This is a genomic window from Acidiphilium sp., assembly GCF_049977125.1.
Lineage (GTDB): Bacteria > Pseudomonadota > Alphaproteobacteria > Acetobacterales > Acetobacteraceae > Acidiphilium.
The window spans coordinates 6200-62808 of record NZ_JBMFGY010000003.1 but is presented as its reverse complement, the minus strand read 5'-3'; the positions used below and the strand labels follow the sequence as shown (position 1 = coordinate 62808).

Below are 56609 nucleotides of genomic sequence, written 5' to 3'. Positions count from 1 at the left end.
GGGGGTTAACGAGATACAATCGGGAACCTCTCGGGCTCGATTTTTATAGTCGCTGCAGGCGCATGTCCTCAGATCAAGCATTCGGCAGGCGACGTTGGTGAAATCCAGATCCCCGGTGTCGCCGTCGCGCAATTTATGCAAGCAGCAACGTCCGCACCCATCACATAGGGACTCCCACTCTGCCTCGTTCATTTGGTCAAGGCGTTTGGCGCGCCAGAACGGTTGATTTCCAGATTGCGTCATGCCCGCAATCTAGCGTTTCTCTGCCGAATAGGAAATCTTTATCCGCCGAATTTGGCAAGCATCGCACGAAGCGGGTTTGCACCCGCATTGTTGGCCGACATCGATACCACGATCTGGCGTGGATCGATCAATTGGCCATAATATTGCTGATCCAACGCAGAGTCGTTGGAAAACACCGATCCTGAGAGCGAAATCCCGCCGTAAAGACCACGAGCTTTAGCAAACGTGATAATATCTGCACCGAGCGCAGTACCGGTCGAACCACCGACTCCCGCTCCGATGGTGGCGACGGAAATACCTGCATCCGCTCCGATCTTGAATTGACTATTCAGGAACGCATTCAGCGCCGTCTGGTTCATCAGCATCATGATGACTTCGGCGTCCTGCACGCCGATCTGCAGACCAAAACTTCCGCTGCCCATCGTATAGAACGCGGGGTCAGACCACGATCCGGTTGCGGCGCGGGATACGAGGACGCAATTTCCACCCTCGCCGCCGATGAAGAAACCGGCCTTGAAAATCCGCGGGCAGACGACCACGGCCTTTGCGCGTCGGAGAAACTGGGTCGCCTGATTAGCTTGTGACGAACCATTACCCAGCATCGACTCAACCGTAAGGGTCGAGCGATCGACCAACTCCTGCGCACCGCTGGACGAATTCGAAGAACCTGCGCAGGCCGATAGCGGAGCAACCAGGAACGTAGCGATAAGAACCATGCGCCCAATCTTGGGTTTGCTTGGCTGTGTGGCTGAGCGAATTGGCAAGCCAGACGTGAGCGTCATTGATGGTCTCCCGATTTATTGCTCGTTGAATTCAAGATGGCTCTCGTGAAGTGATGGTTCAAATGGAAATTTGTTCATTTAACGAAGTTACCCGCCAGCCATGGCCGGACCGCTCGATCCGAGTGATCGACAGATTATCCACAGACAGCGTGAGCGCCTGATAAGATGACAGCCCAAGCGCATGTGCAGCAGCGGCCCGTATCGCACCGCCGTGCGACACCGCGACAATAGTTTTGCCAGGATTCGCATTAACCAGACGATCCATGGTGATGCCGACGCGATCGCGCATCTGGTTGAAACTTTCACCCATCGGCGGCGCTTCGTCACCGCCGACCGGCCAGAACGGATGTTGCCTGGGACGGCGGATGAGTTCGCTCATCGGCAACCCTTGCCATAGGCCGAAATTCTGTTCGATCAGCCCAGGCTCGATTTCGAGCGGCGTGTCGCCGTAGCCGGCGGCCATGATGGCTTCCGCCGTGGCCTTGGTGCGCCCGAGCGGGCTGATTAGCCACTTTGCATCTTTTGGCAGTATTTTGCCGAGAGCGGCGTAGCGGCCACCGTCCTGGGACAGACGAAACGGGCAGATCGGCACATCCATCTGACCATAGAGGAGCGCCAAATATTCCGGCAAGACGACGGCGTGGCGGATCAGGCAGAACCGTGTTGGAGTGATGACTTCGGACATCGCTCAGAAAGTCCCTATTCACCGATGGAAATCAAGGCTCCGTTGGTCCGTGCGGCGCGGAACTGTAGTGCAAAAATGCCGATCGCGACGGTCATCCAGAACACATTCAGTGCCAGCCCCCAGAAAAACTGCGACCAATTCATTTGGCTAAAATTTAAAATATACCGCATTCCGGCGAATATGTGCTCTGCCGGGAGTGCCTTGGCGATCGGCTGCAGCCAGGATGGCAGGACGGAGACAGGATAGAACACACAGGCGATCGGTGTGACTCCGAAAGCGAGAGTCCACGCGAGTGCCTCGGCGGACGCGCCGTAGCGAAATAAAAGGGCAATCACACCAAGTGACATCCACCAGCCCATGAACAGCAAATTCAGCAACAGGAGCAGCAAGGGGGGACCGAAGGCGAAAATGTTGAAATCATAGAGCAGAAAAGCGATGAGGGCCGCAGGGGTCAGACCGATCAAGGTTCGCAAGACCGAGACGCCGAGCAGGGCAAAGATGAGCTCGCGCGGTCGCAATGGGCTGACGAACACATGACCGAGATTGCGCGACCAAATTTCCTCGAGGAAGGAAATTGTGACGCCCATTTGTGACCGCAATGCAACCTCCCATAGCAATACACCGCCGATCAAAGCGCCGCCGGCCTTCAGCAGGCCGCTTGTGTGGCCATGGACAACGAATTGAGCGGTGAAACCCCAGATCAGAAGTTCTAAGGTCGGCCAATAGGCCAGTTCTAACAATCGGGGCCAGGAGCGGCGGTAGAGGCAGAGGTGCCGGTAAATTAACCCCCAAACGCGGCGAAACGAGGCTCTCATGCAGGTTTTGAGGAACGTGCGATAGCGAGGAACACCTGTTCGAGGTTGTCGCGGCCGTAGCGGGCAATCAAGGTGTCGGGTGCGCCGCGATCCACGATTATGCCTTGTTTCATCATTAAAACGTCAGAGCAGAGTCGTTCAACCTCGATCATGTTGTGTGAGGCAAGCAGGATCGCCGCACCGGTTTTGGTGCGGTAGTCCTCCAGCCTGCTGCGCACGTAATCGGCGGTGTCAGGGTCGAGACTGGCAGTGGGTTCATCGAGCAGAAGGAGATCGGGTCGGTTGATCAAGGCCTTGGCGAGAGCCACGCGGGTTTTCTGGCCGGCCGATAGGGCGCCGGCACGACGGTCGAGCAACGCTTTGAGGTCGAATTCATCAGCGAGATCACGGATTCGATCCTTGAGCTTTGGCACGTTATAGAGATGGCCATAGACCATCAGATTTTCCGAGACGGTGAGGCGCATCGGCAATGCCACATAGGGCGAGGAATAGTTCATTCGGGCAAGAGCATCGAATCGGTTGCGTGCCATATCGTACCCGAGGGCTTCGATGGTACCGCCATCAGGAACGAGTATGCCGAGAAGCATGGAGATCGTGGTGGTTTTGCCGGCACCATTGCCACCAAGCAGACCGACCGTGGTGCCGCGTTTCACGGTGAAGCTGATCCGGTCCACAGCGGTAACCTGACCAAAGCGTTTGGATAGGTGCGTGACCCCGATAGCATCCATGCCTTGCGCTTAACGGTCGTTGCGCCACTTGCCAATCGGGCCGGGCGCTTGTCGATAAGGTAGGCGCTGTGGCAATTCAAAGATGTAACCAAGATGGATGATCGATTGATGAGCGTGCAGACAGAATGTCCGGCTGGAAACCTGGCGAATCGGGAGACTCTGGTTGGGTTTGACCGGGAATTTGTCGAACGCCTTCAAAGTGAGGCACCTGCGCTGCATCGTTCTCTGATGGTGGCGCGCGCGATGCCGGATCGGATCACACGCCAGGATGAGGCTGAACTGGTGATGGCCCTGGCGCCGCATCTGGAGGCGATGATCGGAACATTGTTTGGGATTGAAACCGAACTAGCCGCAGTACGTGCGGCGACCGCGGCGCGCACCCCGGTTCACAGCGTGAAACGTAATTTCGTGCAGCGTCAGGCGGTCAAGGCCTACGCCGATCCATCGGCGTTTGATGGCGCCGGACTGCGTGGTCGGTTGCAGGATCGCGGTGTCTCTCCGTTTACCGAGGATAGGTTCGCACAGGCGGTGTTGGAGTGGGAAGCCGCGGCGGACGTAGAGATGTTGGATATCGCCAAGCGCTATGCCGCATGGGCGACTCTGACCGCCGATGGACAGGATTTTCACGCCTCGGATGTGCTGTTCCGTGTCCCGCATCGGATTGATCCCATGCATCTGGTTCCGGTCGAGACGATCGAGCGGGATGGCGTGACCATGCAACGATTGCCGGAATCTCATTGGCGCGCGCGCGACGGTTTCGCGCTTACCGATACCGGTATGACCACGGACCAGGCGTTGGATCAGATGAATTACTGCATCTGGTGCCATGGCCAGGGCAAAGACAGTTGCTCACAGGGGCTGAAGGATCATAAAACTGGTACGTTTCGATCCTCCCCATTCGGCGTATCATTGGCAGGGTGCCCGCTCGAGGAGCGGATCAGCGAAATGCATCAGTTGCGCGTCGAAGGTTTGTTGCTTGGCGCCTTCGCGACCATCGTAATCGACAACCCGATGGTGGCTGCTACCGGACATCGGATATGCAATGATTGCATGAAAGCCTGCATCTATCAAAAGCAGGAACCCGTCGACATACCCCAGGCTGAAAGCAGTATTCTGCGCGATGTGCTGGCTTTGCCGTGGGGCTTCGAGATCTACGCATTGCTGACCCGCTGGAACCCGCTGGATATCCGCCGGCCAATCGAGAAATCCGATACCGGACGATCGGCTCTGGTGGTGGGATTGGGCCCGGCCGGCTTCACGCTGGCGCACCATTTGCTCAACGAAGGTCATCGGGTGGTTGCAGTCGATGGGCTCAAGCTCGAACCGCTGCCGTTCGACGTCACGACACCGATCCGTGATGTCGAGATTTTATTCGAAAGCCTCGACGATCGGGTGATGGCTGGTTTCGGCGGCGTGGCCGAATACGGCATCACAGTGAGATGGAACAAGAACTACCTGAAATTGATCCGGATTCTGCTGGAGCGACGTCAACGTTTTGCAGCGATCGGAGGAGTAAGGTTCGGTGGGGACGCGACGGTTTCAATTGACGATGCCTGGGCGATGGGCTTCGACCATATCGCTCTCAGTATGGGGGCTGGTCGGCCGACAGTGCTTGATATTCCTAACGGTCTAGCGCGCGGGGTCCGTCAGGCATCTGATTTCCTGATGGCCTTGCAACTGACCGGGGCGGCAAAGCCGTCTTCGATCGCCAATCTGCAATTGCGTTTGCCGGTGGTCGTCATAGGTGGCGGGTTGACCGCCATAGATACCGCGACGGAGAGTCTTGCCTATTATGTCCGCCAGGTTGAGAAATTTGCCTCGCGCTACAGGATTTTGGTTGCGGAGCGCGGTGAAGCGCGGGTGCGCGCTGGCTGGAGCGCCGAGGATGTTGTTATAGCAAACGAATTTCTGGCCCACGCCGAGGCTTTGGCAGAGGAACGTACAACAGCCGAACGCGAGGGGCGCTTGCCTCAGTTTGTGCCGATGCTCGAAGCGTGGGGAGGGGCGACGATCGCGTATCGCCGTCGTCTGATCGATGCACCGAGTTATACGCTCAATCATGAGGAAGTCGCGAAAGCGATGGAGGAAGGTGTGCGATTTGCCGAGGGGCTGACGCCCGTTGCGGTCGAAATCGACACCGTAGGGCATGTCGCCGGGCTGCGTCTGCGAGGAGCTGAGGGTGAGGTCGTTCTGCCGGCTCGGGCTATTCTGGTCGCGGCAGGAACCCAGCCAAATACGGTGCTGGCGCGTGAGGATGGTCGGATCAAGCTGGATGGGCGCTATTTCCAGGCGATCGATGTGAACGGCAATCCGGTGATCCCCGAGCGCGCTTCGGCCAAACCTCCTGAAATCCATGTATTGATGCACCGCGCGCCCGATGGTCGGATGATCAGCTTTTTCGGCGATCTCCATCCGTCATTTTTCGGCAATGTGGTCAAGGCTATGGGAAGCGCCAAACGTGGCTATCCGATCGTATCAGCGTTGATGAATGCGCGAACTCCTTCAACGAATGCCGATTTGCTGTCGCGGGCCCGGAGTGATCTACAAGCAACCGTTCGTGCGGTGAACCGTCTGACAGCGACGATCGTTGAGGTGGTCGTGCATGCGCCGGCGGCAGCGCGGGCGTTCCGGCCTGGTCAGTTCTTTCGATTACAGAATTTTGAGACCACGGCTCGTCACCTCGATGAACCGGCCGGTCGCACCGTGCTCGCCATGGAAGGGTTAGCAATGACCGGCGCCGGGGCTGATCCGGAGACGGGATTGATTTCGGTGATCGCGCTGGAAATGGGTGGATCATCCGATTTATGTGCGCATCTCCGACCTGGTGAACCGGTGGTTCTTATGGGACCGACCGGCATGCCCACTGAGATTCTACCGAATGCAACGGTGGCTTTGGTAGGGGGAGGGCTCGGCAATGCCGTATTATTCTCGATTGGCGCGGCCTTGCGTGCAGCTGGATCGCGGGTGTTGTATTTTGCCGGCTATAAGAAATTGTCCGATCGGTATCGTGTCGAGGACATCGAACGGGCGGCGGACGTGATAGTCTGGTGCTGCGATGAGACGCCGGGTTTCGCGCCGAATCGGCCTCAGGATCGCAGTTTTGTCGGTAACATTGTCCAGGCGATGCTCGCCTATGCGAGTGGCGACCTGGGAGATGCCGAGGTGCCGCTTGGGGAGTGTCATCATATCATTGCGATCGGCTCGGACCGAATGATGCAGGCGGTCGGTGCGGCGCGGCACGGTGTGCTGCGCCCTTATCTTGCATCCCATCACTCCGCGATCGGATCGATCAATTCACCGATGCAATGCATGATGAAGGAGGTCTGCGCTCAATGTCTACAATTACATGTCGATCCCGTGACCGGGTCGCGACATGTGGTGTTTTCCTGCTTCAACCAGGATCAAGCTCTGGATGAGGTCGATTTCAGCGTTTTGGCGGATCGGTTAGGACAGAACCGATTGGCCGAGAAGCTGACTGCACAATGGATCGATCGGGCACTGCACCGACTAGAGGTACGCACCGCGTTGGCTGCCGAATGAGCCTTTTCGCATGTTAAAATCCCTTTCGGTATTAACCTCTCAAGATCTGCCTGGATGCTGATCCCGCCTGAGTAGGAATAACCCCTGTTCGCCGAACAGATTGGCGAGCAGGGGCGCACGGCGCCAAGGGGCGCGACGGCCAGCATCATCTGCTGCAAGCCAGTTTTCGACCCGGTAGCCTTCCTGTGAACAGAGATCGAAAAAGTCTCGAATTGTGCATGGGTGGATATTTGGGGTTTCGTACCACATCCGACCCCACGTTTTGGTCATCGGCATCCTACCGGTCGAGAGCAGTTGCCAGCGCAGACTCCAATGGCCGAAATTGGGAAAGCTAACGATGGCTCTGGTGCTGATTCGCAACATCTGGCGTAGTACTTCGCGAGGACGCCCGACTGCCTGGAGCGTCCGGGATAGTACAACATAGTCAAAGGCGTCATCGGGATAGTGCGACAGATCGCTATCGGCATCACCCTGCATCACTGGCAGGCCATGGGCAACCGCACGCGTCACTTCGGCCATATCGATCTCGATGCCGCGGGCATCACATTTGCGGGTGCGGGACAAATGGTCGAGCAAGGCACCATCACCACAGCCGATATCGAGCACACGTGAACCCGGCTCGATCATTCCGGCGATCAGTTCAAGATCGACCCGCATGTTCTTGGCAACAAAACGCACCGGGGTCTGGTCGCTCATTTCAGGCCAGCCGCCTCGGCGGCACCGCTGAGAAAACCTGAAACGGTGCGGTGAAAATCAGGTTCTTCGAGTAAGAATGCATCATGTCCCTTGTCGCTGACAATTTCGACGAAACTGACATTGGCGGCCACCTGATTGAGCGCACGCGCGACGGCGCGGCTTTCGGCGGTGGGAAACAGCCAATCCGAACTGAACGAAACCAGAAGGAAGCGAGTTTTTGAACCGTGAAAAGCGGCGGCGAGCGATCCTCGGTGATCGGCCGCGAGGTCAAAAAAATCCATCGCGCGGGTGATGCAGAGATACGAATTGGCGTCGAACCGGCGGACGAAGCTTGACCCCTGATGTTCGAGGTAACTCTCAACTGCGAAACGTTCACCGAACAGCACTGGCGTCATCGCACTGCCGCTCTGAAGACGGCGCCCGAACTTGCGTGTCAGTGCCGCTTCGGAGAGATAGGTGATATGCGCAGTCATCCGGGCAACGGCGAGACCGCGTGCCGGAATAACGCCGTGCGCCCAATAGAGTCCTTGGTGGAAATCAGGGTCGGCAAAAATCGCTTGGCGTCCGACCTCATGGAAAGCAATATTCTGTGCTGAGTGATAAGAGGCGGTAGCGATCGGGATCGCTGCGAAGACCGACTCAGGGTAGAGAGACGCCCAGGCCAGAACCTGCATGCCGCCCATCGATCCACCGACCACCGCGAACAGGCGAGAGATTCCAAGCCAGTCGATCAGCATTTTTTGGGCGCGCACCATATCCTGCACCGTGATCGGCGGAAATTCGATGCCCCAGGGCTCCGGCGACTCCGGGTTGCGGCGGCTGCGCGGCCCGGTCGAACCCATACAACCACCAAGGACATTGGCACAGATGACGAAAAACCGCTCGGTATCGATCGGTTTGCTCCGACCAACCAGCGAACCCCACCAAGCCGGCTTCCCGGTGAGCGGATGGGGTTCTGCGACATATTGATCGCCGGTGAGCGCGTGGCAGATCAGTATGGCGTTGCTGTGCTGCGAGTTCAGCGTGCCATAAGTGCGATAGGCGATATCGAGCGGCGCCAGAACGACACCGCAATCAAGGGCAATGCCGTCGGTGAAGGTTTCGTGCTGGTGCGGGATTTCCGGAAATGGGGTCTGGTCCATGGCGTGCCCGCTATGCCCGCAACCGGGCGGTGCGGCAAGAACCGGTCTTGCCGTGCGGCGTACCTTCTGTATCAAAGGAATCCGCATTCATCGTATCGGGTTCGCATGTCTGACATCTCATCACTCTCTCCGCCGCATGACGCCGCTCCGGAGGCGCTGGCGCGGTTGCGCGCCGAGATCGACGCGCTCGACGACCGGTTGCACGATCTCTTGATAGAACGGTCCGAAATCATTGAGCGTGTTGCGCGGGATGGTGGCAAACGCGGTGTGCCGATTAGGCCGGGGCGTGAGGCTTCAATGGTACGGCGGCTGCTCGGTCGGCATCGCGGCGCGTTGCCACCTCAGACGATTCTTCGAATTTGGCGCGAATTGTTTTCAGGAGCGCTGATGATTGAAGGTGGTCTCACGATCGCCGTCGCCGATGGTGCACAGGTGGAATTGCCTGCGGTGGCGCGGGAGCATTTCGGACCACTGACCGGATTGCGACGCCACCGCACGTCCTCGCAGGCATTGGCTGATCTTACCAATGGCGCGGCCCATGCCGCCGTGTTGCCGCTACCCTCTGATGAGGATGATGATCAGGCCGCGTGGTGGGTCGGTTTGATGCATGGCGGTGTGCCGCGATTGGCCATCGTCGCGAAATTGCCCTTCTGGGCGCGTCGGACTGAAGGTGTGCCCCAGGCAGGCGCCTATGTAGTGGCGTCTCTGACGCCGGATCCCAGCGGGGCGGATCGAAGTTTGATCGGTATCGAGATCGCACCCGACACCAGCACGGCGAGGATTGCCGGATTGCTGAAGGAGGCAGGGTTCGATGTTGGATCGATCCTGCCCCGTCGGGCTGCCAAACGGGAAGTTGGTTACGCACTGGCTGACGTCGATGGTCTGGTCTCACGGGATGATCCGAGGCTTGCTGCCATCACGGGGTTTCTGGCAATACCGGTGATCCTGGGCTCCTATGCCGTGCCATATGGCACAATATCTGGAGCCCTACGATGACTGCGCAACCGCAGGCACGGTCTGCTGTGTTTTCGGTACCGCCCTATGTCGGCGGCGAATCGAAAATCACCGGGATCAACCGGATTATCAAGCTCTCCTCCAATGAAGGGGCGTTCGGTGTCCCGCCGGGTGCGGCTGCCGCGCTGCGGGCGGCGGCGGACGTCGCCCATCGTTATCCGGATGGTGGTTCGACCGCACTCCGCCACGCAATTGGTACAACCTTTGGTCTCGATCCCGTACGGATCGTGTGCGGCAACGGGTCGGACGACCTGATCGCGCTCCTGATCCAGTCCTACGGCGGTCCCGGTTCTGAGCTGGTGATGAGCGCACATGGCTTTCTGATCTATGAAATTGCGGCGAAACTGGCGGGCATGGTGGTGCGCAAGGCACCCGAGCGGGGTTTGACCGCCGACATCGATGCGATGCTAGCTCAGGTGACGGCTTCGACGAAGTTGGTCTTCTTGGCCAATCCGAACAACCCGACCGGGAGTATGGTGCCGAGCGGCGAGGTTGAAAGGCTGCGTCAGGGATTACCCGCGGATGTTCTTCTGGTGGTGGACGCCGCCTATGCCGAATATGTTGAACGCAATGATTATAATCCCGGAACTGCGCTGGTCGATGCGACCGGCAACACCGTGATGACAAGGACATTTTCAAAAATGTTTGGCTTGGGCGGTGCACGATTGGGCTGGGCCTACGCGCCTGATAGCGTGATCGACGTGCTGAACCGGACCCGGATGCCATTTAACGTAAGTGGTCCGGCGGCGGCGGCGGGAATTGCGGCATTGGCAGAACCGGGATGGGTCGAGAAATGCCGCTCTCACAACAGTCGAGCGCGGGCAGGTTTGACGGCACGGTTGCAGAATGTCGGTCTGATCGTTTATCCGAGTGAAGCGAATTTTATACTGGTTGATTTCGCCAATGCGGTCCGCGCGGCCGCTGCTGATGCTCATGTAAGGACGCGTGGCATCATCGTGCGTAATGTGGCGGCATACGGTTTGCCCCAGTGCCTGAGGATAACGATCGGCACAGACGACGAATGTGAAGCCGTCGCCGAGGCGCTTACTGAGTTCGCCAATCTTCATGGTTGAGCCTCTTTTCGAGCGTCTTGCCCTTGTTGGTGTCGGTTTGATCGGATCCTCGATTGCGCGGATCGCTCAAGCGAGGGGGGATATTGCCCGTGTTGTGGTAGCAAATGACCGCACGGAAACGACTCTCTCGCGCGTTTCTGCACTGGGGATTGCCGATATCTGCGAGATCGATCCGATCCGTGCCATCGAGGGTGCCGATTGCGTTATTTTATGTGCGCCGGTGGGAGCCTATGCCGCGCTGGCGGCCGCAATCGGGCCGCATCTGGCGCCGGGCGCGATTGTCACCGACGTTGGTTCCACGAAGCAATCAGTCATCCGCGATATCGGTCCCCATGTGCCGCAGGGTGTACATTTCGTTCCGGGACACCCCATGGCGGGTACCGAATTTTCGGGGCCGGATGCCGGTTTTGCTGAATTGTTCGGGGGGCGCTGGTGTCTCCTGACACCGCCGGTTGGAACCGATCCCGCGGCTGTAGCCAAGGTTAAGGTGTTCTGGGAACGGTGTGGCGCGACGGTCAGCGTGATGGATGCGGCGCACCACGATCGTGTCGTCGCGATCGTCAGCCATTTGCCGCACCTGATCGCCTTTACCATCTGTGGCACGGCCGATGATTTGGCCGATGAAACGCGCAAGGAGGTGTTGCAATTTGCGGCCTCCGGATTTCGGGATTTCACCCGTATCGCTGCCTCGGACCCAGTGATGTGGCGCGACGTTTTTCTGAACAATCGCGAAGCCCTGCTGGAAATGCTGGCGCGGTTCACCGAAGACGCGCAGGCGATGGCGCGGGCAGTGCGGTGGGGTGATGCTTCATACATCGAGGACCGGGTGATGCGTGGTCGCAAGATCCGCCAGGCCTTGATCGACATCAATCAGGCATAAGAACGTTTCAGCCGATCAATTGATCGGCTGGCATCGGATGGCTATCAATGATCACGCTCCCAAACATTTCAGGATTTTTCATGGCAGGGCCTCAGGCACGGCAGCGACGTGGACGCCAAATCGACGGTTGGATCATTCTCGACAAACCACAGGGCATTACCAGTGCCCATGCGGTCGCCAAGGTCAAGCGATTGCTCGATGCAGCAAAAGTCGGACACGGCGGCACGCTCGATCCTCTGGCGACCGGAGTGTTGCCAATTGCGCTCGGGGCAGCCACGAAAATGGTGCCCTATGTGATGGATGGTACTAAATGCTACAATTTCACAATTCGGTTCGGTGAAGCTCGCAATACGGACGACGCCGAAGGGGCCTTGATTGCGACGAGTGATATACGACCGGACGATGCGGCGATCGAGGCGGCCCTCACGGAATTCCGCGGATTGATTATGCAGGTGCCTCCGGCATTCTCAGCGATCAAGGTCAACGGCGAACGAGCGTATGATCTGGCACGTGCCGGTACGCTGCCGGATCTGCCTGCGCGTCCGGCGCAGATCGATCGATTTGTCCTGATCGGACGGCCAGATGCCGACCATGCGCTATTTGAGGTTGTCTCCGGCAAAGGGGTTTACATGAGATCGTTGGCACGCGACTTGGCGCGAGCACTCGGGAGTGTCGGGCATATCTCGGCGTTGCGGCGCTTGTCGGTGGGCCCTTTTGAGCAAGCAGCGTCGGTGACGCTGGACAAACTAGCTGAATCAATTCATAGCCCCTTTCGTGATCCGGACCTCGTGCTTCCGGTCGAGACCGCGCTGGACGACATCCCGGCTCTGGCCCTGACCGAAACCGAGGTCGCTGCCCTCCGAAACGGTATGGCGTTGAGCCTGATCGAATTCATGGGGCGGATTCCAGTTGCGGCCAATCCTGATGGTGGTTTGGTGCGTGGTCTGGCGGGGCACCGTTTCGTGGTTCTTGGCAAACTCGACCAGGGTATGCTTCGACCGGAGCGCGTAATTTAACACTTTATTGAGGAGTATATGTGATGTCGATCACCGCAGAGCGTCGCCAGCTGCTCATTGGCGAATATGCCAATACAGCAAACGACACGGGCAGCCCCGAAGTGCAGGTTGCTTTGTTGTCTGAGCGTATCACAAATCTGACCGATCATTTGAAAATCCACTCGAAGGATTTCCACTCCCGCCGTGGACTTTTGATGCTCGTGGGCCGGCGTCGGCGTCTGCTCGATTACGTTAAGAAGCAGGATCACAAGCGTTATGAAGCACTTATCGGGAGACTTAACCTGAGGCGTTAACGCAACCTTAAGGTTCCTCCTGTAATCGTTACGGCAATATCATCTGCGTTGCGCCGATTATGCTTGATTGACGCGCGGGAATCGCCAAAAATAGCCTAGGAAGAGCGGTATTCCCGCCGCCTTTAAGGAGTGTCGAGCAATTATGGCTATTGGTCCTGACATGCGATCCTACCGCGGTGCCAGCGTCGCAGCGGGCGCTGGCGTTCTGGACGAAGGTCTGCGTGCCTACATGCTGCGGGTCTATAACTGGATGGCTTCAGGTCTTTTCCTGACTGCCATCGTTTCGCTGGCGATTTCACAGACCAGTCTGATCAACATCTTCTACCCGCTAGCGACAACGGCAAGCGGCGCTGTAGTTCGCCAACCCGGTATCTTGGCTTATGTGACGATGTTTGCACCGATCGGTTTCGTGATGATAATGAGCTTCGGCGTCAACAAATTGTCATCCACGCAGGCGCAAGCCCTTTTCTGGGCGTTCTGCGCCGTAATGGGCGCAAGCCTAACAAATATTTTTCTGATCTACACTGGAACGTCGATTCTATCGACCTTCTTCGTTACGGCCGGCACGTTTGCAGCCATGAGCGTCTATGGCTACACAACGAAGGCAAATCTGGCGAAGTTCGGTAGTTTTCTAATCATGGGTGTGATCGGGCTGTTGATCGCAATGGTGGTCAATATTTTTCTGCATTCGACCGCTTTACAATTCGCCATCAGCGCCATCGGGGTGCTGATTTTCACCGGCCTGGCTGCCTATGATACTCAGCGTATCAAGGCTGATTATGTTCAATATGGATATCGGTTTGGAGCTGATGTTGCCTCGAAGCGAAGCGTTTATGATGCTCTTCAGTTGTATTTGACGTTTATCAACCTGTTCATGTTTCTGCTCCAATTCATGGGCAATCGTCGTAACTGAGAATGATGTTAACCTGCTAAGGTGGAAGTCCTGGGAACATTGTTCCCAGGACTTTTTTCGTGGGCCCACTATTCAACGGTGACTGATTTGGCAAGGTTTCGGGGTTGGTCCACATCGGTCCCTTTCAAGATTGCTACGTGATAGGCGAGCATTTGAACCGGTATCGCATAAAGGATGGGTGCCACGAACGGATCGCAGTCAGGTAGGGTGATGCTCTGCGTGGTGATACCCGCAAGCTTGTCGACGCCAGCGGCGTCGCTAAACAAGATAATCCGACCTCCGCGTGCCGCGGCTTCCTGAAGGTTGGACGCGGTCTTTTCGAACAGTGGTCCTGAGGGCAGAACGGCAATGACGGGTACGCTAGGATCGATCAGGGCAATCGGACCATGTTTCATTTCGCCGGCCGGATAGCCTTCAGCATGAATGTAGCTGAGTTCTTTTAGCTTCAAAGCGCCTTCCATAGCGATCGGCATCATCGAACCGCGTCCGAAGAATAGGACGTCGCGTGCATCCTGGATTTGGGTTGCAAGGATTCGTATCGCATCCTCGTCGTTCAGAATCTGCGCGGCTTTGGCAGGCAGTTCCATCAGCCGTGCAACCAGCCTCTCAATCGCTTCGTCGCTCAGCGTACCACGGATACGTGCAAGGGTCAGCGCAAAGCCGGCCAGAACGGTCAATTGTGCAGTAAATGCCTTGGTGCTCGCGACACTGATTTCGGGACCGGCAATGGTTTCGAGCATCAGGTCGCTCTCCCGTGCCATGGTGCTTTCCGGGACATTGACGACCGACATCACTTTGCAGCCCTGTTGCTTCATATACCGCAGCGCCGCCATTGTGTCGGCTGTTTCACCCGATTGGCTTACAACCACGCCAAGTTCATGCTGTGCAAGCGGCGGCTCGCGATAGCGGAATTCGCTGGCGACATCTGCGTCGACGGCAATACGTGCATACTCTTCCAGCCAATATCGCGCGGTAAGGCCAGCATAAAACGCCGAACCGCAAGCCGAGATTGTGATTCGGGTTATCGATCGGAGATCTATCGCAAGTTCGGGCAGCACCGGCATCCGCGTTGCGGGATCGATCATCCGATGCAGGGTATCGCCGATCACCACCGGATGTTCATGCAACTCCTTTTCCATGAAATGCCGAAAATTGCCTTTACCGATTGAGGCTCCGGTCAACCGTGTCAGTTTGATCGGGCGTTCGACCCGTTGATCCAATGCATCGCGGAATTCGGCATCGCTGCGCGACAGGATTACCCAGTCGCCATCGGTCAAATAGGCAATACGGCGGGTGAGCGGTGCCAGTGCCAGTGCGTCAGAGCCGAGATACATCTCGTCGTCACCGTAACCGACCGCCAAAGGTGCACCGCGCTGCGCGCCGATGATCAAGTCAGGGTGGCCCGCAAAAATCAGGGCGAGTGCGTAAGCGCCTTCCAATCTGTGGAACGCGCTCGCGGCGGCGGTGATCGGATCCATGCCGCGTGCCAAATTCAGATCAACCAGTTGAGCGACAGTCTCCGTATCGGTCTCGGTTAAAAATACCTGGCCTTCAGATTCAAGCTCTAAGCGCAACTCCGCGTGATTTTCGATAATCCCGTTATGCACAACAGCAACCCGCTCAGTGCCATGAGGATGAGCGTTGATTTCGGTGGGGGCACCGTGGGTGGCCCATCTCGTATGGCCGATACCCGTAGTACCATCGAGTTTCCGGGCGGTGAGCGCCCTGGCGAGGTTGCCCAGTTTGCCCTCAGCGCGACGACGGACTATCCGACCGGCTACTAGCGTGGCTATCCCGGCGCTGTCATATCCCCGATAGGCGAGGCGGGACAGTCCATCGAGGAGAAGCGGGGCGGCCGGTTCTTTGCCGATGACTCCGACGATACCGCACATTTATGACGTTTTCCTTCTTCGCCGATCGGCGTTAGCCCGACCCGGTTTTGTTACCTGCCGTGCGCGAGCGATAGCGAGTGCGTCAGCTTCGACATCCTCGGTAATCACGCTTCCGGCGCCGATGATGGCGCCATCACCAATCGAGACCGGGGCGATCAGCGCAACATCCGATCCGATGAACACTCCTTGACCGATCGATGTGTGATGCTTGACGAGGCCATCGTAATTGCAGGTGATGGTTCCCGCCCCGATATTCGTTTGGGTTCCCACCGTCGCATCGCCAAGGTAGGTCAGATGGTTAACTTTCGCACCGGCACCGAGATGCGTCGCCTTAAGCTCGACGAAATTCCCGACATGTGCCGACTCGTCAACCCTGGTCCCGGGTCGGATCCGCGCATAGGGCCCAATCATGGCACCGGAACCAATTGTGCACCCTTCGAGATGAGAGAAGGCACGTATCGTGGCAGGCCCGGTGATGCGAACGCCCGGTCCGAATACGACATACGGCTCAATCGTGGTATCTGCGGCAATTTCGGTATCGGCGGCAAGAAATACAGTGTCAGGAGCCGTCATTGTCACGCCACCGGCCAGGGCGGCGTGGCGCAAACGAGCCTGCATCGCGGCTTCGGCCAGCGCAAGTTCCGCCCGTGAATTCACCCCGCGGCATTCGTCCCAAGGCGCCTCGATTACGGCAATTCTGGCACCTTCGGAGTGGGCGATTGCCACGATATCCGTGAGATAGAATTCGCCTTTCGCGTTATCGTTACCAACTTGGCCCAGCCAACGGCGCATGTCGTCCGCCTTCGCAGTGAAACCACCGACATTGCAAAGAGCAATGGAGCGCTGGGCTTCTGATGCATCCGCATACTCGACGATCCGTGTAGCAAAACCTGAGTCTGCGACGACGCGACCAAATGCGCCGGGATCAGGAGGGCGGGTCGCGAGAAGCGCCAGAGCAACTGCGTTGGACCGCAAACGTGCCGGAAGGGCTGCGAGGGTCGCACCGCTGAGCAGTGGGTTATCACCATAGATAATGGTCACAGTGCCGGTTCCGAACGCGGGAATTGCTGCTTTTGCTGCGTCCGCGGTGCCGTGACGGTCGTGTTGGATAATCACCTCATGGGGGGCCGCCGCTGCCGCGACAGGCGCCATGTCATGCGCGGTGACGACGACGATTCGTCCGAACACGGGCACGCAGGACTCGATGAGGTGGGTGAGCATTGGCACGCCCGCTATGCGATGCAATACTTTCGGCAGTTTCGACTTCATGCGTGAGCCGAGGCCGGCGGCAAGAATGACGGCGACATTATCCATAAACGCAGCGGTAGCCTTGCCGCGTTGCTTATGTCAAAGGCTTAACGGTCACATCGAGTTTCGGAGTATGTCATGCCCCTGGATAATGCGAATCACAAAGCGGTTGTGTTTGATCTAGATGGAACGCTGATCGACAGTCTGCCGGATTTAGCGGGGGCGTTGAACCGATCGCTCGCGCGCCATGGCAGCCCTCCGGTCCCGTTGACCGAGGTTGCGCCGATGGTCGGTGACGGCGCCAGGGTTCTTCTCCACAAGGGTTATGCGGCCCGCAATCTGCATCCATCGGACCATGATGAGGCGTTTTTTCTCGCCGATTACGAAGCGCATGTCACCGATTTGACCAAACCGTTCCCAGGAATTCCGGAAGCTCTGATCGCGTTGCGCGATTCCGGTTACCAGCTCGGCCTGTGTACTAACAAGCCCGAGGTCTCCGCTCGCATAGTGCTGTCAGCTCTCGATCTCGATAAATTTTTTCCGATCGTGGTGGGTGGGGATGCCACAACCCATCGCAAGCCGGATCCCAGACATCTTGCGGCCGTATTAGCGGCGATGAATGTCGCTAAAGATCAGGCTGTGATGATCGGAGATCATGCCAACGACATGGCAGCGGCTTCGGGACTAGGAGTCACGGCTATTTTCGTGACTTGGGGTTACGGACGAACCGACGCGCCTGTGCGAGTCGACCGGGCGATTGATCTGCCAGAAATGGTCGCCCGGGTATTTGCGGACAGGGACGCGCTACTCACATCTTGACGGCCGCGTTTCAATGGCCCATCTACGAAACAGGACTACGGTAGTCCGCAATCGAGTGAGCCATGTTACGATTATCTCGTCTGACCGATTATGCCGTCGTTGTCTTGGTGCGATTGTCTCGCGCCAATGATGTTGAGACTGCACCAGGCATCGCTGCCGCGACTGGTATACCGGAGCCAACGGTTTCCAAGGTTTTGAAGGGACTTTCTCAAGTTGGTTTGGTCTCCTCGCAGCGTGGAGCCCATGGTGGGTACCGATTGAACCGCTCACTTGCTGCGATTCCTGTCGCAGATGTGATCGTCGCGATCGACGGGCCGATTGCCCTGACAGCATGTGTCGAAGGAACCGGTGGGTCGTGTGATAGCCTTTCACTTTGCCCCATGGCCGGGCGCTGGGGCGTCGTAAATGACGCTATCAGCGATGCGTTGAATTCGATCACCTTGGCTGACATGCAGAGAGACGCAGTACCAAAGCCCCTGCGATTCGACGCAACCATAAAGCCGGCCCCGCGCGTAGTTTCCATTGTTGAATAGAGGTTCTTATGGCCGCCGTTTCTGAAACAATCGACACTATCGATCGTCTAGCCGATGGTGGTTACAAATATGGTTTTGAGACAGATATTGAAATGGAGTTCGCGCCGAAAGGTTTAAATGAAGATATCGTACGCCTGATTTCTGCCAAGAAAGGCGAGCCGGAATGGCTGCTGGAGTGGAGATTGAAATCCTATCGTGCGTGGTTGGCGATGGAGGAGCCGAATTGGGCGCGTCTTCGCCATCAAGCAATTGATTATCAGGATCTGTATTACTACGCAGCACCGAAGCGGCCCGCTCCGAAGTCATTGGCGGATGTAGATCCTGAATTGATTAGCATGTACGATAAGCTGGGTATCCCGCTGAACGAAAGGGCCGCATTAGCCGGCGTTGCAGTTGACGCCGTGTTCGACAGTGTTTCGGTTGCAACTACGTTTCGCGACAGTTTGGCAAAAGTCGGCGTTATTTTTGGTTCGATCAGCGAAGCGGTGCGCGAGCATCCGGAACTGGTACGGAAGTATCTTGGTAGTGTCGTGCCGGCGGGCGACAATTACTTCGCCGCATTAAATAGTGCGGTATTTTCCGACGGTAGCTTCGTCTTCATCCCGCGCGGTGTGCGCTGTCCGATGGAACTTTCTACATACTTCCGTATCAATGCGCGTAATACCGGACAATTCGAACGCACACTTATCATAGCGGAGGCGGGTGCCAGCGTCTCCTATCTTGAAGGTTGTACCGCGCCGATGCGTGACGAAAACCAGCTACACGCGGCCGTGGTAGAATTGGTTGCACTTGATGAAGCGTCGATCAAGTATTCGACAGTTCAGAATTGGTACCCAGGCGATTCACAGGGCCGTGGCGGCATCTATAATTTCGTGACCAAGCGAGGGGCGTGCCGGGGGCGGAAGTCGAAAATCTCCTGGACCCAAGTTGAAACCGGCTCGGCAATCACCTGGAAATATCCTTCATGCATCTTGCAGGGTGAGGGATCATCGGGTGAATTCTATTCAGTGGCATTGACCAATAACTATCAACAGGCCGACACCGGAACAAAGATGATCCATCTGGCCCCGAATACGACCAGTACGATCATTTCGAAAGGAATTTCCGCCGGGCATTCCAGCAATACCTATCGCGGATTGGTGCGGATCATGCCCAAGGCGCATGGCGCACGGAATTTTACCCAGTGTGATTCGCTGCTGATCGGCGATCAATGTGGCGCGCACACGGCCCCCTACATCGAGAGCCGCAATCCAAGCGCAAAGGTGGAACATGAAGCCACGACGTCAAAAATCGCGGATGATCAATTATTTTACTGTCGTTCGCGAGGATTGTCAGAGGAGGATGCGGTCGGCTTGTTGGTGAACGGCTTCTGTCGCGACGTGTTGAAGGAATTGCCAATGGAGTTCGCGGTCGAAGCACAGAAATTGCTCGCGGTTTCACTCGAAGGCTCGGTGGGTTGAAGGACTGAATATGCTTGAAATCAAGGGATTGACCGCGAAGATCGATGGCAAAGAGATTTTACGGGGGATCGATCTGATTGTGCCAGACGGTGAAATTCATGCCGTCATGGGTCCGAACGGCGCCGGAAAATCGACTCTGTCATACGTGCTCTCGGGGAGGGAGGGTTACGAAGTCACCGGTGGCACCGTGACCTTCAACGGGAGCGACCTTTTGGCCATTTCTCCGGAAGAGCGCGCTGCGGCCGGCGTCTTTCTCGCGTTTCAGTATCCGGTCGAATTGCCCGGCGTCGGCAATGCCAATTTCATCCGCACTGCGTTGAACGCGGTGAGGCGTGCGCGCGGATTAACCGAGCTCGACGCTGTGGCGTTTCTAAAAGAGGCCCGAGCTGCGATCAAGGCGTTGAAAATGCCGGATGACATGCTCAAGCGAAACGTCAACGTCGGGTTTTCTGGAGGCGAGAAGAAGCGTAACGAAATTCTCCAAATGGCACTTCTTAGGCCTTCATTGGCGCTACTGGATGAGACCGATTCCGGGTTGGACATCGACGCTTTGAAGATCGCTGCCGATGGTGTGAATGCTCTGCGTGGTCCCGATTTCTCCGCGCTGGTGATTACCCATTATCAGCGTCTGCTCGATCATATCGTGCCAGACAGGGTGCATGTCCTTGCCAACGGGCGCATTGTCCGGTCCGGCGGTCCTGAATTGGCCTTAGATCTCGAAGCAAATGGTTATGCGGGTTTGGAAGCGGCATGAGTGCCACAAATTTCCTCGACCGGATTGATTTTTCCAGGCTGACCGGGGCGGCGGCACAACGCGAGGCAGCGGCCGACCGCTTTCGGGCTCTTGGCTGGCCGACCCGAGCCAACGAGGCGTGGCACTATACCGATCTTAACGCGCGACTAAAGTCGTTTAATCTCACATTGGCGACAAGTGGTGGCGATGTCGCTGGAATGGTGCCGGATACCGAGTTGCCATGTGTCGTCTTCACTAATGGACGCTACGATGAAATACGATCTACGGCGTCGTCGTTCGTTACGCGTTGGCGCGGTGATGATGTAAACGTTGTCACTCCCGATTTGCCTATGGTGACATTCAACACTGCTGTTGCTGAGGATGGGGCATGTGTAGCGGTCCCTGACGCGACCGATGCAGGAACAATGTTTCTTGTTTCGGCCGTGAATGTTTCAGACCAAGCTGTCATCACGCCTCGTCACCGTGTTTCGATTGGTGCCGGGGCTTCGTTGACGCTGATCGAAATTGCACGCGGCATTGGTTCATATCTCCATAGTCCTGTGGTTGAGATCCTCTTGGGCAAAGGCGCAGTGTTACGTCACTATCGTCTGCAGGACGACGCGCCCGCGGCCGTTCATGTCACAACCGTAGTGGTCACCATCGCTGAGGATGCCAGTTATCAATCCTTTACCCTCAATTGCGGCGCCAGACTAAGTCGGAATGAAACCCATGTCTCGATGATCGGATCTGGAGGTGATGTTCATCTGAATGCGGCTCAACTTCTTTCTGGCGCCCAGCTTGGCGACGTCACGACTGTGATCGCTCACGAAGCGCCGCATTGTGCATCTCGCCAGACGGTGAAGTCTATTCTGGCCGGATCGGCGCGCGGCGTGTTTCAAGGACGCATTGAGGTCGCAAGAGGCGCACAGAAGACTGACGGATATCAGATGAACCAGACGTTACTGCTCTCGCCTGACGCTGAGATTGACAGTAAACCGGAACTTGAGATTTTTGCCGATGACGTGAAATGCAGCCACGGAGCCACAATCGGCGCGCTCGATCCGGAACAGATATTTTATCTGCGCAGCCGGGGCATTCCGGAGTCGCAGGCGCGTGCCATGCTGGTGCGTGCGTTCCTTGATGAGGCGCTGGAACCCGTGGCTGATCATGCGGCACGGATACTCTTTGAATCCGCTGTCGAGGCTTGGTGGCAAGAGGATGTGTTATGAGCGCTGCGGTGCAGCACGATGGTTTTGATGTTGAGCGGGTGAGGGCGGATTTTCCAATCCTGTCTGAGTTGGTTCACGGCAAAAATCTTGTGTTCCTGGACAGTGCTGCGTCAGCGCAAAAGCCGCGTGCGGTGATCGATGCGATGGTTCGGACCATGCAGACGCGATATGCCAATGTGCATCGTGGACTGCACTGGATGAGCGAGCGATGCTCAGATGATTATGAGGACGCACGCGACAAGGTCGCGGCATTCCTGAACGCCGCGCGTGAGGAGATCGTGTTTGTCCGTAACGCGACCGAAGGGGTCAATCTGGTTGCACAGACCTATGGTCGATCGGCACTGAAGGCCGGGGACGCCGTTGTCATCAGTGAAATGGAGCATCACGCCAATTTAGTACCGTGGCAGATGCTGCGCGACCAGCACGGAATAGAGCTTCGCATTGCGAAAATCACCGATGCTGGCGAACTTGATTTCAACGATCTGCAGCAGATCTTTGCCGACGGCCGGGTACGATTGCTTGCAATCACCCACATGTCTAATGTACTGGGCACCTACACGCCGGTCGATCGTCTGGCACGATTTGCCCATGATCATGATGCTAAAATACTTCTCGATGGTGCGCAGGCCGTAGTCCATCGTGCGGTGGATGTTCGCGCGATCGATGCCGATTTTTATGTATTCTCAGGCCACAAGCTCTATGGTCCAAGTGGCGTCGGCGTGCTGTACGGCAAGCGCGACCTGCTTGATGCGATGCCGCCATTCATGGGCGGTGGCGATATGATCAGCAGTGTAAGTTTTGAAAAATCAACCTGGGCCGCGCCGCCGTACCGGTTTGAGGCCGGCACGCCGGCGATCGTGGAGGTGATCGGGTTGGGAGCCGCGATCGATTACGTCAGCGCGATCGGGTTCGACGCGATCGCGGCACACGAGCGCAGCCTTACCGATCATGCGATGGCGGTGCTGGCGACAATCGATGGGCTACATACGTTGGGGCGCGCACAAGATCGAGGGGGCGTAGTCGCCTTCACACTCGATGGGGTTCATGCGCACGACGTCGCAACTTTACTCGATAAACAAGGCATCGCTGTGCGGGCCGGTCATCATTGTGCGGAGCCGTTGACTCGTCGTCTCGGACTCGACAGTACGGCCCGCGCATCGTTCGGGATCTATACGACCCACGGCGAGATCGACGCCTTGGCGGCCGGTCTACGTCGGGTACAGCAGGTATTCGGGCGATGAGCGCCACCAACGCCGATGATCTATACCAAAATCTGATCATGGATCGGGTGCGTGCCCCTCGCCATGCCGGTGATCTCGCGATTTTCGATGCCGAAGCGGAGAGTGATAATCCAATGTGTGGCGATCGGGTTCATCTTCGAATCCGCTGCGAAGGCGCTCGGCTCGGCGCTTTACGCCACGAGACGCGTGGCTGTGCAATTTGTGTGGCGGCTGCGGATTTGATGGGTGATGTTGTGGTCGGCAAAGCACGCGCAGACATCGACGATCTGGCCGAGGCGTTCAACACCATGATCGCCACCGGTGCGATCCCGGAACGCGCTGATTTTGCCGAGTTACGCGCCTTGGCAGGCGTGCACGGTTATCGCTCGAGGCACCGGTGCGCGACATTGCCGTGGCAGGCGTTGCGGGCGGCATTGGGCAAGACGATGGAGGTTCATCATGGATGAAGATCTCGCGCAATCGCAGCCGATCACGACATGGACACCGGATGGTGAAACGGCACCATTGATCACGGAGGATGCTGTGATCACTGCAATTGCAACCGTATATGATCCTGAAATTCCAATCAATATTTTTGAACTTGGTCTGATTTACGCCATCGAGATTGAAGGCAGCCGGGTAAAAGTTGAAATGACTCTTACAGCACCGGCTTGCCCGAGTGCGCAGGAACTACCCGAATCCGTTCGTCTGGCTGTCGGCACCGTGCCAGGAGTCAGTGAGGTCGAGGTGGAAACCGTATGGGATCCTCCATGGGATCAGTCGCGGATGAGCGATGAAGCGCGCCTTGCGCTCAATATGTATTGAGGGATGTTCTCATGATCACGTCACAGACGACAGATAAGCCCGTGCGGCATAGCCTGCCGCCCCTCATGCAACTTACCGATGGCGCGGCCGATCGGCTACGCCATCTCTATCTTAAAGGTGACGCTGGCAAATTGCTGCGAATAGGAGTGAACAACAAGGGTTGCTCGGGTATGTCATACCAGATGGACTGGGTTGATGAGAAGTCTCCCAGTGACGAGGTGGTAACCGACAAAGGTGTGACAGTGCTAGTCGACCGGAAAGCAACATTGTTTTTGATTGGAACGGTCATGGACTACAAGGAAGATAAATTTACCTCAGGGTTTACGTTCGAAAATCCTAACGAAAAGGGCCGCTGCGGCTGCGGTGAAAGCTTTCACGTCTGATCGATATTGCCGTCGGCGTGAATTGTTCGAAAGAAGCAGTTATGAGCACCCGTATGGCAAGCAGGGCCGGTCTGATCGACTAGAATAAGGAGCGTATCGCCGTCGCAATCGATCCGCATCTCGATCAAGCGCTGCGTATGGCCGGACGTCTCGCCTTTTCGCCAGAGTGCCGTTCGGCTTCGACTGTAGTAGCAGACTTGGCCGGTTCGAAGTGTCTCGCTGATCGCTTCAGCGTTCATCCACGCCATCATGAGAACTTCGCCGGTGTCGTATTGCTGGGCGATCGCCGGGATCAACCCCGCTGAATTGAATTGTACGACATCGAGCATTTTTGCGATCATGCCGCCGACTCAGGATTATACAAATCCTGCATTTCATCGGCGAGGCACGGCGGCGAAGCGCAGACCATCTTCTGCTGGCCGCGCAGAATCGCAAATCCCGCATCGAGGTCGGCGATCAGATCATCCACATGCTCCAGACCGATCTGCAGTCGGAGCATCTCACCACCGAACGAACCGGTCCCTTCGCTGCGGGTAATTGTGTAACTGGTTGGCAATGCCAGGCTTTCATAGCCCCCCCATGACGCGCCGATCCCGAATAACTGCAACGAATCAACCATAGCGGCAACCGCTGCATAGTCGAACTGGGGTTGAAACACGAGTCCGAATAGACCGCAGGCTCCGCTGAAGTCACGCCTCCAGAATTCATGACCCGGGCAGGAGGGCAGGGCCGGGTGCAGAACCCGTTGCACTTCGGGGCGGTCGTTCAGCCAATGCGCGATCCTCAATGCGTGGTTAGCCTGTTGATCGAGGCGCACATTAAGGGTCCGGGCTCCCCGCAGGGCCAACCAACAATCGTCAGGCGAAGCATATTGGCCGAGATCGAGCGCACCGTTGCGCAGCCACACCCAATCCTCCTCGCTTGCCACCGTGATGGCTCCGAGTACGATATCCGAATGGCCGCCAACGTATTTGGTCAAAGCCTGAATGGATGCATCAACGCCATGGCGAAACGGTTGGAACGTTCGTATTCCCCAAGTATTATCCATGAAGAGCTTGGCGCCGCGCTCATGGGCGACCCGTGCCAGCATCGGCACATCCTGCACCTCGAAGGTATGGCTGCCAGGGCTTTCTGAGAAAACGACCCGGGTGTGCGGACGCATCAGTCCAACCAGAGTCTCCTCGCTTACCAGCGGATCATAATAGGTCGTGCTCACGCCATATCGCGCCAAAACAGTATCGCAGAACCTGCGGGTTGGTCCATAAACCGAATCGGGCACGAGCAAATGGTCGCCCGATTTCAGGAACGCAAGCAATGGGGTGGTGATGGCAGCAAGCCCCGACGACACAATCTGGCAGTGGCTCCCTCCTTCGATCTCCGCGACCATCGTTTCGAGCGCAAAATGGGTTTCGCTGCCATACAGGCCATAAATTTCTTCCTGTTCAAGCCTGCGTTTGCCAATTTCACGGCGTGTGGCACAATTCGGATAAAGTACCGTAGAACCTCGTACGAGCTTAGGGTTGACGTAGCCGTGCGACTTCACAGGCCGGCGGGCGGCGGTGGAGATTCTGGTCTCGAAATGATGGTTGCTCATGTCATTTTCTCCACAGGGGTATCGGGCGCGCCGCCCCATTCAGCCCAAGACCCGTCGTAGAGTGCACCGATCGGTAGGCCAGCGCAAACCAGCCCCAACGTGATCAGCGCTCCCGTGACGCCGGAGCCGCACATGGTAACCGGCTTTGTCTCCGGCGCTACCCCCCGCGCTACGAACATATTGCGCAGGATTTCAGCTGAATGGAGCGTACCATCCGACCGAATGAGTTCTGTGAACGGCAGCGAAACCGCTCCCGGAACATGGCCGCCGCGCATGCCAGGGCGCGGCTCGGGGACAGCCCCAGAAAACCGCCCGGCCGCGCGCGCATCCAAAAGGATTTCAGCCCGTGATTCCAGATTGACCTCGATTTCGGCGCGGCTGCGCACGAGCTCCGGTCGATAACGCGGTATGAACCGCCCGCGCGGCCGCGGCGCTGCGGCACCAGATTCGAACGCGCGCCCCTCAGCACGCCATTTGGGCAGCCCGCCGTCGAGAACTTGGACGTTGTCATGACCAAACAGCGTGAATAGCCACCACGCTCGGGCAGATGAGAAAAGCCCCCGTTGATCATAAACGACAATCCTGCTCGTATTGGAGACACCAAAGGCCTCAACCGCCTCGGCAAACTGGTCTGCCGGTGGCGCCATATGGGGAAGCGGCGACGAAAGGTCGCAGATCAGATCAACATCGAAGAACGCGGCGCCCGGAATATGAGACTCGTGAAACAATTCATATGCATTCTGTGTTTCGGTCGGCAGATAGAATGACGCGTCAAACAAGATCACTTCTTGATCGGCGCGGAGATCATCGAATTCAGTTGTTGAGATGAGCGGGTCCATGACGTCGATTTAGCGTGTGGGATGATATTTGTCTCCCCGCTGGCCATCGCGAAATTGCAGGATCATCATGCCTTGGCGGATAAGAGTGCCCGCATCTGCTTCGCTGCGGCTTGGCCCTTGATCGCATCGCGCCACGTGGATTCGGCGATGCGTTGATGCGTCATCACCGCATCTTCGGCGCTGGTGATCATAGCAACGCCAGATTGGGCGTTAGGCGGTGCATCGGTCGGAAACGGGTTGATCGCCAGCGAGGCTCGTTCGCGGGTTCGAAGCAGCATGAACGGCCCGTTCAACTCGGCACCCGAGATCAATCCAAACTGCAAGCCAATCGGTTCGCTCTCCATGAGGTCGGTCATCCGCTCGACCTCATGGCGGGCAACCTCGCGGCAGAGCGTACGCAGACGATCCGACAAGGGCAGAACGCCAGCAACGCCGTCTTCAATGAACCGTTGCACCGCGGCGGTAGTGAAAATTGCAATGATTGAAGGACGCCGGGCAATGAACATCCGTTTGCGTGACACTAGCGCGCCCAGAACCTGCTCAGCCGCGGTCCGAGCCATATTTCGATCGAGTCCATTCAACTCAGCGTTTTCTTCGAAAATCTGGGCTAACAACGAATCGTACTCGTCGGACGTCGTTAAGTAGCAGATCGGACCATACAGCTGTAGAATCTGGTCGGCTGTCTCTTCAAGTTGACGGATTCTCTCAAGGTATCCGATGGGACGACTATAGTATTCAACGCCAATGCCGAGCAGCGTCAAGGGTGATATTTTCAAAAGCTCCGCAAGCCGCTTGACCGTGTCGAGCTTGATCACCTCACCTTTCTCGTACCGATAAAGTGCCGCGCGCGATACGCCCAGCCGTGCGGCGATTTCCTCGGCCTTCAAGCCGGATTCCATCCGGTAGGCTCGCAATTGTTGACCGATCTCGTTAAAGTGCATCATCCAACGTCCCCGCTCATAGCCCGGCCGCAAGCCGGAGTTGACGCGTCCCGCGACACAATCCGGATTACGCCACTGAAAAATCTTATCATGAGTTCAAAAAATGAAAGTCTCATAGAATTTTGCCCGCTAACGAGACGTAGCCACTAACTATGATGAAGGCAATGGAGTTTTTCGAGAAATCCAAAAAATCATCTAGTCTCCTTAAAAAACAACCTGAGTTAGAATGGATTCCAATAGTCAAACCTAATTTTGGTTGTAATTTGCCGCGGCGTAGTCTCGATTTTATGAAAATGTTCCAGAACTCATGACGAACCCACGATCGAAAGCGGCGCGCGTTAAAGCCGATACAATAGGGCGCGACGCCGAATCGCTTGTGTGCACCTGGTACGAATCGCGTGGATTCCTGACGCATGCGCGCCGCCTTCGAACCCCCCGTGGTGAGATTGATCTGATCGTAAGCAACACGGACACGCTTGTTTTCGTTGAGGTCAAAGCCCGGCGCAGTGCCCGTGTGGCGGCGGAGTCGGTAACTCCTCGCCAACAATCCCGATTGGTCGCGGCAGCCGAGATCGTTCTGGCCACGAATCCGTCATGGCAGCGCGATGCGATCCGTTTTGATGTCATGCTTGTTGTTTCTGGTAATCTGGTTGCAATCCCAGACGCGTTTCGGGCCAGCGACCGCCAATGAGTCAATCTTGCCCGGTAGATTCCACGGCGATCATGATGCGATAGCCGCCGCTTTGCGGTATAGAACTGGCCCATGAAAGTGACACCAAGCCACCCCGCCCGCCGAATCCATGCCAGCCACCGCGATGAAGCTGAGCGGATTGCCGCCTTGATCGAACGGGATGTGACCTTCTGGTCGTTGCGCGTCGGCGAGTGGCAGATCACGCCGACTGGCCCCGATCTCGAACTTGGCCGTGACGGTGGGCCAATTATTGGTGCAGCGGATACCGTCGCCGTTAGCTTGGTTCTGGCTCGATTGGCTGGTGAGTGGTTGTACCTGACGCGATGTGGCATTCCGATTGCTCTTGCTGGATTGGCTGCGGCGCGATCCGCGGCGCATTTCGCGACTGCCGAGCATTTCACCGTCGACGATCGGATAGCTTGGGTTCTGACGATGGCCGACGAACGGCCACCCACGATCGCGCGCCTAGATCTCGTCTGGGCGTCGCTCAGTCGTTATTGGACCGGTAGCGGGTCTGAATTGTCGCCATCCGATGCCGCAAGGATCATCGATCTCTGGACCGGATTGGGCACGGCCGAGGCGATCATGGAAACCGGTGGCGACATAAGGCTCCTGCGCGACCCCCAGACCGATCTAAACGGATACGGTTGCAGCCACCGGCCGCGACCCTGGGCCGTCACGTTTGCCTCTTCAACCGCGTCATCGGTGTCCGAACGCGGATACGAAGCGGCCGATCGCGTGCGGGTACGGCTCACCGCTACCATGCTGCGGGCCGGCAATCGCAAGGCTTTGGTTGCCGAAGCCGGCGCTGTGTGCCGGGCGATCGGGCGCAGTTTCGGGTTACCAACGGGCGGTGCCGTCGTGCTGGCCGCCTCCGGCACCGACAGCGAGTTACTGGCCCTGGCGCTCAGTCATCTTGCGGCGCCGGACCGCCAGATCACAACGATCCTCCTCGCTCCCGAGGAGACCGGCAGCGGCGTACCAATGGCAGCAATCGGTCGGCATTTCGCAATTGACACCGCAAACGGGCACGACGTCGCCAAAGCATCACCGATTGCCGGTTTCCGCCCGGATACCGAATTTGTCACCATTCCACTGCGTAATGATGAGGGGGACGTCCGGCAATCGGCCAATGTCGAGGCAGATGTCACCACCGCTGTCGCGGCGGCGATCGGTGCCGGGCGGCGGGTCATTCTGCACGCGCTGGACTTATCCAAGACCGGGTTACTGGCCCCATCTTTGCCGCTGCTACGAACTCTTCGGGCGCTCTATGGCACTCATCTCGATATCGTCGTGGATGCCTGTCAGCTTCGTATGTCGCCGCTTCGCCTGCGCGAATACCTCGAACTCGACGCTGTGGTGCAGGTAACCGGCTCAAAATTCCTGACCGGCCCCCCGTTCGCAGGGGCGGCGCTACTACCGCCGCCTGTCGCCGCGCGTCTGGCCTCAGGCAAACTACCTGCGGGGCTCGATGCCTATTTCAGCCAAGGTGAATGGCCGCGCAAGGCAACTGCGGCGCGGGGGCTGCCGGTTGGCGCCAATTATGGTCTGTTGCTGCGCTGGCGAGCCGCATTGGCTGAATATCGTGCATTCGTTGCCGTCGGGGAATTGCGAAAAACATCGGTGATTGAACGATTTCGAACGACCGTGGAGCGGGCGATTAATCGCCATGGTATCTTCGTCCTGCAATCGGTTCCGGCGCTCCAGCGCAGCGGCAACCAATGGGACTGCCAGAGGACAATTTTTGCATTCGCCGTGCGTTGCCAGGCGATGTCCGACGAATTACTTGATCCGACCGCCATGCGTTCGCTCTACCGCTGGTTGAACGCCGATTGCTCGGCTCTGTTCGTAACCGGCGTCGATCGCCACATCGCCGGGCGCATCTGCCATATCGGCCAGCCGGTCGTCCTCCCCAATCGCCACGGCGGGCAAACCGGTTGGCTGCGAGTTTCGGCTGGCGCACGGCTCATTTCGGGCGAGCCATCCCACCGCGGCCTTGCAATCGAACGCCGGCTGCAACGCGAGATGGAGGATCTTGCAGTGATATTCGACAAAATCGCCCTTCTGCGCCGTCATTGGGACCGTGTCGCGGCAGCCGACCCGGTGGCGCGATACCGCTGATAGGTTCGATCAGGCCGCCAGAGCGACCTCAAGCACGGATAAACCCTCCTCGAGGATCGCATCACTAACGGTCAGCGGCACCAGAAGGCGGATCGCGTTGGCATTCACCCCGCAGGAGAGCAGAATCAGCCCGTGTTCGCGCGCGCGGGCGAGCACCGCTCTGGTTTGATCGGCGTCCGGCACATAGCCACCGCGATCCTTGACGATATCAAAGGCGATCATGGCACCAGGACCCCGGATCGCCGTAATCGGAACCACATCATTACGTGCCGCGATACGGTGCAGCCTCGAGGTGATGGTGGCACCGATGACATTGGCGCGCTCGACTAGTTTTTCCGATTCAATGACATCGAGAACCGCAAGTGCGGCGACACAGGCGAGCGGATTTCCGGCGTAGGTGCCGCCGAGGCCGCCAGGTTCAGGCGCATCCATCACTGTGGCCCGGCCAATGACGCCGGAGAGGGGAAATCCGCCGGCCAGCGATTTGGCAATTGTGATCATGTCGGGTTTCACGCCGGAATGTTCGATGCCAAACATCTTGCCGGTACGGCCGAATCCGGTTTGCACTTCATCAGCGATCAACAGAATGCCGTGCTTGTCGCAAAGCTGGCGGAGTGCCACGAGCAACGCCGTGGGCGCAGGAATGAATCCGCCTTCACCTTGGACCGGTTCGATCAAGATGGCGGCGACACGAGAGGGTTCGATATCTGCACGGAACAGCATGTCGATGGCGCGCAGACTGTCGGCGACGGTGACGCCGAACGGCTCGAACGGGAAAGGTGCGTGATAGATTTCGGCAGGCATCGGCGCAAAATGCCGTTTGTAGGGCAGCACCTTGCCAGTCATCGCCATAGTCAGCAGCGTGCGCCCGTGATAGCCGCCCGCAAAGGTGATGATGCCGGGACGACCGGTCGCCGCACGGGCAATTTTAACGGCGTTTTCCAGCGCCTCAGCACCAGTCGTTAGAAAGATCGTCTTGGATGGCCCCTCGATCGGCGCGATACTGTTCAGCCGTTCCGCGAGAGCGATATATGATTCGTATGGAGTCACCTGAAAGCACGTATGGGTGAACCGCGCCAGCTGCGCCTCGACGGCGGCAATCACCTTCGGATGGCGATGACCAGTATTTAGCACCGCGATGCCGCCGGCAAAATCGACGTAGCGCCGGCCCTCTTCATCCCATAATTCAGCGTTCTCGGCACGCGCGGCATAGACTGGATGGGTGATGCCGACCCCACGAGGCACGGCGGCCGCATGACGTGCCTGCAGATTGGTATTGGTGCTCATTCCTCGACCTCCTCGATGGCGCGACGATGCGCCGTGCTGTGGACCACGAAATCGGCTTCGGTCGCAGCGCGAATCTCATCGATCGTCACATCATCCGGCTTGTCGATCAGGATCAGCGAGGGTGTTTTGGTCTTGTCGATCGAAAATACCGCCAGATCAGTAATGATCATGCTGACGACCCCTTTGCCGGTCAACGGCAGATCGCATGATTTCAGGATTTTTGGCGCGCCTTTGGCGGTGTGCTCCATCAAAACCACGACGCGTGGCACACCGGCAACCAGATCCATTGCCCCACCCATACCTTTGACCATTTTGCCCGGAATCATCCAATTCGCCAGATCGCCATTTTCAGCGACCTGCAGGGCACCGAGAATCGAAATATCGATATGCCCCCCGCGCACCATGCCGAACGAGGCGGCGCTGTCAAAATAGCTAGTGGTCGGCAGTTCAGTGACGGTCTGCTTACCGGCGTTGATCAGATCGGCATCCTCGTCCCCTTCGAATGGAAATGGGCCAATGCCCATCATGCCGTTCTCCGAATGGAGCTGGACGGTAATGCCTTCCGGGATGTGATTGGCGACCAATGTCGGAATCCCGATCCCGAGATTGACATAGAAGCCATCCTGAAGTTCGTGAGCCGCACGGGCTGCCATCTGGTTGCGGGTCCAGGCCATATTCGCTCTCCTATGCGCGCTTGCGAACGGTGCGCTGTTCGATCCGTTTCCGCACCTGATCGAGCGCTACGATACGTTTGACGAAAATGCCGGGGGTGATGATGTGATCACCGTCGATACTGCCGGCGTCAACCAGATGCTCGACCTCGGCGACGGTCATCCTGGCTGCGCTCGCCATGACTGGATTGAAGTTGCGCGCGGTCTTGCGGTAAACAAGATTACCCTCGGTGTCGCCCTTCCACGCATGAACGATTGCGAGATCACCGACGATTCCGCGCTCCATCACGAAATATTTGCCTTCGAACGCGCGCGTTTCCTTGCCCTCCGCGACCGCTGTGCCATAACCCGTCGCCGTATAAAAGGCGGGAATTCCTGCTCCGCCAGCCCGGATCCGTTCGGCTAGCGTCCCCTGCGGGTTGAATTCGATCTCCAACTCGCTCGCGAGATACTGGCGCGCGAACGTAGCGTTTTCGCCCACGTAAGACGAAATCATTTTCTTGATCTGGCGAGATTCAAGAAGAATGCCAAGACCCTCGCCATCAATACCGGCGTTGTTCGATACCACGGTGAGATTGCCGACGCCGCTTTCCCGAATCGCTTCGATCAGCGCCATCGGCACACCGCACAGACCGAAGCCGCCGGACAGAATCGTCATCCCGTCGCGCAGAACGCCAGCGAGCGCCTCGGTCGTGCTGTTGAAAACCTTGCGCATCGGTTCAGCGCTCAACACACATGGCGACGCCCATGCCGCCGCCGATGCACAGGGTCGCGAGGCCCTTATGGGCGTCGCGTTTCTGCATCTCGTTAAGCAGCGTCACCAGAATGCGCGCTCCCGATGCGCCGATCGGATGGCCGATGGCGATAGCGCCGCCATTGACGTTCACTTTTGCTGGATCGAACTGAAGACTCCGGGTGACCGCGCATGCCTGCGCGGCGAACGCCTCGTTCGCCTCAATCAGATCGAGATCGTTCACGTTCCAACCTGCGCGGGTCAGTGCCTTACGCGACGATGGAATCGGTCCTGTGCCCATCAGGGCGGGATCGACTCCGGCGGTGGCGAAACTGGCAATGCGCGCGAGCGGGGTGAGTCCACGGCTGGCGGCATTTCTGGCCGTCATCACGATCAGAGCGGCGGCGCCATCATTGAGACCCGATGCATTGCCAGCCGTGACCGTACCGTCCTTCGAAAAGGCGGGCTTGAGACGCGCCATACCTTCGAGCGTCGAGTCAGGCCGGAGATATTCGTCATCGGTCACGACCGTGTCACCCTTGCGGCCCGCCACCGTCACTGGCGCGATCTCATCCTTGAACCGACCCGACCGCTGCGCCGCCGCCGCTTTCTGCTGCGACGCCAGGGCAAGCGCGTCCTGATCCTCGCGGGTGATCTGATAGGCGCGGGCAACGTTTTCGGCGGTCGTACCCATGTGATAGCCGTTGAACGCGTCCCAAAGCCCGTCCTTGATCATGGTGTCGATCAATGTGAGGTCGCCCATCTTGGTGCCGGCGCGCATATGTGCGCAGTGCTTGCTCATCGACATGCTCTCCTGGCCACCGGCCAGCACAATATCACTTTGACCAGACATGATCTGCTGAGCGGCGAGGGCGACGGCACGCAGGCCCGAGCCGCAGACTTGGTTGATCCCGAAGGCGGTCTTGTCATCGGGAATGCCGGCGTTGCGAGCCGCCTGGCGGGCCGGGTTCTGCCCGTCGCCGGCACTCAGGACCTGTCCAAGAATGACCTCGTCGATTTCGTCGGCATTGAGTTGAGCGCGCTCTATCGAGGCCTTGATCACAATCTCACCGAGTTTATGGGCCGGTGTCGTGGCAAAGGCACCATTGAAACTGCCGACGGGCGTACGCGCCGCTGCGACAATCACGATGTCATCCATGGTCTTGCTCCTCACTTCTTGATGTTGTTGCAAGCATAACCCGGTTGGCTGATCGCGGCTACAGGCCACGGACCCAATTCAGGAAGGGTTGCCACAGCGCGGTCGGCGCGTTGACGCCGGCGATCATGCCGATGTGTCCGGTGTTCGGCCTGATGCAGGTGGCATGCGTGATGAGCGCCGCGAGAGCGGAGGATGAGGCGGGCGGCACCAGACGGTCCCGCTCCGGGATTGCGCACAGGACGGGCATGTCGATCCGGGCAGGATCGACCGCCAGGCCCGCAATCCGCCAGGCACCGCAAGCGGGCGCGTTCTCGCCATACCAATGCGCGATCGCTTCGCGGGCGATCGACGCCGGCAGTGGAACGCCATCATTCAACCAGTCTTCCAACGCCACAAAGCGCCGTGCCCGCGCCGTCTCGGGGTCAAGGCGTGCGAAATCACGATATTTATCGGTGACGCCAAACGGATCGATGGTTGCGAACAGCATCTGTAGCGCATCGATCGGCATGGTGCCGGTCATGCGCATCATCGGTTCCATTACCGACAGGGTGGCTCCCATGCTGCGGGCCGCCTCGGCGTTTTCGGCGTGAAAATCCCACGGCGTCGCGAGCAGCGCGAGAGCGCTCACCCGCGATGGCAGGCGTATCGCGGCGGCAAGCGCTAACAAACCACCCATGCAATAACCCGCGAGAATGACCGGCCGGTCGAGCGCCTGGATCATGCGTTCCAACCGCCCCGCGATATAATCGGTCAGGGTGAAGTCGCGTTCGAGGCCACCCGGCCAACCCCAGTCCACCAGCAGCGGGTGCGTGTCCTGCGCCGCCAGATAGCGCAGGAACGAGGCGTCTTCCGCGAGATCGAGAATATAGGCCCGATTAATCAAACTCGGGACGAACACAATCGTGGGACCGGAACCGCCGTAATCGAGCAGTCGCGTTGGCCCCTCAGACCAGATCACCGGCGGATCGATCAATGTCCGGCGATAGGGGTGACACCTATAGGCGGCGATGCCGGCGACCAGTTCGCTGTCGTATCCAAACGCCTGGGTGAACGCGGCGGCGATCGTTTCAGGATTAGTCGGCTGGGCGACCATCGCGCTCAAATTGTGCCAAACGTGATTCCAATGCGGCGATGCGGCGTTCAAACTGCTCGAACGCATCGCGGCCAGGGTCAGATGCAGTAAAATCGGCCGGGGACCGCGACGCCGCATCGGGCCGGGAGGTTCGGGGCGCGTCATGCCGGGTCGTGGCCGGGATACTCGAAGCCACGGCTGAAGCCACCCGCAGCCACAGCGCGAGTAATCCGTCCCACACCTCGTGCAGTTCGCGATCCTCTGCCATCGCGTTGAATTCGCTCTGCCATAGGGTCGCCCAGTCGCGGGAGAAACCAGCGTGGTTCCCGTCCGGTTCCACCGGCGCGGTTTCGCCATCGTCTCCCCATCTGATGTCGGTCATGAGGCATCCTGAAAACCGCGTTGCATCCCGGGTTCCTACCGCGAAACTGATAGCACGTGCCAGAGCGGGTGATGCCAGGGGCTAGCTTGTCACCACGTTTTCCGCGACGAATGTCCTGCGGGGGCGCCGAGTTCTGACGGTGGCGAACCGTTCGATCGTGCAGTACCGCGACCCCAGTGGCTACGATCACGACCATCGGAGAGACCGGAGCCATGCTGGAAAGGTTTCGCTATCGCCGCTCCGCTGGCAATTTTCAGGGTTCTCTGCCATCTTGTCGCAGCGCACCACAATTTACCCACAGGCACGTGGCGGATTGCATCCAGCGTAAGGAGAAGGTGATAACGATGGCTCAGGCACCGGAAGAAACGGCGGCAGCACAGGTTGTCGTCAAAAAATACGCTAATCGACGGCTCTATAATACCGAGTCATCGTCATACATCACGCTTGAAAACCTGTCCGAGATGATCCGTGCCGGTCGTGATTTTGTGGTGTACGACGCTAAAACCGGGGACGACATTACACGCTCGGTGCTCACTCAGATCATCGTCGAGGAAGAGAATAAGATCGGCCAATCAATGCTGCCGACAAATTTCCTCCGGCAGCTTATCGGGCTGTATGGCGATAATATGCAAGGCATGGTGCCGCGTTATCTCGAGTCAGCGATGGCGCAGTTCAGTCGCCAGCAAGCTCAGATGCGCGCGGCGATGCAACAGACCATGGGCAGTTTCCTTCCGCCCGGCATGGAAGAAATCGGGCGCCAAAACATCGCCATGATGGAACGCGCGATGAGTTTGTTTGCGCCCTTCACCCCGCGTTCGGAGGCGGCGTCCGAGCCGGGTGCCGATGTCACTCACGAGGAAATCGGCACGTTGCGCAGCGAGGTCGATCGATTACAGGCCGAACTGGCGGCGCTGAAAGCCAGTCAAGCAAAGCGCGCATGACGCAGGCGCCCGGCGGTCCTGGCCTGCCGCCACGGTGGACATCGAGTGCCAAGGATGGCGTCGGAACCGCATTGTCGCCCCGCAGCGCCGTCTGGTTCACCCATAGCCACGGCATTCTGGATGAAATCTATTACCCGCGCGTCGATCAAGCATGCACCCGCGACTGTGGATTGATCGTGACCGATGGTCGCGCCGGCGGTGTCTTCGTCGAGGAAAAGCGGAGTACCACCACCGAAACCAGACGTCTGGCCGACGGTGTCCCCCTGTTCACCATCCGAAATACCTGTCTACAACACCGGTTCGTGATCGAAAAAAAGATCGTTTCCGATCCGGTCCATGATTGTGTGCTGCAACACATCAGATTGATCCCGTCCGAGGGCGTCACCGGGTTACGCCTGTTCGTTCTACTTGCCCCGCATCTGGTCAATGGCGGAGCGCACAACACGGGTTGGGTAGGACACTATAAAGACCAATCGATGCTGTTCGCCAGCGGCGATGGCACGTCCCTCGCGCTAGCCTGCTTGTCAGGATTGCGGGCGAGCAGCGTCGGCTATGTCGGCTCGTCGGATGGTTGGCAGATCCTGCGGCGTCACGGCAGCCTCGCCGAAATTTTCGAGCGCGCCGAGGATGGCAATATCGCCTTGGTGGCCGAGATTGACGCAACCGCCCCGGTTCTGCTCGCGATCGGCTTTGGACGCAAACCCGAAGAGGCGGCGTTTCAGGCCGCAGCGAGTCTGGCGCGTGGCTATCATCGCGCCGAAACTGACTACGCGGCGAACTGGCGTCACTGGCAGGCCGTCCTCGAACCGCTCGACCCGGCACAGCCGACCGGTCCGCATAATTTTTATCGGGTCAGCACCGCGGTGATGCGCTGCCACGAAAGCCCGTTGTTCCCGGGCGGATCGATCGCGAGCCTCTCGATCCCCTGGGGCGCCAGCCAGGGCGACGATGATCTGGGCGGCTATCATCTGGTCTGGCCGCGCGACCTGGTCGAGACCGCTGGTGCGCTTCTGGCGTGCGGCGCCCTCCCCGACGCACGCCGGACACTTGATTACCTCCGGATCATTCAAGAGGCGGACGGCCACTGGCCACAGAACACTTGGCTCGATGGGTCCGCCTATTGGGGCGGCCTGCAGATGGATGAAACCGCCTTCCCCGTGCTGCTGCTTGATCTGGCATTCCGCAATGGTGCCGTCGCCGAGACCGAACTGTGCGACTACTGGTCAATGGTTCGACGGGCCTGCGCCTTCATCATATCCAACGGTCCGGCAACCGGGCAGGATCGTTGGGAGGAAAACGCCGGCTATACGCCCGCTACCCTTGCCGTTGAAATCGCCGGATTGCTGGCGGGTGCCGAAATCGCGGAACGACTGGGCCACCATGCCGTCGCCAGCTTCATCCGCGATACCGCCGATGCGTGGAACGCCGATATCGAGAGCTGGATCTATGTCACGGGCACCGATCTCGCCCGAAGCTGCGGCGTCGATGGATATTATCTGCGAATCGTTACCGATGGAATCCGCGATCTATCCGGCGCGACAGGACACGGTCGCATCGCGGTGAAAAACCGGCCGTTGGGCGAAGCATCGATCCCGGCTGAAGAGCTGGTCGGGGCCGACGCGCTGGCCCTGGTTCGCCTCGGCCTACGCTCGGCTCATGATCCCCGCATTCGCAACACAATCACCGTGATCGATCATCTGACCCGGGTTGATCTGCCCCAGGGCCCGGTATGGCATCGCTACAACAGCGATGGTTACGGCGAACATCACGACGGCCGCCCCTTCGATGGCACCGGCCATGGTCGTGCCTGGCCGCTTCTGACCGGCGAACGCGCCCATTACGCGATCGCCGCCGATGATCTTAACGGTGCCGCCGCCCTGCGTGCCACCATCGAAGGCTGTGCCAGCGAGGGTGGCCTGCTGCCGGAACAGGTCTGGGATACCGAAGACATTCCCGAGCATGAGTTGTTCCGCGGCCGCCCCAGCGGTTCTGCAATGCCGCTTGTCTGGGCGCACGCCGAATATGTGAAATTGCTGCGCTCGCTGCGCGACGGGGCGGTGTTCGATCTGCCACCGCAGACGGTGCGGCGCTATCAGGTCGAACAGGTTCAGCCACGATGCCGAGACTGGCGTGAGGCTTGGCGCCGCAGCAAGATCCCCGTGGGACAGATGTTGCGGATTGAACTCGCCGACCCCGGAGTGATCCACTGGTCCGACGATGACTGGGCAACGAGCCATGAAGTCGCGACCACAGATTCCGGCCTGGGCATCAACGCAGCGGAACTGCCATCGGCGCGGTTGAGTGCCGGACGTTCGCTGGTTTTCACCTGGCGTCGCGTCGACGGCAGCTGGCGGGGTGAGAACTTCGCTGTCGCTGTCATCGCCTGAGTTCGGGAGTCGTCCAGGTCGTGAGCACTCAGACGACGGTTCTGGTCAGCGGCGCTTCCGGTTTCATCGGTCGCGCGGTTACCCGTCATCTGGCAGACTCGGGATATGAGGTCGTGGTCGCGCTGCGACGCGCACGCGACATCCCAGGCGCGTCGCGTCAGGTAGACGCCGGAGATCTCGCTGCGCCCGATCCGGCGCTTGCAAATGCGATGCGCGGCGTGGGGGCCGTGATTCACGCCGCCGGCCTCGCACACCGCTCCGGCGTCGACCCGACGGCGATGGCCGCAGCCAATGTGACCGCTGCGCAGCGTGTCGCGGAGATCGCGGCGTCGCGCGGAGTGCCTCGTTTGATCCTGGTTTCTTCTGCGGCAGTATTTGGTAAATCGCGCCCAACGATCTTTTCGGAAGCGAGCGTTGAACACCCGGACGACGATTATGCAAGGAGCAAGCTGGACGGCGAAGCCTCAGTGCGAGCCGCGCTGGCAGGAACATCGACACGATTGACCATTGTACGCCCCTGCGCCGTTATCGGGCCCGGTTGCGCTGGCAACATCCCCCGGCTGGTCCGGCTAATCCAGTCGGGGTGGCCCTTGCCCTTCGCCACGATCGACAATGCGCGCAGCTTCATCGCGGTATCTGATCTCGCAAGACTGATCACCGCGACCATTGGCGCCGCGTCACCCCCCGATGTGGTGATCGCCGCGCATCATGCCGCGATTTCAACACCCGATCTGGTGCGTGCGCTGGTGCGCGGTCTCGGCGTGAAACGCCACCTCGTCCCGGTACCACCCCGATGGCTCGAAATTGCGGCGATCGTCGGCGGCAAAGGGACACTCTGGCAGAGTTTCGCCGGCTCGTTCCAGGCGGATGTCGCGCTGGCGAGCGCTCGGTTGGGATTTTCGGCCGCTACCCCCATTGCCACCGCCCTGGAGACGACGGCCCACAGTCTACGGTAACATGATACCGCTTTATCTCCTCATTGACCGTTTCAACGCTTTCTTGCATAAGCCCGCTCAACACAAGCTTACTGTCGCAAGGATGTTCGTTATGAAAACTACCGTTTCGCTGAAGCCGGCGGACGTGCAAAGGGATTGGGTGCTGATTGATGCGGATGGGCTGGTGCTCGGTCGCCTCGCGGCCCTGATCGCGACACGTCTGCGCGGCAAACACAAGCCACAGTTCACCCCCCATGTCGACTGCGGTGACCATATCGTCGTGGTCAATGCCGAAAAGGTCAAGGTGACCGGCAACAAGCTCGATCAGAGCGTTTTCTATTACCACACCGGCTATGCCGGCGGAATCAAAGGCCGCACATTGCGCCAGCGCCTTGAGAGCAAGCACCCCGAACGTGTTCTGGAAAAGGCAGTCGAGCGCATGATCACGCGCGGTCCGCTGCAACGCCAGCAGATGAAAAACCTGCACATCTACGCCGGTGCTACCCATCCGCATGACGGACAACAACCCAGGGCGCTCGATGTCGCCGCCATGAACCGCAAGAATGTGAGGGCCTGAGCATGTCTGGAACCGGAACGCTCGCCGATCTGAAATCTGTCGTCACCCCTGGTACCGGCCTGGTTGATACCGAGGCGGCACCGAAGCGTGAACCTAAGCGCGACGCGCTTGGACGCTCATACGCAACCGGCCGCCGAAAGGATGCCGTCGCCCGGATCTGGATCAAGCCCGGCAAGGGCGAAATCATCATCAACGGTCGCAAGGCGGCGCAATATTTTGCGCGTCCGGTCTTGCGGATGTTGATCACCCAACCGTTTCTGGTTGCTGATCGTTACAACCAGTTCGACGTGATGGCGACCGTTTCCGGCGGTGGCCTGTCAGGCCAAGCCGGCGCCGTGCGCCATGGCATTTCGCGGGCGCTGACCTATTACGAACCAGATCTGCGCGGAATCTTGAAAGTCGCTGGTTTCTTGACCCGTGACTCCCGCACCGTCGAGCGCAAGAAATACGGCAAGGCCAAGGCACGTCGTAGCTTCCAGTTCAGCAAGCGCTAATTCTTCACGACAACGCTGAAACACCGTCCCAGGCAATCCCTGGGGCGGCATCGTCCTGGGCTCGTTTTGATCAAAAATATGAGGCCAGGAAAGCCCGGGCCAGATCATGCCACAAAGCGGATGCTCCGCACGGCCACCCGAAAAAAGACCATCCAGCGCCACCCGTCTTTGAAAAATGCGACGATGCGGCTGTGGCGGGCCTACTGGGTCGATAGTTCACGGATCAGGCGACCGACGCCCGATAAATGGCGCGCCGGTTGACCACATAACCGACCATCCAGCGTTGCACGGCGGCGAATGCAGCGGCCTCGGTTTGCCGCACCTGATCGACGGTCATACGATGGAGCATTGCAAGAGTCGCGCGTGCCACCGGTTCATCAAGCAGGCGTCGCGCGATCACGATATGGCGCTCCCGCTGGCCAAGCGTGGCCAAGGCATCGTCGAGCATGCTCGTGGCACCAGCGGCGTGGTGATTGGTGTGGGAGCCGCGCGGTTCATGCGCACGGGCGCGATCCACCGCGCAGGCCCGATCCAGCCACTTGAGATCAGACAGCGTAACCGACTGCGGGCCCACCGCATTAGAGTTAACCACGCCGATCCAGCGCAGAGCAAGGTTTGTCAGGCGCATGATTCGCGATTCCACTCCGACGGGCATGGCATATGCCCCGAATGTTCCGGAATCGACCGGTACCGGCGACCAACGTCGCAATATCCCTGCTGCGCAGTTACCCATCCGATGGTCCATTTTGCGCTCCTATCCTCGCTGCTCTGTTCTCGCCGCTCTGGCCCCGTTGCTCCGACCTCACTGTTCTAGCGTGACACCTAACATAGACAGAAATTAAAAGCTGTTGTCTTCACAAAAATTGGTAACATCACCGCAAGATCAATACACGGCAATCTCCTGGAAAGATCCCGGAAGATAGCAAACCGCCCCCGCATCGGTTTGCTAGGAAATTGGTGCCGCAGAAATAAAATTCCTGACCTCACCCTGATCTGAGCCAGTTTTAACCGGATCTTCAACATAATTTGGTTTGATGCCCTGATTGTCATCAAAGGTTCGAATCAAGTCAGGGTTGCCCCGTTGTCCAAAGGTCGTATCTCTTCACCCCATGTTTCCGTCGCTCACGATACCAGTTGTACTGAACGGCGAGTCTGGGCTTGATCGCCGATCGTACCATCCGACCACCGAACCCGCGCGACCGCCCGCGCGTCGGCGATCGGTCAGCCCTTCTGACGATCGGTCTCACTGCCAGTCTCGTTGGTGGTCTCGTTGGCGTGCTTGTGCTCATCAGCCTGTGGTTTCGCCGGTTCAATGGCGACAGTCCGGCGCTATGGCCGGGGGGTGCGGTGCCCCTTGCGCTCCTTCTGTTCAGACGACCTTCCCGTTGGCAATATGCACTCCAGATCATCGCGGCTTCATGGGTCGGCAACGCCGTCGCCGAAATGATCGTGCATGCGCCGCTTGCCCAGATTCTCACCGCACCGCTTGCTAACGCACTCAACAACGTCGCCGCCGTCAGCTTCGCCTGGCTGCCCATCGGTCCGCGTCCACGGATTCGGCAACTGGATGGTTTGTTTAAATTCGTCGCGGCGGTTGGCATCGTCGGTCCAGCCTGCGGTGCCGCTGTCGTTGCGGCGAGCGCCGCCCTGCACGCGCCGCACGTTGGCCTGTCCGTCTGGCAGTGGTTTGCTGCGCACGCGCTAGGTGATCTGATCTTTACCGCCGCCGGTGTCGTCATTCTCAACCGAAACCGACGAGCGATTTTCCCGCCCGGCAAGCGGCTGCGAGCAGTTCTCGCCCTGTCGATCTGTTTTGTCATTCTGATCGCCACGTTCCATCAGAGCAACATTGCCCCGCTCATTCTCTCGCCGCTCCTGTTTGCCTTTCTCGGCACGGTCGCAGGCTTTGAATTCACCACCCTCGGCGTTACCGCCTTGGCCTTATTCGCCCTCTTCCGCACCACGATGGGCGGAGGGCCGATCATCACGCTCGATCCGGGCAGCCTGCCCGGGCGAATTCTGCTGTTGCAGGCGTTCATCTTTGCCGGTTTCGCGGCCGCCTTGCCGATAGCCCTTATGTTTGAGCGACGGGGTCGAATGATCGCGCAGCTTCGCAGCCAAAATGCCACAATCGTCGCACGGGCAGCGCGATACAAAATCCTCGCCGAGTTTTCAGCCGATACCATCCTGGTTACCCTCCAGGATGGCACCATCCTCTATGCCTCGCCGGCCGCCGAGCGTCTGATCGGCATTGCCGGCTCAGCCCTGACGGGTCGCTCCGCATTCGATCTGATCCATCCGGATGATGCCGATGCCGTCCGCGCCAATCTGGCAACTTTGTGTAATGGCAAGAGCGAGGCGACCACCGAGCTTCGCTTCCGCCATGGCGAAACCGCCGCCCCGGTCTGGACGGAGGTACGAACCCGGATCAGCCAGCGATTGCCGGATCGCGGCATCGAGTTCGTCAGCGTCGTGCGCGATATCTCTGAGCGCCGCATCGCTGACGATCGTCGTAATGCCGACATTGCGCGGCTCGATCGTCTGGCGAATACTGATCCATTGACAGGCCTCGCCAATCGGCGACGGTTCAACGATCATCTCGACGCTGAGTGGCGCCGCACTCAGCGCGAACAGGCTGATATTGCCCTGATCCTGATCGATGTCGATTGGTTCAAAGCCTATAACGACCGGTATGGACACCCTGCGGGCGACATCGCCTTACGTGACATCGCAACGATCATTGCGCGAGGGGCGCGGCGGCCGGCTGATTTGACGGCGCGCATCGGTGGCGAGGAGTTTGCCATTGTTCTGCCTGCAACATTTCTAAGTGGCGCCCGCGCAGTGGCGCAACGGGTGCGCGAGGGGATCCGCGATCTCCGCATTACCCATGAGGGATCGCCGGCCGGTTTCCTCTCGGTTAGCATCGGAATCGACTGTGTGCGCCCGGATCAGGCGTCCTCACCGTCGATCATCATCGAGCGCGCCGACCGGGCTCTCTATCAAGCCAAGCTGAGCCGGGGGAGCATCGTCATCGCGAGCTGACATTGCCTAATCAGCTTGACCTGATGGAGGGCCGGTCAATGCCGGCGAAATACGGCGTAATCCGCGGCTTCCATCATCAAGCCACGCACCGGATCATCAGGGAATGACGCAAGCGCGTGTTTCGCGTCGCGAGCGAAATTCTGCGCCCGAACAATCGTCTGACCGATCGCATCATGTCGCTCGATCAAGCGTAACGCCGTGCTCAGATCAACATCGGTCTGCTCTCCACCCTCGATCGTCCTACGCCAGAACTCCCGCTCCTGCGCATCGCCCGCCGCAAAGGCGATCAGAACCGGATAGGTCAGTTTACCTTCCCGGAAATCATCCCCCACGGTCTTGCCGAGTTCGGCCTGATCCGCGGCATAATCGAGCGCGTCGTCCACCAGCTGAAACGCCATGCCCAACGCTGTGCCGTAGGACGACAGTGCCGCACAGGCAGCGGCATCCCGTCCGGCGACCACGGCGCCAACCTCGCACGCCGCAGCGAATAGCGCTGCCGTTTTTCCCTCGATCACCTTGAAATATCGCGGAATATCAGTCCGGAGATCGTTCTGGGTAGATAGTTGCAACACCTCGCCCTCGGCGATGGTGGCCGAGGCGTTGGATAAGATCCGCAGCACGTCGAGCGAGCCGTCAGCGACCATCAATTCGAATGCCCGCGCAAACAGGAAATCACCAACCAAAACCGACGCCTTGTTGCCGAACACCGCGTTGGCACTCGCGAGACCCCGCCGCAGATCGCTCTCATCAACGACATCATCATGCAGTAACGTCGCCGTATGGATGAACTCGACACATGCGGCGAGCTGAACATGGCGCTCGCCGCGGTACCCGCACAATCGGGCAGAGGCCAATGTCAACAACGGACGCAGCCGCTTCCCGCCCGCCGCGATCAGATGGGCGGCCAAATGGGGAATCAATTCCACCTCGCTCGCCATCCGCGCAACGATTGCGGCATTGGTCGCGGCCAGATCGGTTGCCAGCAGGGCGGCAAGGCGATGCAGCGCATCGCCGGCCGGCACATCACTGGCGACGAGGGTATCGGTCTCAGAGGTAAGCAAGCCATCCACCGGTGGATTTGACCTTGTCATGGTTTCGACGTGGAATACAGCATATCGGGCGGGATCATAGGGGGTCAAGGCAAGCGCCAGAAGCGGTGCGACCCAAACCAGAGGATCGCATACGGAATGGAGACCATCATCGCGTCGACCGACACAATCCGGCTGAATTTCCTGATGGCCCTGCTGCGCGACGCCGGTCTGAACCCCGTGATGCTGGATCAGAACATCGCCGCAATCGAAGGAAACATCGGTATGTTCCCCCGACGGATTGCCGTCGCCACAGACGATGCCCGGCGGGCGCGTCAGATCCTGCGCGAGGCCGGCGAGGCGTGACTGCGACCATCGGCACCCTGCTCGGCGGCAAGCTGACCTATCGTCAACTCACGACCGGCCATCGCAGCGGCATCGAACCGGTCCTGCTGGCAGCCACTGTCCCCGCTCGTCCAGGCGATACCGTGATCGAAGCGGGAACCGGCGCAGGTGCTGGTCTGCTCTGCCTCGGCCATCGGGTACCAGGGCTACGCGGCCTTGGTATCGAACGCGACCCGGCGCTTGCGGCGCTTGCTGCAGCGAACTTCCGCGCCAATGCCCAGCACGGCCTCGCCGCTATCGCGGCGGATATCGGACACCTGCCGCTGCAACTGCCCTGCGATCACGGTTTCGCCAATCCACCCTGGCGCGACCTCACCGACACCGCGTCACCGGACGGCGCACGGGGCCGCGCGCATCGCGCACCGCCCGGATTGCTGCTCGGCTGGACCAAAGCGATCGCGGCGCTGCTGAAATCGGGCGGCACACTCACCCTCATTCTACCCGCCGGCGCGCTCGACGATTGTCTCACCGCCCTGCATCACGCACGTTGCGGTGGCGTCAAAATCATGCCGCTCTGGCCGCGATCGGGCCGCGCCGCGAAACTGATCATCGTCCAGGCCCGGAAAGCGGCGCGCGGCCGCACCAGCCTGCTACCTGGACTGATCCTGCACGATGAGTCCGGCTTTACCCCGCAGGCTGAATCCCTGTTGCGCGCAGGCAATGGTCTGCGCCTCGCATGAACCCGGCACCCCGTGCCACATGACGGCTATCATGACACCCGAACCGAGGAGACAACCCGCAATGGTAGCTGCATGGCGGAACCTGATTTTGGGTCTTGCGGCGATCATCACCGGGTTGATCTCGATCATGTTCGGCCTCGGCGTGATCCGCGCCAGCGCCCTTTTCGCCGATGTCACGGCAGGTCGGGCATGGCTTCCGTTTCTACTCTGCCCGGCCGGTTTCGCCCTGATTGTGTTTCTCACCCGTCGCGTGTTTCCGGGAGCCCAGGGTTCCGGAATACCGCAGGCCATGGCCGGTCTGCAGATGCAGGAGGCGGCCGAAATCGACTCCGTCCTCTCGCTGCGGATCGCGGTTGGCAAGTTCGGACTGACCCTTCTGGGTTTCGCCATTGGAGCCTCGATTGGTAAGGAAGGCCCGACCGTCCAGATCGGCTGCGCCGTCATGAATGTCTGCGGCCGCCTCGGATTGGAACGCAGCCACGCGTTGCAACGCGTATTGATCCTGGCCGGCGGCGCGGCCGGCATCACCTGCGCGTTCAACGCACCGATTGCCGGTGTCATCTTTGCCATCGAGGAAATGGCCCGCAGTTTCGATGACCGACAAGTCCGCTCGATCATCCTCGCCGCCTTCGCCAGTGGTGTCACGCTGTTCCTCATGCGTGGCTATCAACCCTATTTCGGGTTGTCCCACGCTACGCTCACGCCGGGCGTCATCTGGTTGCTGGTGCCGGCCTGCGCCGTCATTGGTGGCTTGGCCGGTGGCCTGTTCGCCCGGGTGCTGATCACGCCGGCCCTGTTCATGCCGGAATTGATCAATCGCATCGCTAAATCGAGGCCGGCATGGTTCGCGGGGTTCTGTGGCCTGAGCCTCGCCGTGATCGGTCTGATCTCGCACGGCCAGACGTTCGATGCGAGTTACGGCGAGGCGCAGGCAGCGCTGATCCGGGGTGTGCTGCCGCCGCTGGATTTCGCACCGCTGAAGTTTCTGGCCACGCTGATCTCCTACCTCTCCGGCATCCCCGGTGGCATCTTCGCCCCATCACTCGCGGTCGGCGTCGGCGTCGGCACCGCGTTCGCCCACCTGATTCCTGGCCTACCGGTAGCGGCCTTTGCCATGATCGGCATGGCCGGCTATTTCTCCGGTGTGGTTCAGTCACCGCTCACCGCGACGGCCATCGTCATCGAAATGACCAGTAACCCCGCCATGACCGTCCCGGTCGGCTTGGCGGCGATCCTCGGCACCCTCGCCTCACGTCTGGTCTGCAAGGAACCAGTCTATCACGCCATGGCGCAGCAATTTCTGCGTGTCATCGCCCATCGCCACCTCCCGGCACCTGAACGCGCCGACAGCAATCCCTCATAGGCAATTCATTCCGGCTCAGCGATAAGGCCGCAGATACTGCCGCTCGAAAGCCCGTTTGGCCCAGTGAAACAGCCGAAGCTGCGGGCTGACAAAATTGCGCGACGGGTTGCGATACACCAGAATGCCCGAATGGAGCGTATCGATAATACAGATCAGTTCGGATTTGAACGCCGTGACCGCCTCTCGCCCCTCGAGTGTTGCGGCGATATTCGCGGCAGCCGCCTTGGCCTGGAGATCGGCCTGATGCGCCTGTTTCGCCAGCCAGTCGGGTCCGGGATAACTGCCGACATCGCCAACCACCCACACACCGGGACGCGCGGTAACCCGGCACTGGGCATCGGCCGTGATCATGCCGCCAGCTGACAGCGGCAGGTCCGCATGGTCGAGCCAGGCCGGCCCGGTCAACCCCGGCATGAACAGGATCAGATCGGCGGCGAAATCCCCCCCTTCGGTCACGACCCTACCCGGCTCGAAGCGCACCAGTTTGTGACCGAGATGTGTGCTGATCCCGCGCTTGGTCATCTCCGCCAGCATGCCATCGACCGCTTCCGGCCCAAGCCGGGCACCGGGTCGAGCTGCCGGGTTGAAAAACACGAGTTCGAATGCCGCGCGCCGTCCCTCGCGCCGCAGTAGCGCATCAATGATGAACAGATACTCGAACATCGGCCCGCCCCGCATCGCGCCCGGCTCATTCGGGTTGGTCGCGAATCCCACCGCGATCGTCCCGCCCGTCATCGCCCGCAGCCGCCGTGCAATCTCCTCCGCGGTCTCGATTCCGGCGCATGGAGTGAGCGCGTGCTCAATTCCCGGCAGCGTGCGCAGAAACCGCGCACCAGTCGCGATCACTAGCTGATCATTGGCAAAACGCCCCGCATCGGTGAGCACCGTGCGCCCGCCATCCGCCAGACCGGTCGCCGCGCCGCGCACGAAACTCACCTCGTTACGGGCAAAGAAACGCTGCAACGGAATTTTCAGATCGTCGCCCGTGACCACTCCCGCCGGAATCCACACCGAGCTCGACAGATAATGCAGCTCATCTCGTGGCGAAATAACCGTGATCCCCGCCGCAACCTTGAGCCGGCGCAATTCCCGTACCGTCGTCATCGCACCGAAACCGGAACCGAGAATGGTGATATTGGTCATGACCTGATGCCTGACGTCGTAATGTCGACCGCGCCGACGCTCAACGGCCCGCTCCCGCCGTGGAAGTCACACTCGATGAGCCCTCAGGCATGTATGCACGGTCGTGATGGCGAACAAGCCGTTCCGTCGGTTTGACAAGGGCGCGGCCAACGGAGACTCTGCGCCGAACGACGGGTGACCTGCAATGACGTCATGATCCTCGAACGGCTCGAACGCGCGTGGTTCGCCACCCTCATCCTCGCCACCGTCACCGTTCCCCCGGCACACACCGCCGGCCCGCCCCGCGCACCGATCGGCGACTGGCTGACCGCGCGGGACGGTGCGGTCGTCGCCATCGCCCCCTGTCACAGCGGCAGCGGATTATGCGGCCGGATCGTTGGTATCTTCCTCGCGCCGCATGCCCCCATGCCCAAGGATTGGCGTGGCCGGTCCCAGTGCCACTTCCGGCTCATCCGCGCCGCCATCACCCGCAACGGCCACTTCTGGCGCGGCCATATCATCGATCCGCGAAACGGAAATGACTACCACATGGAGTTCCACGTCACGCCGGGCGGCCGCCTAGCGGTGCACGGCTATCTCGGTCTGCCGATTTTCGGCGAAACCCAGTATTGGGCACCGTATCATGCTGATGTGCCGCTAACCTGCCGGATCGCGTCGGTCTCGCCACGCCCCCGCGAGCCGCAACCGGCCCGCCCCCAGCGCCGTCCGCACCAAAGCGAATGACCCGCGGGGCCATCGGCGCATCGCCACGCCTATACCACCCGTCGCGGCATCCGGAACGGCAGCATCGCCTGCACCACGGGTTGTGCGAACCGATCCAGATCCAGCGTCTCGTGCACCCCGTCGACCGTCTCACCATCGATGCTCGCGGCTATCCGCGCCCGCGCATAGAACGGCGTATCCTCGAAATTGCGGATGAGCTTGGCATCGAACCCCGCATCGCTGCGGGTTTCGCGCGCAATCCGCCACCAGGTGATCGGTAGCGGGGAGGGGGGCGGTGCCACTATCGGGGCGACCCCACCAGCCGCGGAAAATTGCAGCGACAGATCGGTGGTGCCACCATCGCGCCGGGTCGCGTGATAGAACACGCGTGCCCCCCGCCGGTTGGGCGTACGCGACCAGTTCCAGGTCGAGAACGCGCTGCCGATCGGCGCGTCGCCCTCGTTGCGATCGAAATAGGCATCGCCCTGCCACGACAGGGCCGGTTTTTCGAACGCCACGCTCACCCGAGCGCAAGGCGCCACTGGCTGCCAGCGATGCGCGCCGGCGGCATCAAGCGGATAGACCGCTGTTTCCACCGCCTTGGGATGAACCGTGATCATGCCGCGCAACGGTTGCGGCAGCGGGGTGGTCAGTTCGTTGATGCGGATGGCGAGAAGATTGCCGTCCCAATCCAGCCGGCTCGGCCCGATTCCCAGCGTCGCCGGATCGCGGATCAGGCTGCGTCGCCGCCGCTCGGTCATGGCCCACAACGTCCGGCGCGGTCCATAAAGCGCCAGATTGACCGCGACGTAGTCCTCCGGATCGGCCCCGCCCGGGGTCCGGCGGTTGGCACGCGCGTAATAGGGCGAAAACACCGAACCGACGAAGGCGATCAGGGTCAGCGCATGCAATCCGTCATCGCTCAGCGCATCGATATACCACCATGCATAACCGCCCCGCGCCACCGGCGCATCGAACCGGATCATCGCGCCATCCGTCATGCCGCATCCTCCCGCACCGCTTGCGCGGCGAACCGTCCCGACAGTGCCGCCATCGGCAATCCCGGTCCGGGATGCACCGAGCCTCCGGCCAGATAAAACCCCGCCAAGCGCGTCCGTGCGGTCGGCCGCTGGAACGGATCGCGCCACCCGCCCAGGTCCCGCCCATATAATGCCCCGCCCGCGCCGGGAAACAGGGTGTCGAATTCCACCGGCCCGGTCGCGCCAATGTGCCGGATGTCAAGTTCCAGCCCCGCCGCCGCCAGCCTTGCGACCACCCGCCGCCATAACGAGGCCAACGCCGCCGCATCAGGCAGGCCCCGATCGCCCAGCGCCGGCGCATTGACCAGAATGAGCATCCGCTCCGCCCCCCCGCTCACTATGTCAGCCGCCGTCCCCGCCCGATCCTGCGCGCAGAGATAAATCGTCGGGTCTTCCGGCAGACCGCCGCAGCCGATCTCTGCGAATTCACGTGCATAATCCGCCGAGAAAAACACATTGTGGTGGCTCAGGCCAAACCCTCGCGCGACCGCCACCACCTGCCAGGTCACCGCCGAGAGCGAGCGCCGGTAGCGCCGCAACGCGGCCGGAATCGCCGCCTGCGCCGCCGCCCCGAGCTGCCCCGCCACGATCGCGCCGAGATCGGCATTGGCAATCACCGCCCCAGCCGCGATCACCCGCCCATCCGCAAGCCTTACACCGCACGCCCGTCCGCCATCCGCCAGAACGGCCTCCACGCCGATCCCGAATTCGAACACCGCCCCCTGCCGCGCCGCCAAATCTGCCAGCGCGGTGGCCAACCGGCGCATCCCGCCCGCCACGCGCCACACCCCCGCCTGTTCGGCATGCGCGATCAGCATCAGGGTCGCCGGCGCGGCAAAAGGTGAAGCGCCGGAATAAGTGGCATAGCGCGCGAACAACTGGCGCAACCGCTGGTCCGCGAAACAGGTCCCCAGCGCATCCCATAGCGAGGTGAATGGCGAGGCATGTCGAAATGCCGCCAGCCCGGCGACGCCACCACGACGCGTCAAGCTGAGCAACCCCGGCGCCGGATTGCGCATGAACGTCGCATCCAGCGTGCGATAGATCGCGGCACTGCGCGCACCGAACCGGCGATACGCCGCCGCTGCCGCCACCCCCATCACTCGCCCGATTGCCGCCTCGCTCACCGCGGTATCGGCGGACAAATCCAGCACCGTGCCGTCTCGCCAGTGATGCCGCGCAAGAACATCAAGCGGCACCAGTGCGACATGATCGTCAATACGCGCCCCGGCTGCCGCGAACAGGTCATCGAACACCGTTCGCATCGTTACCACGGTCGGCCCGGCATCGACGCGCGCCGGCCCGATCGCCACGTCGCGCAGCTTGCCCCCCACTGCTTCGGCACGGTCCACCACGACCACCCGCCGCCCCGACGCCGCCAGATCGACCGCCGCCGCCAGCCCACCCATGCCGGCGCCGATGATCACGACCGGCGGGTTTGTCCTGTTTGAAATCGGCTGCGTGCTCCTTCGTGAAACCAGTATCGCGTGAAACTCGAATCGAAACTGCTTGACGAACTGTCAATCAAATAGCACAGTCATAAGTGACAATCAAAGTTTACACTCGCGGGACCCGCGCGAGAATCCGGGAGGTTGCTGATGGACGCCGTCGCACTGATCGAAGCCACTCTTACCACCGCTCTGCTCCGCGCTGAAGCCGGCGATGCACCGCCGAAACTCGCCGCCGCCATGCGCCACGCCGTATTCCCGCGCGGCGCGCGGGTCCGTCCACGTCTGTGCCTCGCGGTCGCCTCGGCTTGCGGCGCGCCCGACCTCCAGCCCGCCGCTGCCGCTGGTGCCGCGCTCGAATTCCTCCATTGCGCCTCGCTTGTGCACGATGATTTGCCTTGTTTCGACGACGCTCCGATTCGCCGCGGTAAGCCCTCGGTCCACGCCGCCTTCGGCGCCCCTCTCGCTGTGCTGACCGGCGATGCGCTGATCGTTCTGGCGTTCCAGACTATCGCTCTAGGTGCCGCCGCTAACCCGATCCAACTCGCCGGGCTCATCGGCATTGTCGCCCAGTCGGTCGGCATGCCCGGCGGTATCGTTGCCGGCCAGGCTTGGGAGAGCGAGGAGGCCATCGACCTCGCCCGCTACCAACGCGCCAAGACCAGCGCCCTGTTCGCTGCTGCCGCCATGGCCGGCGCGCTCAGCGCTGGGCATAATCCAGCCCCATGGCGCGCGCTGGGTGAATATCTCGGCGATGCCTATCAAATCGCCGATGACCTCTGCGACGCCGCCGGCGATGCCGCGACCTGCGGCAAGCCGATCGGCCAGGACGATGCGCTGAATCGCCCCAGCGCTGTGGCACTTTACGGCATCGATGGCGCGCTGGATCGGCTCGACAGCATCGCCGAAGCCGCCGCGGCCTCGATCCCCGATTGCCACGGCGCGGTGCCGCTGCGGGCGTTGATTATCCAGGAAGCCAAGCGTCTGGTGCCGAAAACCCTCGCCCGCGCGGCGGCATGAGCGCGATTGCCCCCGCCGTGTCCATCACGCCGCTGTCCTGGCGGGAACGGTGGCAGGCGGCGCGCAATCGCCTGTTGGCCAGTCCGCGCTTTCAACAATGGGCGGCGGCATTTCCGCTCACCCGTCCGATCGCACGCCGCGAGGCGACCGCGCTGTTCGATCTCTGCGCCGGATTTGTCTACGCCCAGACCCTGTCGGCATGCGTCAGCCTCGATATGTTCGAGCGACTCGCCGCGATGCCGGTTGCAATCGCCACGCTGGCCGCCGAATCTGCGATTCCCCCAGAGGCAATGTACCGCCTGATCCGCGCCGCCGCCGCGCTGCGCCTCCTCGAAACCGATGGCACCACCGCCCGTCTCGGCCCGCTTGGTGCCGCCCTGCGCGGCAATCCCGGCATCGCCGCGATGGTGCGCCACCACGCACTGCTCTACCGCGACCTCGCCGACCCGATCGCCCTGTTACGCGGCGATGCCACCGCCAGCCTTGCCGCCTATTGGCCCTACGAGCAAGCGACTACCGACCGCGCCGCCCCCTATTCCGCCCTGATGGCCGCGTCACAACCGATGATTGCCAGGGAGATCCTGGCCGCCTACGATTTCAAACCGCACCGATGCCTGCTCGATCTCGGCGGTGGCGACGGCAGTTTCCTCACCGCCGTCGCACACAACGCACCGCAGCTCGCCCTGATGCTGTTCGATGTTCCCCCCGTCGCCGCTCTCGCGCGGCACAAACTCGAAGCCGCGGGTCTCGCCGCACGGAGTCGCATCCACGCGGGCGACATGCGCCACGACGCCCTGCCGAGCGATGCGGATATCATCACCCTGATCCGCGTTTTGCACGATCACGACGATGACCAAGCGATGGCGATTCTACGCAACGCCCGCGGCGCTCTCGGCCCGCGCGGCACCATCCTGATCGCTGAACCCATGGCGGGTACTAAAGGCGCCGAATCGATGGGCGATGCCTATTTTGGCCTCTATCTCTTCGCCATGGGTAGCGGCCGCCCACGCCGTCCCACCGAAGTGATCGCCATGCTCGAAGCCGCCGGCTTCATCGCGGCGAAGCAGCGCCGAACCAACCAGCCGATGCTGGCGAGCCTGATTACCGCGCGGACCGCATGACCCAGGGTATTTTCCACTCACGCAAGTGTAAGTTTAGATTGACAATGATACATGTCACGGTATTCTTACACCCGTGTCCCGGCAGTCTCCGGGCACCGCACTCCACGGGGAGGACGTGTTTTGCTCGATAGTCTGGCCATCATCATCGAAGAACCAAAACAAATCGCCCTTCGCCGGATCGCGCTCGATGCGCCGGCGGCGAAGGATGTTCTGGTCGCGGTCGATTACAGCGGCGTCAGCACCGGCACCGAAAAACTCATCTGGTCCGGCGCGATGCCGCATTTTCCCGGCATGGGCTATCCGCTGGTGCCCGGCTACGAGGCGGTCGGCCGCATCATTGATGCCGGGTCAGATATGCAATCGCGTATTGGCGAGCATGTGTTCGTTCCCGGCGCGCACTGCTTCGGTGCCATTCGAGGCCTGTTTGGTGCAAATGCGAGTCACCTCGTGGTCGGCGCCGATCGTGTCGTCCCGATCGCACCCGATCTCGGCGAGCGTGGCGCCCTAATCGCGCTTGCCGCCACCGCGCAGCACGCGCTCGCCATCGCCGGCGGGGCGCCAGAATTGATTATCGGCCATGGTGTGCTCGGCCGTCTGATCGCCCGCCTCGCCGTGATCGCTGGTGGCGCTCCCACCGTGTGGGAAACCAACCCTAACCGGATGAATGCTGGCCCCGGCTACCATGTGTGTGATGCTGCGGCGGATGCGCGGCGCGACTATCGCTCCGTCATCGATGTCAGTGGCGATGCCGCCATCCTCGATACGCTGATCGCCCGGCTCGCGCCGCAAGGGCTGATCACGCTCGCCGGCTTCTATGCCGCACCCCTGCAATTCGCCTTCGCCCCGGCCTTCATGCGCGAGGCTCGCGTCGCCATCGCCGCGCAGTGGCAACCGGTCGACCTTGCCCACGTCACTGCCCTGATTGCGGACCACACGCTCGATCTCGACGGTCTGATCACCCACCGTATCCCCGCCGCCGAGGCTGCTGGTGCCTATCACACCGCCTTCGGATCGGATGACTGCCTGAAACTGCTCATCGATTGGAGAGACGCATCATGAACGCAACCACCGGTCGCATTGCCCCCGATATCGAGGTCGGTGCCAGCGTGGCGTCGCCCAAGAAAACCCAGATCATCGCGATCTATGGCAAGGGCGGCATCGGCAAGAGCTTCACCCTCGCCAATCTATCGTACATGATGTCGCAACTCGGCAAGCGTGTGCTGCTGATCGGCTGCGATCCCAAGAGCGACACCACCTCGCTGCTGTTCGGCGGCCGCTCCTGCCCCACCATCATCGAAACCTCGTCGCGCAAAAAAGCCGCCGGCGAACCCGTGCTGATCGGTGATGTATGTTTCAAGCGCGACGGCGTGTTCGCCATGGAACTCGGCGGCCCGGAGGTCGGGCGCGGCTGCGGCGGGCGCGGCATCATCCACGGCTTCGAACTGCTCGACAAGCTCGGCTTTCATCAATGGGATTTCGACTACGTCCTGCTCGACTTCCTGGGTGACGTGGTGTGCGGCGGCTTCGGCCTGCCGATCGCGCGCGACCTCTGCCAGAAAGTCATCGTGGTCGGCTCGAACGATCTGCAATCGCTCTACGTCGCCAACAACGTCTGCTCGGCAGTCGACTACTTCCGCAATCTCGGCGGCAACGTCGGTGTCGCCGGTCTGGTGATCAACAAGGACGATGGCACCGGTGAGGCGCAGGCCTTCGCGGATGCGGTCGGCATCCCCGTCCTCGCCGCCATCCCGGCCGATGAGGACATCCGCCGCAAATCCGCCAATTACGAAATCGTCGGCCAGCTCGGCGGCAAATGGGCGCCGCTGTTCGAAGCGCTCGGCGTGCAGGTGGCCGAAGCGCCGCCGATCCGCCCGAAGCCCCTCAGCCACGACGCGCTGCTCGGCCTGTTCAAGGGCGAGGCGGTCGGTCGCGGCGTCACCTTGCTGCCCGCGAGCCTCGAAGACATGTGCGGCTCGACCATCCTGAACAAACCCTCGCTCGAAATCGTCTACGAGGGCGCGTGAGCATGAGCCCGCCCGACGGTACCGTGCTGCCCGCCAAATCGTCCGAACCGGGCTGCCACGGCGGGGCCGAGACCATGCAGCAGGCCGCACGCGCCGCCGGCAAATCGGCGATGCTCGACCGGCTCGCGGCTGACTACCCCAAGGGCCCGCACGACCAGCCGCAATCGATGTGCCCGGCCTTCGGCGCTCTGCGCGTCGGCCTGCGGATGCGCAGGGTCGCCACCATTCTCTCGGGCTCCGCCTGCTGCGTCTACGGTCTCACCTTCACCTCGCATTTCTACGGCGCGCGCCGCAGCGTGGGTTACGTGCCCTTCGACTCCGAAACCCTGGTCACCGGCCAGCTGTTCGAAGACATCCGCAAAGCCGTCCGCGAAACCGCCCGCCCGGCCGATTACGATGCCGTGGTCATCATCAACCTCTGCGTCCCCACCGCCTCCGGCGTGCCGCTCGATCTGCTGCCGAAAGAGATCGACGGTGTCCGCATCATCGGCATCGATGTCCCCGGTTTCGGCGTGCCCACCCATGCCGAAGCCAAGGACGTGCTCGCCGGCGCCATGCTGCGCTACGCCCGCGCCGAAGCCGAAGCCGGCGCGGTCGCCCGCCCCCG

57 protein-coding genes (1 of these 57 cut by a window edge) are annotated in these 56609 nt (G+C 60.1%); 33 read left to right on the top strand and 24 right to left on the bottom strand.

Annotated features, from left to right (window positions below; all coding sequences use genetic code 11):
* The 5 genes in view from ACP5E6_RS01165 to ACP5E6_RS01145 are tightly spaced (at most 58 nt apart) and all read right to left on the bottom strand, a layout consistent with a single transcriptional unit that may run on beyond the window.
* Positions 1 to 243: the 5' portion of a YcgN family cysteine cluster protein gene (locus tag ACP5E6_RS01165; RefSeq protein WP_427950528.1), read on the bottom strand. 225 nt of this gene lie to the left of the window's left edge; 243 of the gene's 468 nt are visible here — the first part of the coding sequence; its start codon is at positions 241 to 243; its stop codon lies beyond the left edge, outside the window.
* A 38-nt stretch (positions 244 to 281) separates the two neighbouring features.
* Positions 282 to 1025: a lipid-binding SYLF domain-containing protein gene (locus ACP5E6_RS01160; RefSeq protein WP_427950526.1), complete on the bottom strand. Its 744-nt coding sequence runs from the start codon at positions 1023 to 1025 to the stop codon at positions 282 to 284.
* 58 nt (positions 1026 to 1083) lie between these two features.
* Positions 1084 to 1710 (bottom strand): histidine phosphatase family protein, encoded by a 627-nt coding sequence (locus tag ACP5E6_RS01155; RefSeq protein WP_427950524.1) that lies wholly within the window; start codon positions 1708 to 1710, stop codon positions 1084 to 1086.
* Positions 1711 to 1724: 14 nt separating this feature from the next.
* Complete coding sequence (locus ACP5E6_RS01150) at positions 1725 to 2525, bottom strand: ABC transporter permease (RefSeq protein ID WP_427950522.1); 801 nt, start codon at positions 2523 to 2525, stop codon at positions 1725 to 1727.
* Complete coding sequence (locus ACP5E6_RS01145; RefSeq protein WP_427950520.1) at positions 2522 to 3199, bottom strand: ABC transporter ATP-binding protein; 678 nt, start codon at positions 3197 to 3199, stop codon at positions 2522 to 2524. The genes ACP5E6_RS01150 and ACP5E6_RS01145 overlap by 4 nt, the downstream gene beginning before the upstream one ends.
* A gap of 162 nt (positions 3200 to 3361) precedes the next feature.
* On the opposite strand from ACP5E6_RS01145, the gene ACP5E6_RS01140 reads away from it, so the two are divergent.
* On the top strand, positions 3362 to 6793 hold the full coding sequence (locus ACP5E6_RS01140) for an FAD-dependent oxidoreductase (protein ID WP_427950517.1): 3432 nt from the start codon (positions 3362 to 3364) through the stop codon (positions 6791 to 6793).
* A gap of 39 nt (positions 6794 to 6832) precedes the next feature.
* On the opposite strand, the gene metW is transcribed toward ACP5E6_RS01140, so the two are convergent.
* Positions 6833 to 7489, bottom strand: a complete 657-nt coding sequence (metW, locus tag ACP5E6_RS01135; RefSeq protein WP_427950515.1) for a methionine biosynthesis protein MetW — start codon at positions 7487 to 7489, stop codon at positions 6833 to 6835.
* Positions 7486 to 8631: a homoserine O-acetyltransferase MetX gene (metX, locus tag ACP5E6_RS01130; protein ID WP_427950513.1), complete on the bottom strand. Its 1146-nt coding sequence runs from the start codon at positions 8629 to 8631 to the stop codon at positions 7486 to 7488. The genes metW and metX overlap by 4 nt, the downstream gene beginning before the upstream one ends.
* 105 nt (positions 8632 to 8736) lie before the next feature.
* Between metX and ACP5E6_RS01125 the strand changes: the two genes are divergently transcribed.
* The 6 genes from ACP5E6_RS01125 to ACP5E6_RS01100 all read left to right on the top strand — a co-directional run bounded on the left by ACP5E6_RS01125 (position 8737) and on the right by ACP5E6_RS01100 (position 13820).
* Entirely contained in the window at positions 8737 to 9627 is an 891-nt protein-coding gene (locus ACP5E6_RS01125) for a chorismate mutase (protein ID WP_427950511.1), read from the top strand.
* Positions 9624 to 10718 (top strand): histidinol-phosphate transaminase, encoded by a 1095-nt coding sequence (hisC, locus tag ACP5E6_RS01120; RefSeq protein ID WP_427950510.1) that lies wholly within the window; start codon positions 9624 to 9626, stop codon positions 10716 to 10718. Before ACP5E6_RS01125 ends, hisC begins: the two co-directional genes overlap by 4 nt.
* Entirely contained in the window at positions 10711 to 11598 is an 888-nt protein-coding gene (locus tag ACP5E6_RS01115) for a prephenate/arogenate dehydrogenase family protein (RefSeq protein ID WP_427950507.1), read from the top strand. Before hisC ends, ACP5E6_RS01115 begins: the two co-directional genes overlap by 8 nt.
* An 80-nt stretch (positions 11599 to 11678) precedes the next feature.
* The gene (truB, locus tag ACP5E6_RS01110; protein WP_427950581.1) at positions 11679 to 12614 is read left to right on the top strand and encodes a tRNA pseudouridine(55) synthase TruB; all 936 of its coding nucleotides are present in this window, start codon (positions 11679 to 11681) and stop codon (positions 12612 to 12614) included.
* A 23-nt stretch (positions 12615 to 12637) separates the two neighbouring features.
* A complete protein-coding gene (gene rpsO / locus ACP5E6_RS01105; RefSeq protein ID WP_427950504.1) occupies positions 12638 to 12907 on the top strand; it encodes a 30S ribosomal protein S15 in 270 nt (89 codons plus the stop codon).
* Between the two features lie 142 nt (positions 12908 to 13049).
* Complete coding sequence (locus ACP5E6_RS01100) at positions 13050 to 13820, top strand: Bax inhibitor-1/YccA family protein (protein WP_427950502.1); 771 nt, start codon at positions 13050 to 13052, stop codon at positions 13818 to 13820.
* Positions 13821 to 13888: 68 nt separating this feature from the next.
* Here the strand turns inward: ACP5E6_RS01100 and glmS are convergent, their stop codons facing one another.
* Positions 13889 to 15712 carry a glutamine--fructose-6-phosphate transaminase (isomerizing) gene (gene glmS, locus ACP5E6_RS01095; protein WP_427950499.1) on the bottom strand — a complete coding sequence of 608 codons (1824 nt, stop codon included), beginning with the start codon at positions 15710 to 15712 and terminating at the stop codon, positions 13889 to 13891.
* Positions 15713 to 17026, bottom strand: a complete 1314-nt coding sequence (gene glmU / locus ACP5E6_RS01090; protein ID WP_427950497.1) for a bifunctional UDP-N-acetylglucosamine diphosphorylase/glucosamine-1-phosphate N-acetyltransferase GlmU — start codon at positions 17024 to 17026, stop codon at positions 15713 to 15715. It abuts the gene before it with no gap.
* Positions 17027 to 17098: 72 nt separating this feature from the next.
* Here glmU and gph point away from each other — a divergent pair, with 72 nt between their 5' ends.
* The 9 genes from gph (at position 17099) to ACP5E6_RS01045 (ending at position 24162) form a co-directional block, all read left to right on the top strand.
* On the top strand, positions 17099 to 17779 hold the full coding sequence (gph, locus tag ACP5E6_RS01085; RefSeq protein ID WP_427950494.1) for a phosphoglycolate phosphatase: 681 nt from the start codon (positions 17099 to 17101) through the stop codon (positions 17777 to 17779).
* 62 nt (positions 17780 to 17841) lie between these two features.
* Positions 17842 to 18312 carry an SUF system Fe-S cluster assembly regulator gene (locus ACP5E6_RS01080; protein ID WP_427950491.1) on the top strand — a complete coding sequence of 157 codons (471 nt, stop codon included), beginning with the start codon at positions 17842 to 17844 and terminating at the stop codon, positions 18310 to 18312.
* An 8-nt stretch (positions 18313 to 18320) separates the two neighbouring features.
* Positions 18321 to 19772 carry a Fe-S cluster assembly protein SufB gene (sufB, locus tag ACP5E6_RS01075; protein WP_427950488.1) on the top strand — a complete coding sequence of 484 codons (1452 nt, stop codon included), beginning with the start codon at positions 18321 to 18323 and terminating at the stop codon, positions 19770 to 19772.
* Positions 19773 to 19782: 10 nt separating this feature from the next.
* Complete coding sequence (gene sufC / locus ACP5E6_RS01070; protein ID WP_427950486.1) at positions 19783 to 20526, top strand: Fe-S cluster assembly ATPase SufC; 744 nt, start codon at positions 19783 to 19785, stop codon at positions 20524 to 20526.
* The gene (sufD, locus tag ACP5E6_RS01065; RefSeq protein WP_427950484.1) at positions 20523 to 21734 is read left to right on the top strand and encodes a Fe-S cluster assembly protein SufD; all 1212 of its coding nucleotides are present in this window, start codon (positions 20523 to 20525) and stop codon (positions 21732 to 21734) included. Before sufC ends, sufD begins: the two co-directional genes overlap by 4 nt.
* Positions 21731 to 22975, top strand: a complete 1245-nt coding sequence (locus ACP5E6_RS01060; protein ID WP_427950481.1) for an aminotransferase class V-fold PLP-dependent enzyme — start codon at positions 21731 to 21733, stop codon at positions 22973 to 22975. The genes sufD and ACP5E6_RS01060 overlap by 4 nt, the downstream gene beginning before the upstream one ends.
* Positions 22972 to 23421: a Fe-S cluster assembly sulfur transfer protein SufU gene (gene sufU / locus ACP5E6_RS01055; protein ID WP_427950478.1), complete on the top strand. Its 450-nt coding sequence runs from the start codon at positions 22972 to 22974 to the stop codon at positions 23419 to 23421. The genes ACP5E6_RS01060 and sufU overlap by 4 nt, the downstream gene beginning before the upstream one ends.
* Positions 23414 to 23779: a DUF59 domain-containing protein gene (locus tag ACP5E6_RS01050; RefSeq protein ID WP_427950476.1), complete on the top strand. Its 366-nt coding sequence runs from the start codon at positions 23414 to 23416 to the stop codon at positions 23777 to 23779. Before sufU ends, ACP5E6_RS01050 begins: the two co-directional genes overlap by 8 nt.
* An 11-nt stretch (positions 23780 to 23790) precedes the next feature.
* Entirely contained in the window at positions 23791 to 24162 is a 372-nt protein-coding gene (locus tag ACP5E6_RS01045; RefSeq protein ID WP_427950474.1) for a HesB/IscA family protein, read from the top strand.
* Here the strand turns inward: ACP5E6_RS01045 and hisI are convergent.
* From hisI to ACP5E6_RS01025, 4 genes are all read right to left on the bottom strand, one after another.
* A complete protein-coding gene (gene hisI / locus ACP5E6_RS01040) occupies positions 24153 to 24503 on the bottom strand; it encodes a phosphoribosyl-AMP cyclohydrolase (protein WP_427950472.1) in 351 nt (116 codons plus the stop codon). The genes ACP5E6_RS01045 and hisI overlap by 10 nt on opposite strands.
* Positions 24500 to 25756 carry a cystathionine beta-lyase gene (metC, locus tag ACP5E6_RS01035; RefSeq protein WP_427950470.1) on the bottom strand — a complete coding sequence of 419 codons (1257 nt, stop codon included), beginning with the start codon at positions 25754 to 25756 and terminating at the stop codon, positions 24500 to 24502. The genes hisI and metC overlap by 4 nt, the downstream gene beginning before the upstream one ends.
* The gene (locus ACP5E6_RS01030; RefSeq protein WP_427950467.1) at positions 25753 to 26595 is read right to left on the bottom strand and encodes a sulfurtransferase; all 843 of its coding nucleotides are present in this window, start codon (positions 26593 to 26595) and stop codon (positions 25753 to 25755) included. The genes metC and ACP5E6_RS01030 overlap by 4 nt, the downstream gene beginning before the upstream one ends.
* Positions 26596 to 26660: 65 nt before the next feature.
* Positions 26661 to 27536: a helix-turn-helix domain-containing protein gene (locus ACP5E6_RS01025; protein WP_427950578.1), complete on the bottom strand. Its 876-nt coding sequence runs from the start codon at positions 27534 to 27536 to the stop codon at positions 26661 to 26663.
* Between the two features lie 307 nt (positions 27537 to 27843).
* Between ACP5E6_RS01025 and ACP5E6_RS01020 the strand changes: the two genes are divergently transcribed.
* Complete coding sequence (locus ACP5E6_RS01020; protein WP_427950465.1) at positions 27844 to 28227, top strand: YraN family protein; 384 nt, start codon at positions 27844 to 27846, stop codon at positions 28225 to 28227.
* A 72-nt stretch (positions 28228 to 28299) separates the two neighbouring features.
* Positions 28300 to 30348 carry a hypothetical protein gene (locus ACP5E6_RS01015; RefSeq protein ID WP_427950463.1) on the top strand — a complete coding sequence of 683 codons (2049 nt, stop codon included), beginning with the start codon at positions 28300 to 28302 and terminating at the stop codon, positions 30346 to 30348.
* 9 nt (positions 30349 to 30357) lie between these two features.
* Here ACP5E6_RS01015 and gabT read toward each other — a convergent pair whose 3' ends face one another.
* The 6 genes from gabT to ACP5E6_RS00985 are packed head-to-tail and all read right to left on the bottom strand — an operon-like array spanning position 30358 to position 35652.
* Complete coding sequence (gene gabT, locus ACP5E6_RS01010; protein ID WP_427950461.1) at positions 30358 to 31635, bottom strand: 4-aminobutyrate--2-oxoglutarate transaminase; 1278 nt, start codon at positions 31633 to 31635, stop codon at positions 30358 to 30360.
* On the bottom strand, positions 31632 to 32309 hold the full coding sequence (locus ACP5E6_RS01005; RefSeq protein ID WP_427950458.1) for a 3-oxoacid CoA-transferase subunit B: 678 nt from the start codon (positions 32307 to 32309) through the stop codon (positions 31632 to 31634). The genes gabT and ACP5E6_RS01005 overlap by 4 nt, the downstream gene beginning before the upstream one ends.
* Before the next feature lie 10 nt (positions 32310 to 32319).
* Positions 32320 to 33021, bottom strand: a complete 702-nt coding sequence (locus ACP5E6_RS01000) for a CoA transferase subunit A (RefSeq protein ID WP_427950455.1) — start codon at positions 33019 to 33021, stop codon at positions 32320 to 32322.
* A gap of 4 nt (positions 33022 to 33025) precedes the next feature.
* On the bottom strand, positions 33026 to 34198 hold the full coding sequence (locus tag ACP5E6_RS00995; RefSeq protein WP_427950452.1) for an acetyl-CoA C-acetyltransferase: 1173 nt from the start codon (positions 34196 to 34198) through the stop codon (positions 33026 to 33028).
* A 58-nt stretch (positions 34199 to 34256) separates the two neighbouring features.
* Complete coding sequence (locus ACP5E6_RS00990) at positions 34257 to 35291, bottom strand: alpha/beta fold hydrolase (protein WP_427950575.1); 1035 nt, start codon at positions 35289 to 35291, stop codon at positions 34257 to 34259.
* Positions 35272 to 35652 carry a hypothetical protein gene (locus ACP5E6_RS00985; RefSeq protein WP_427950450.1) on the bottom strand — a complete coding sequence of 127 codons (381 nt, stop codon included), beginning with the start codon at positions 35650 to 35652 and terminating at the stop codon, positions 35272 to 35274. The genes ACP5E6_RS00990 and ACP5E6_RS00985 overlap by 20 nt, the downstream gene beginning before the upstream one ends.
* A 344-nt stretch (positions 35653 to 35996) precedes the next feature.
* Between ACP5E6_RS00985 and phaR the strand changes: the two genes are divergently transcribed.
* The 5 genes from phaR to rpsI all read left to right on the top strand — a co-directional run bounded on the left by phaR (position 35997) and on the right by rpsI (position 40986).
* On the top strand, positions 35997 to 36593 hold the full coding sequence (gene phaR, locus ACP5E6_RS00980; RefSeq protein WP_427950447.1) for a polyhydroxyalkanoate synthesis repressor PhaR: 597 nt from the start codon (positions 35997 to 35999) through the stop codon (positions 36591 to 36593).
* The gene (locus ACP5E6_RS00975) at positions 36590 to 38980 is read left to right on the top strand and encodes a glycoside hydrolase family 15 protein (RefSeq protein WP_427950445.1); all 2391 of its coding nucleotides are present in this window, start codon (positions 36590 to 36592) and stop codon (positions 38978 to 38980) included. The genes phaR and ACP5E6_RS00975 overlap by 4 nt, the downstream gene beginning before the upstream one ends.
* A gap of 20 nt (positions 38981 to 39000) precedes the next feature.
* Complete coding sequence (locus ACP5E6_RS00970) at positions 39001 to 39936, top strand: NAD-dependent epimerase/dehydratase family protein (RefSeq protein WP_427950442.1); 936 nt, start codon at positions 39001 to 39003, stop codon at positions 39934 to 39936.
* A gap of 91 nt (positions 39937 to 40027) precedes the next feature.
* Positions 40028 to 40492, top strand: coding sequence for a 50S ribosomal protein L13 (gene rplM / locus ACP5E6_RS00965; protein ID WP_427950573.1), 465 nt, complete (start codon positions 40028 to 40030; stop codon positions 40490 to 40492).
* A 2-nt stretch (positions 40493 to 40494) separates the two neighbouring features.
* Positions 40495 to 40986 (top strand): 30S ribosomal protein S9, encoded by a 492-nt coding sequence (gene rpsI, locus ACP5E6_RS00960; RefSeq protein ID WP_427950439.1) that lies wholly within the window; start codon positions 40495 to 40497, stop codon positions 40984 to 40986.
* 223 nt (positions 40987 to 41209) lie between these two features.
* Here the strand turns inward: rpsI and ACP5E6_RS00955 are convergent, their stop codons facing one another.
* Positions 41210 to 41614: a hypothetical protein gene (locus ACP5E6_RS00955; RefSeq protein ID WP_427950437.1), complete on the bottom strand. Its 405-nt coding sequence runs from the start codon at positions 41612 to 41614 to the stop codon at positions 41210 to 41212.
* Positions 41615 to 42144: 530 nt separating this feature from the next.
* Between ACP5E6_RS00955 and ACP5E6_RS00950 the strand changes: the two genes are divergently transcribed.
* Entirely contained in the window at positions 42145 to 44028 is a 1884-nt protein-coding gene (locus tag ACP5E6_RS00950) for a diguanylate cyclase (RefSeq protein ID WP_427950434.1), read from the top strand.
* 35 nt (positions 44029 to 44063) lie between these two features.
* On the opposite strand, the gene ACP5E6_RS00945 is transcribed toward ACP5E6_RS00950, so the two are convergent.
* Positions 44064 to 45098, bottom strand: a complete 1035-nt coding sequence (locus ACP5E6_RS00945) for a polyprenyl synthetase family protein (protein ID WP_427950570.1) — start codon at positions 45096 to 45098, stop codon at positions 44064 to 44066.
* Positions 45099 to 45215: 117 nt separating this feature from the next.
* On the opposite strand from ACP5E6_RS00945, the gene ACP5E6_RS00940 reads away from it, so the two are divergent.
* The 3 genes from ACP5E6_RS00940 to ACP5E6_RS00930 all read left to right on the top strand — a co-directional run bounded on the left by ACP5E6_RS00940 (position 45216) and on the right by ACP5E6_RS00930 (position 47504).
* Complete coding sequence (locus ACP5E6_RS00940) at positions 45216 to 45422, top strand: DUF2007 domain-containing protein (RefSeq protein ID WP_427950432.1); 207 nt, start codon at positions 45216 to 45218, stop codon at positions 45420 to 45422.
* Complete coding sequence (locus tag ACP5E6_RS00935; RefSeq protein ID WP_427950429.1) at positions 45419 to 46141, top strand: tRNA1(Val) (adenine(37)-N6)-methyltransferase; 723 nt, start codon at positions 45419 to 45421, stop codon at positions 46139 to 46141. Before ACP5E6_RS00940 ends, ACP5E6_RS00935 begins: the two co-directional genes overlap by 4 nt.
* Positions 46142 to 46202: 61 nt before the next feature.
* The gene (locus ACP5E6_RS00930) at positions 46203 to 47504 is read left to right on the top strand and encodes a chloride channel protein (protein WP_427950426.1); all 1302 of its coding nucleotides are present in this window, start codon (positions 46203 to 46205) and stop codon (positions 47502 to 47504) included.
* 15 nt (positions 47505 to 47519) lie between these two features.
* Here the strand turns inward: ACP5E6_RS00930 and ACP5E6_RS00925 are convergent, their stop codons facing one another.
* The gene (locus ACP5E6_RS00925) at positions 47520 to 48647 is read right to left on the bottom strand and encodes an NAD(P)/FAD-dependent oxidoreductase (RefSeq protein WP_427950424.1); all 1128 of its coding nucleotides are present in this window, start codon (positions 48645 to 48647) and stop codon (positions 47520 to 47522) included.
* Positions 48648 to 48839: 192 nt separating this feature from the next.
* On the opposite strand from ACP5E6_RS00925, the gene ACP5E6_RS00920 reads away from it, so the two are divergent.
* Positions 48840 to 49370 (top strand): DUF2147 domain-containing protein, encoded by a 531-nt coding sequence (locus ACP5E6_RS00920; RefSeq protein ID WP_427950421.1) that lies wholly within the window; start codon positions 48840 to 48842, stop codon positions 49368 to 49370.
* A 29-nt stretch (positions 49371 to 49399) separates the two neighbouring features.
* On the opposite strand, the gene ACP5E6_RS00915 is transcribed toward ACP5E6_RS00920, so the two are convergent.
* Together ACP5E6_RS00915 and crtD are read right to left on the bottom strand one after the other, a co-directional pair.
* Positions 49400 to 50350, bottom strand: a complete 951-nt coding sequence (locus tag ACP5E6_RS00915) for a carotenoid 1,2-hydratase (RefSeq protein ID WP_427950418.1) — start codon at positions 50348 to 50350, stop codon at positions 49400 to 49402.
* A complete protein-coding gene (gene crtD, locus ACP5E6_RS00910) occupies positions 50347 to 51816 on the bottom strand; it encodes a 1-hydroxycarotenoid 3,4-desaturase CrtD (protein WP_427950416.1) in 1470 nt (489 codons plus the stop codon). Before crtD ends, ACP5E6_RS00915 begins: the two co-directional genes overlap by 4 nt.
* Before the next feature lie 171 nt (positions 51817 to 51987).
* Between crtD and ACP5E6_RS00905 the strand changes: the two genes are divergently transcribed.
* The 5 genes from ACP5E6_RS00905 to ACP5E6_RS00885 form a co-directional block, all read left to right on the top strand.
* Positions 51988 to 52857 (top strand): polyprenyl synthetase family protein, encoded by an 870-nt coding sequence (locus ACP5E6_RS00905; RefSeq protein WP_427950414.1) that lies wholly within the window; start codon positions 51988 to 51990, stop codon positions 52855 to 52857.
* Entirely contained in the window at positions 52854 to 53978 is a 1125-nt protein-coding gene (locus ACP5E6_RS00900; RefSeq protein WP_427950411.1) for a methyltransferase, read from the top strand. Before ACP5E6_RS00905 ends, ACP5E6_RS00900 begins: the two co-directional genes overlap by 4 nt.
* A 120-nt stretch (positions 53979 to 54098) precedes the next feature.
* Positions 54099 to 55037 carry a chlorophyll synthesis pathway protein BchC gene (bchC, locus tag ACP5E6_RS00895; RefSeq protein ID WP_427950408.1) on the top strand — a complete coding sequence of 313 codons (939 nt, stop codon included), beginning with the start codon at positions 54099 to 54101 and terminating at the stop codon, positions 55035 to 55037.
* Positions 55034 to 56002 carry a chlorophyllide a reductase iron protein subunit X gene (locus tag ACP5E6_RS00890; RefSeq protein WP_427950406.1) on the top strand — a complete coding sequence of 323 codons (969 nt, stop codon included), beginning with the start codon at positions 55034 to 55036 and terminating at the stop codon, positions 56000 to 56002. The genes bchC and ACP5E6_RS00890 overlap by 4 nt, the downstream gene beginning before the upstream one ends.
* Positions 56003 to 56004: 2 nt before the next feature.
* A partial coding sequence (locus ACP5E6_RS00885; RefSeq protein WP_427950404.1) for a nitrogenase component 1 occupies positions 56005 to 56609 on the top strand: 605 nt, incomplete at its 3' end.

Bases quoted from the DNA above. Each gene is read 5' to 3' on its own strand.
- glmU (WP_427950497.1), bottom strand. From the start codon at position 17,026: ATGGATAATGTCGCCGTCATTCTTGCCGCCGGCCTCGGCTCACGCATG.
- ACP5E6_RS01125 (WP_427950511.1), top strand. From the start codon at position 8,737: ATGTCTGACATCTCATCACTCTCTCCGCCGCATGACGCCGCTCCGGAG.
- ACP5E6_RS00900 (WP_427950411.1), top strand. From the start codon at position 52,854: ATGAGCGCGATTGCCCCCGCCGTGTCCATCACGCCGCTGTCCTGGCGG.
- ACP5E6_RS00940 (WP_427950432.1), top strand. From the start codon at position 45,216: ATGGAGACCATCATCGCGTCGACCGACACAATCCGGCTGAATTTCCTG.
- rpsI (WP_427950439.1), top strand. From the start codon at position 40,495: ATGTCTGGAACCGGAACGCTCGCCGATCTGAAATCTGTCGTCACCCCT.
- ACP5E6_RS01115 (WP_427950507.1), top strand. From the start codon at position 10,711: ATGGTTGAGCCTCTTTTCGAGCGTCTTGCCCTTGTTGGTGTCGGTTTG.
- ACP5E6_RS01045 (WP_427950474.1), top strand. From the start codon at position 23,791: ATGATCACGTCACAGACGACAGATAAGCCCGTGCGGCATAGCCTGCCG.
- ACP5E6_RS01140 (WP_427950517.1), top strand. From the start codon at position 3,362: ATGAGCGTGCAGACAGAATGTCCGGCTGGAAACCTGGCGAATCGGGAG.
- ACP5E6_RS00995 (WP_427950452.1), bottom strand. From the start codon at position 34,198: ATGGATGACATCGTGATTGTCGCAGCGGCGCGTACGCCCGTCGGCAGT.
- ACP5E6_RS01030 (WP_427950467.1), bottom strand. From the start codon at position 26,595: ATGGACCCGCTCATCTCAACAACTGAATTCGATGATCTCCGCGCCGAT.
- metC (WP_427950470.1), bottom strand. From the start codon at position 25,756: ATGAGCAACCATCATTTCGAGACCAGAATCTCCACCGCCGCCCGCCGG.
- phaR (WP_427950447.1), top strand. From the start codon at position 35,997: ATGGCTCAGGCACCGGAAGAAACGGCGGCAGCACAGGTTGTCGTCAAA.
- metX (WP_427950513.1), bottom strand. From the start codon at position 8,631: ATGGACCAGACCCCATTTCCGGAAATCCCGCACCAGCACGAAACCTTC.
- rpsO (WP_427950504.1), top strand. From the start codon at position 12,638: ATGTCGATCACCGCAGAGCGTCGCCAGCTGCTCATTGGCGAATATGCC.
- ACP5E6_RS01000 (WP_427950455.1), bottom strand. From the start codon at position 33,021: ATGCGCAAGGTTTTCAACAGCACGACCGAGGCGCTCGCTGGCGTTCTG.
- ACP5E6_RS01050 (WP_427950476.1), top strand. From the start codon at position 23,414: ATGGATGAAGATCTCGCGCAATCGCAGCCGATCACGACATGGACACCG.
- ACP5E6_RS00925 (WP_427950424.1), bottom strand. From the start codon at position 48,647: ATGACCAATATCACCATTCTCGGTTCCGGTTTCGGTGCGATGACGACG.
- gabT (WP_427950461.1), bottom strand. From the start codon at position 31,635: ATGAGCACCAATACCAATCTGCAGGCACGTCATGCGGCCGCCGTGCCT.
- ACP5E6_RS00915 (WP_427950418.1), bottom strand. From the start codon at position 50,350: ATGACGGATGGCGCGATGATCCGGTTCGATGCGCCGGTGGCGCGGGGC.
- gph (WP_427950494.1), top strand. From the start codon at position 17,099: ATGCCCCTGGATAATGCGAATCACAAAGCGGTTGTGTTTGATCTAGAT.
- ACP5E6_RS01005 (WP_427950458.1), bottom strand. From the start codon at position 32,309: ATGGCCTGGACCCGCAACCAGATGGCAGCCCGTGCGGCTCACGAACTT.
- ACP5E6_RS00920 (WP_427950421.1), top strand. From the start codon at position 48,840: ATGATCCTCGAACGGCTCGAACGCGCGTGGTTCGCCACCCTCATCCTC.
- rplM (WP_427950573.1), top strand. From the start codon at position 40,028: ATGAAAACTACCGTTTCGCTGAAGCCGGCGGACGTGCAAAGGGATTGG.
- sufB (WP_427950488.1), top strand. From the start codon at position 18,321: ATGGCCGCCGTTTCTGAAACAATCGACACTATCGATCGTCTAGCCGAT.
- ACP5E6_RS01080 (WP_427950491.1), top strand. From the start codon at position 17,842: ATGTTACGATTATCTCGTCTGACCGATTATGCCGTCGTTGTCTTGGTG.
- ACP5E6_RS00930 (WP_427950426.1), top strand. From the start codon at position 46,203: ATGGTAGCTGCATGGCGGAACCTGATTTTGGGTCTTGCGGCGATCATC.
- ACP5E6_RS01060 (WP_427950481.1), top strand. From the start codon at position 21,731: ATGAGCGCTGCGGTGCAGCACGATGGTTTTGATGTTGAGCGGGTGAGG.
- ACP5E6_RS01020 (WP_427950465.1), top strand. From the start codon at position 27,844: ATGACGAACCCACGATCGAAAGCGGCGCGCGTTAAAGCCGATACAATA.
- ACP5E6_RS01150 (WP_427950522.1), bottom strand. From the start codon at position 2,525: ATGAGAGCCTCGTTTCGCCGCGTTTGGGGGTTAATTTACCGGCACCTC.
- truB (WP_427950581.1), top strand. From the start codon at position 11,679: ATGGCAGGGCCTCAGGCACGGCAGCGACGTGGACGCCAAATCGACGGT.
- ACP5E6_RS00985 (WP_427950450.1), bottom strand. From the start codon at position 35,652: ATGACCGACATCAGATGGGGAGACGATGGCGAAACCGCGCCGGTGGAA.
- ACP5E6_RS00975 (WP_427950445.1), top strand. From the start codon at position 36,590: ATGACGCAGGCGCCCGGCGGTCCTGGCCTGCCGCCACGGTGGACATCG.
- metW (WP_427950515.1), bottom strand. From the start codon at position 7,489: ATGAGCGACCAGACCCCGGTGCGTTTTGTTGCCAAGAACATGCGGGTC.
- sufU (WP_427950478.1), top strand. From the start codon at position 22,972: ATGAGCGCCACCAACGCCGATGATCTATACCAAAATCTGATCATGGAT.
- ACP5E6_RS01015 (WP_427950463.1), top strand. From the start codon at position 28,300: ATGAAAGTGACACCAAGCCACCCCGCCCGCCGAATCCATGCCAGCCAC.
- hisC (WP_427950510.1), top strand. From the start codon at position 9,624: ATGACTGCGCAACCGCAGGCACGGTCTGCTGTGTTTTCGGTACCGCCC.
- hisI (WP_427950472.1), bottom strand. From the start codon at position 24,503: ATGATCGCAAAAATGCTCGATGTCGTACAATTCAATTCAGCGGGGTTG.
- ACP5E6_RS01025 (WP_427950578.1), bottom strand. From the start codon at position 27,536: ATGCACTTTAACGAGATCGGTCAACAATTGCGAGCCTACCGGATGGAA.
- ACP5E6_RS00990 (WP_427950575.1), bottom strand. From the start codon at position 35,291: ATGGTCGCCCAGCCGACTAATCCTGAAACGATCGCCGCCGCGTTCACC.
- sufD (WP_427950484.1), top strand. From the start codon at position 20,523: ATGAGTGCCACAAATTTCCTCGACCGGATTGATTTTTCCAGGCTGACC.
- ACP5E6_RS00955 (WP_427950437.1), bottom strand. From the start codon at position 41,614: ATGCGCCTGACAAACCTTGCTCTGCGCTGGATCGGCGTGGTTAACTCT.
- sufC (WP_427950486.1), top strand. From the start codon at position 19,783: ATGCTTGAAATCAAGGGATTGACCGCGAAGATCGATGGCAAAGAGATT.
- ACP5E6_RS01100 (WP_427950502.1), top strand. From the start codon at position 13,050: ATGGCTATTGGTCCTGACATGCGATCCTACCGCGGTGCCAGCGTCGCA.
- ACP5E6_RS00890 (WP_427950406.1), top strand. From the start codon at position 55,034: ATGAACGCAACCACCGGTCGCATTGCCCCCGATATCGAGGTCGGTGCC.
- ACP5E6_RS00905 (WP_427950414.1), top strand. From the start codon at position 51,988: ATGGACGCCGTCGCACTGATCGAAGCCACTCTTACCACCGCTCTGCTC.
- ACP5E6_RS01155 (WP_427950524.1), bottom strand. From the start codon at position 1,710: ATGTCCGAAGTCATCACTCCAACACGGTTCTGCCTGATCCGCCACGCC.
- ACP5E6_RS01160 (WP_427950526.1), bottom strand. From the start codon at position 1,025: ATGACGCTCACGTCTGGCTTGCCAATTCGCTCAGCCACACAGCCAAGC.
- glmS (WP_427950499.1), bottom strand. From the start codon at position 15,712: ATGTGCGGTATCGTCGGAGTCATCGGCAAAGAACCGGCCGCCCCGCTT.